Annotated in this window: 57 protein-coding genes and 1 pseudogene (2 of these 58 running past the window's edge); 26 read left to right on the top strand and 32 right to left on the bottom strand. The window is 65.9% G+C overall.

Going from position 1 to position 56008, the window contains the following annotated elements:
- A protein-coding gene (locus ACQP2D_RS10830; RefSeq protein WP_433683586.1) for a PQQ-dependent sugar dehydrogenase crosses the window boundary here: on the top strand, positions 1 to 219 show its final stretch. 888 nt of this gene lie to the left of the window's left edge; only the last 219 of its 1107 coding nucleotides appear in the window; its start codon lies beyond the left edge, outside the window; it ends in the stop codon at positions 217 to 219.
- A 65-nt stretch (positions 220 to 284) separates the two neighbouring features.
- On the opposite strand, the gene gatB is transcribed toward ACQP2D_RS10830, so the two are convergent.
- From gatB to ACQP2D_RS10800, 6 genes are all read right to left on the bottom strand, one after another.
- Entirely contained in the window at positions 285 to 1790 is a 1506-nt protein-coding gene (gene gatB / locus ACQP2D_RS10825; RefSeq protein WP_433683585.1) for an Asp-tRNA(Asn)/Glu-tRNA(Gln) amidotransferase subunit GatB, read from the bottom strand.
- A gap of 46 nt (positions 1791 to 1836) precedes the next feature.
- Entirely contained in the window at positions 1837 to 3219 is a 1383-nt protein-coding gene (locus tag ACQP2D_RS10820) for an alpha/beta hydrolase family protein (protein WP_433683584.1), read from the bottom strand.
- Positions 3220 to 3285: 66 nt separating this feature from the next.
- Positions 3286 to 3729, bottom strand: a complete 444-nt coding sequence (locus ACQP2D_RS10815; protein ID WP_433683583.1) for a hypothetical protein — start codon at positions 3727 to 3729, stop codon at positions 3286 to 3288.
- Between the two features lie 55 nt (positions 3730 to 3784).
- Positions 3785 to 4819: an ATP-dependent 6-phosphofructokinase gene (locus ACQP2D_RS10810; RefSeq protein ID WP_433683582.1), complete on the bottom strand. Its 1035-nt coding sequence runs from the start codon at positions 4817 to 4819 to the stop codon at positions 3785 to 3787.
- Positions 4820 to 4890: 71 nt separating this feature from the next.
- Positions 4891 to 6720 carry a protein kinase domain-containing protein gene (locus ACQP2D_RS10805; RefSeq protein ID WP_433683581.1) on the bottom strand — a complete coding sequence of 610 codons (1830 nt, stop codon included), beginning with the start codon at positions 6718 to 6720 and terminating at the stop codon, positions 4891 to 4893.
- Between the two features lie 174 nt (positions 6721 to 6894).
- Positions 6895 to 7779: a serine hydrolase gene (locus ACQP2D_RS10800; RefSeq protein ID WP_433683580.1), complete on the bottom strand. Its 885-nt coding sequence runs from the start codon at positions 7777 to 7779 to the stop codon at positions 6895 to 6897.
- A 498-nt stretch (positions 7780 to 8277) separates the two neighbouring features.
- Here ACQP2D_RS10800 and ACQP2D_RS10795 point away from each other — a divergent pair, with 498 nt between their 5' ends.
- Positions 8278 to 8760 (top strand): adenosine-specific kinase, encoded by a 483-nt coding sequence (locus ACQP2D_RS10795; RefSeq protein ID WP_433683579.1) that lies wholly within the window; start codon positions 8278 to 8280, stop codon positions 8758 to 8760.
- A gap of 5 nt (positions 8761 to 8765) precedes the next feature.
- On the opposite strand, the gene ACQP2D_RS10790 is transcribed toward ACQP2D_RS10795, so the two are convergent.
- The 3 genes from ACQP2D_RS10790 to ACQP2D_RS10780 form a co-directional block, all read right to left on the bottom strand.
- Positions 8766 to 10619 carry an ABC transporter ATP-binding protein/permease gene (locus tag ACQP2D_RS10790; protein WP_433683578.1) on the bottom strand — a complete coding sequence of 618 codons (1854 nt, stop codon included), beginning with the start codon at positions 10617 to 10619 and terminating at the stop codon, positions 8766 to 8768.
- Between the two features lie 80 nt (positions 10620 to 10699).
- Positions 10700 to 11887: an NADH:flavin oxidoreductase gene (locus ACQP2D_RS10785; protein ID WP_433683577.1), complete on the bottom strand. Its 1188-nt coding sequence runs from the start codon at positions 11885 to 11887 to the stop codon at positions 10700 to 10702.
- Positions 11884 to 12465, bottom strand: a complete 582-nt coding sequence (locus ACQP2D_RS10780) for a TetR family transcriptional regulator (RefSeq protein WP_433683576.1) — start codon at positions 12463 to 12465, stop codon at positions 11884 to 11886. The genes ACQP2D_RS10785 and ACQP2D_RS10780 overlap by 4 nt, the downstream gene beginning before the upstream one ends.
- Positions 12466 to 12614: 149 nt before the next feature.
- Between ACQP2D_RS10780 and ACQP2D_RS10775 the strand changes: the two genes are divergently transcribed.
- The 5 genes from ACQP2D_RS10775 (at position 12615) to ACQP2D_RS10755 (ending at position 16300) form a co-directional block, all read left to right on the top strand.
- On the top strand, positions 12615 to 12992 hold the full coding sequence (locus ACQP2D_RS10775; protein WP_433683575.1) for a DUF488 domain-containing protein: 378 nt from the start codon (positions 12615 to 12617) through the stop codon (positions 12990 to 12992).
- 415 nt (positions 12993 to 13407) lie between these two features.
- Complete coding sequence (locus ACQP2D_RS10770) at positions 13408 to 13878, top strand: fluoride efflux transporter FluC (RefSeq protein WP_433683574.1); 471 nt, start codon at positions 13408 to 13410, stop codon at positions 13876 to 13878.
- A complete protein-coding gene (locus ACQP2D_RS10765; RefSeq protein WP_433683573.1) occupies positions 13875 to 14222 on the top strand; it encodes a DUF190 domain-containing protein in 348 nt (115 codons plus the stop codon). The genes ACQP2D_RS10770 and ACQP2D_RS10765 overlap by 4 nt, the downstream gene beginning before the upstream one ends.
- Positions 14219 to 14593, top strand: a complete 375-nt coding sequence (gene crcB, locus ACQP2D_RS10760; RefSeq protein WP_433683572.1) for a fluoride efflux transporter CrcB — start codon at positions 14219 to 14221, stop codon at positions 14591 to 14593. The genes ACQP2D_RS10765 and crcB overlap by 4 nt, the downstream gene beginning before the upstream one ends.
- Before the next feature lie 429 nt (positions 14594 to 15022).
- A complete protein-coding gene (locus ACQP2D_RS10755) occupies positions 15023 to 16300 on the top strand; it encodes a HupE/UreJ family protein (RefSeq protein WP_433683571.1) in 1278 nt (425 codons plus the stop codon).
- On the opposite strand, the gene ACQP2D_RS10750 is transcribed toward ACQP2D_RS10755, so the two are convergent.
- Positions 16285 to 16836 carry a dihydrofolate reductase family protein gene (locus ACQP2D_RS10750; RefSeq protein WP_433683570.1) on the bottom strand — a complete coding sequence of 184 codons (552 nt, stop codon included), beginning with the start codon at positions 16834 to 16836 and terminating at the stop codon, positions 16285 to 16287. The genes ACQP2D_RS10755 and ACQP2D_RS10750 overlap by 16 nt on opposite strands.
- Positions 16837 to 17105: 269 nt before the next feature.
- Between ACQP2D_RS10750 and ACQP2D_RS10745 the strand changes: the two genes are divergently transcribed.
- Positions 17106 to 17456 (top strand): hypothetical protein, encoded by a 351-nt coding sequence (locus ACQP2D_RS10745; RefSeq protein WP_433683569.1) that lies wholly within the window; start codon positions 17106 to 17108, stop codon positions 17454 to 17456.
- A gap of 350 nt (positions 17457 to 17806) precedes the next feature.
- On the opposite strand, the gene ACQP2D_RS10740 is transcribed toward ACQP2D_RS10745, so the two are convergent.
- The 3 genes from ACQP2D_RS10740 to ACQP2D_RS10730 form a co-directional block, all read right to left on the bottom strand.
- A complete protein-coding gene (locus ACQP2D_RS10740) occupies positions 17807 to 18241 on the bottom strand; it encodes a hypothetical protein (RefSeq protein ID WP_433683568.1) in 435 nt (144 codons plus the stop codon).
- 199 nt (positions 18242 to 18440) lie between these two features.
- Positions 18441 to 19049: an AAA family ATPase gene (locus tag ACQP2D_RS10735; protein WP_433683567.1), complete on the bottom strand. Its 609-nt coding sequence runs from the start codon at positions 19047 to 19049 to the stop codon at positions 18441 to 18443.
- 363 nt (positions 19050 to 19412) lie between these two features.
- Positions 19413 to 20339, bottom strand: coding sequence for an LppP/LprE family lipoprotein (locus ACQP2D_RS10730; RefSeq protein ID WP_433683566.1), 927 nt, complete (start codon positions 20337 to 20339; stop codon positions 19413 to 19415).
- Positions 20340 to 20713: 374 nt separating this feature from the next.
- Here ACQP2D_RS10730 and ACQP2D_RS10725 point away from each other — a divergent pair, with 374 nt between their 5' ends.
- The 3 genes from ACQP2D_RS10725 to ACQP2D_RS10715 all read left to right on the top strand — a co-directional run bounded on the left by ACQP2D_RS10725 (position 20714) and on the right by ACQP2D_RS10715 (position 23071).
- The gene (locus ACQP2D_RS10725) at positions 20714 to 21730 is read left to right on the top strand and encodes an NADP-dependent oxidoreductase (protein WP_433683565.1); all 1017 of its coding nucleotides are present in this window, start codon (positions 20714 to 20716) and stop codon (positions 21728 to 21730) included.
- A 24-nt stretch (positions 21731 to 21754) separates the two neighbouring features.
- Complete coding sequence (locus ACQP2D_RS10720; RefSeq protein ID WP_433683564.1) at positions 21755 to 22159, top strand: MerR family transcriptional regulator; 405 nt, start codon at positions 21755 to 21757, stop codon at positions 22157 to 22159.
- A 153-nt stretch (positions 22160 to 22312) separates the two neighbouring features.
- On the top strand, positions 22313 to 23071 hold the full coding sequence (locus tag ACQP2D_RS10715) for a class I SAM-dependent methyltransferase (protein WP_433683563.1): 759 nt from the start codon (positions 22313 to 22315) through the stop codon (positions 23069 to 23071).
- 88 nt (positions 23072 to 23159) lie between these two features.
- Here the strand turns inward: ACQP2D_RS10715 and ACQP2D_RS10710 are convergent, their stop codons facing one another.
- Positions 23160 to 24038 (bottom strand): hypothetical protein, encoded by an 879-nt coding sequence (locus tag ACQP2D_RS10710; RefSeq protein WP_433683562.1) that lies wholly within the window; start codon positions 24036 to 24038, stop codon positions 23160 to 23162.
- A gap of 120 nt (positions 24039 to 24158) precedes the next feature.
- Between ACQP2D_RS10710 and ACQP2D_RS10705 the strand changes: the two genes are divergently transcribed.
- The 3 genes from ACQP2D_RS10705 (at position 24159) to ACQP2D_RS10695 (ending at position 27947) form a co-directional block, all read left to right on the top strand.
- On the top strand, positions 24159 to 25076 hold the full coding sequence (locus tag ACQP2D_RS10705; protein WP_433683561.1) for a sigma-70 family RNA polymerase sigma factor: 918 nt from the start codon (positions 24159 to 24161) through the stop codon (positions 25074 to 25076).
- A gap of 427 nt (positions 25077 to 25503) precedes the next feature.
- Positions 25504 to 27027, top strand: a complete 1524-nt coding sequence (locus ACQP2D_RS10700) for a PucR family transcriptional regulator (protein ID WP_433683560.1) — start codon at positions 25504 to 25506, stop codon at positions 27025 to 27027.
- A 341-nt stretch (positions 27028 to 27368) separates the two neighbouring features.
- On the top strand, positions 27369 to 27947 hold the full coding sequence (locus tag ACQP2D_RS10695) for a CBS domain-containing protein (protein WP_433683559.1): 579 nt from the start codon (positions 27369 to 27371) through the stop codon (positions 27945 to 27947).
- 459 nt (positions 27948 to 28406) lie between these two features.
- Here ACQP2D_RS10695 and ACQP2D_RS10690 read toward each other — a convergent pair whose 3' ends face one another.
- Positions 28407 to 28643: a hypothetical protein gene (locus ACQP2D_RS10690; RefSeq protein ID WP_433685990.1), complete on the bottom strand. Its 237-nt coding sequence runs from the start codon at positions 28641 to 28643 to the stop codon at positions 28407 to 28409.
- Between ACQP2D_RS10690 and ACQP2D_RS10685 the strand changes: the two genes are divergently transcribed.
- Positions 28536 to 28895 carry a TraR/DksA C4-type zinc finger protein gene (locus ACQP2D_RS10685; protein WP_433685604.1) on the top strand — a complete coding sequence of 120 codons (360 nt, stop codon included), beginning with the start codon at positions 28536 to 28538 and terminating at the stop codon, positions 28893 to 28895. The two genes, ACQP2D_RS10690 and ACQP2D_RS10685, sit on opposite strands and share 108 nt — an antisense overlap.
- Here the strand turns inward: ACQP2D_RS10685 and ACQP2D_RS10680 are convergent.
- The 3 genes and pseudogenes from ACQP2D_RS10680 to ACQP2D_RS10670 all read right to left on the bottom strand — a co-directional run.
- A complete protein-coding gene (locus tag ACQP2D_RS10680; RefSeq protein WP_433683558.1) occupies positions 28794 to 29135 on the bottom strand; it encodes a MerR family transcriptional regulator in 342 nt (113 codons plus the stop codon). The two genes, ACQP2D_RS10685 and ACQP2D_RS10680, sit on opposite strands and share 102 nt — an antisense overlap.
- A 133-nt stretch (positions 29136 to 29268) precedes the next feature.
- Positions 29269 to 30492, bottom strand: coding sequence for an IS110 family transposase (locus tag ACQP2D_RS10675; protein ID WP_433678657.1), 1224 nt, complete (start codon positions 30490 to 30492; stop codon positions 29269 to 29271).
- A 251-nt stretch (positions 30493 to 30743) separates the two neighbouring features.
- Positions 30744 to 30986: pseudogene (locus ACQP2D_RS10670) on the bottom strand (MerR family transcriptional regulator); the annotation flags it as partial.
- A 70-nt stretch (positions 30987 to 31056) separates the two neighbouring features.
- Here ACQP2D_RS10670 and ACQP2D_RS10665 point away from each other — a divergent pair.
- The 3 genes from ACQP2D_RS10665 to ACQP2D_RS10655 all read left to right on the top strand — a co-directional run bounded on the left by ACQP2D_RS10665 (position 31057) and on the right by ACQP2D_RS10655 (position 33466).
- On the top strand, positions 31057 to 31539 hold the full coding sequence (locus ACQP2D_RS10665) for a DUF6194 family protein (protein WP_433683557.1): 483 nt from the start codon (positions 31057 to 31059) through the stop codon (positions 31537 to 31539).
- A 252-nt stretch (positions 31540 to 31791) separates the two neighbouring features.
- Complete coding sequence (locus ACQP2D_RS10660; RefSeq protein ID WP_433683556.1) at positions 31792 to 32625, top strand: class I SAM-dependent methyltransferase; 834 nt, start codon at positions 31792 to 31794, stop codon at positions 32623 to 32625.
- Positions 32626 to 32851: 226 nt separating this feature from the next.
- Positions 32852 to 33466 (top strand): hypothetical protein, encoded by a 615-nt coding sequence (locus ACQP2D_RS10655; protein ID WP_433683555.1) that lies wholly within the window; start codon positions 32852 to 32854, stop codon positions 33464 to 33466.
- A 131-nt stretch (positions 33467 to 33597) separates the two neighbouring features.
- Here the strand turns inward: ACQP2D_RS10655 and ACQP2D_RS10650 are convergent, their stop codons facing one another.
- Positions 33598 to 34344: a TetR/AcrR family transcriptional regulator gene (locus tag ACQP2D_RS10650; protein WP_433683554.1), complete on the bottom strand. Its 747-nt coding sequence runs from the start codon at positions 34342 to 34344 to the stop codon at positions 33598 to 33600.
- Positions 34345 to 34432: 88 nt separating this feature from the next.
- Between ACQP2D_RS10650 and ACQP2D_RS10645 the strand changes: the two genes are divergently transcribed.
- Positions 34433 to 35296, top strand: a complete 864-nt coding sequence (locus ACQP2D_RS10645; protein ID WP_433683553.1) for an SDR family oxidoreductase — start codon at positions 34433 to 34435, stop codon at positions 35294 to 35296.
- Between the two features lie 109 nt (positions 35297 to 35405).
- Here the strand turns inward: ACQP2D_RS10645 and ACQP2D_RS10640 are convergent, their stop codons facing one another.
- From ACQP2D_RS10640 to ACQP2D_RS10630, 3 genes are all read right to left on the bottom strand, one after another.
- Positions 35406 to 37187, bottom strand: coding sequence for an ABC transporter ATP-binding protein (locus tag ACQP2D_RS10640; protein ID WP_433683552.1), 1782 nt, complete (start codon positions 37185 to 37187; stop codon positions 35406 to 35408).
- A 117-nt stretch (positions 37188 to 37304) separates the two neighbouring features.
- Positions 37305 to 37445 (bottom strand): hypothetical protein, encoded by a 141-nt coding sequence (locus tag ACQP2D_RS10635; RefSeq protein WP_433683551.1) that lies wholly within the window; start codon positions 37443 to 37445, stop codon positions 37305 to 37307.
- Positions 37446 to 37547: 102 nt separating this feature from the next.
- Positions 37548 to 38090, bottom strand: a complete 543-nt coding sequence (locus tag ACQP2D_RS10630) for a helix-turn-helix domain-containing protein (protein WP_433683550.1) — start codon at positions 38088 to 38090, stop codon at positions 37548 to 37550.
- A 373-nt stretch (positions 38091 to 38463) separates the two neighbouring features.
- On the opposite strand from ACQP2D_RS10630, the gene ACQP2D_RS10625 reads away from it, so the two are divergent.
- Positions 38464 to 38595 (top strand): hypothetical protein, encoded by a 132-nt coding sequence (locus ACQP2D_RS10625; protein WP_433683549.1) that lies wholly within the window; start codon positions 38464 to 38466, stop codon positions 38593 to 38595.
- Between the two features lie 111 nt (positions 38596 to 38706).
- Here ACQP2D_RS10625 and ACQP2D_RS10620 read toward each other — a convergent pair whose 3' ends face one another.
- Together ACQP2D_RS10620 and ACQP2D_RS10615 are read right to left on the bottom strand one after the other, a co-directional pair.
- Complete coding sequence (locus ACQP2D_RS10620) at positions 38707 to 39609, bottom strand: SDR family NAD(P)-dependent oxidoreductase (protein ID WP_433683548.1); 903 nt, start codon at positions 39607 to 39609, stop codon at positions 38707 to 38709.
- 159 nt (positions 39610 to 39768) lie between these two features.
- Positions 39769 to 40743 (bottom strand): NAD-dependent epimerase/dehydratase family protein, encoded by a 975-nt coding sequence (locus tag ACQP2D_RS10615; RefSeq protein ID WP_433683547.1) that lies wholly within the window; start codon positions 40741 to 40743, stop codon positions 39769 to 39771.
- A 97-nt stretch (positions 40744 to 40840) separates the two neighbouring features.
- Between ACQP2D_RS10615 and ACQP2D_RS10610 the strand changes: the two genes are divergently transcribed.
- Positions 40841 to 41431: a TetR/AcrR family transcriptional regulator gene (locus tag ACQP2D_RS10610; RefSeq protein WP_433683546.1), complete on the top strand. Its 591-nt coding sequence runs from the start codon at positions 40841 to 40843 to the stop codon at positions 41429 to 41431.
- A gap of 356 nt (positions 41432 to 41787) precedes the next feature.
- Here the strand turns inward: ACQP2D_RS10610 and ACQP2D_RS10605 are convergent, their stop codons facing one another.
- Positions 41788 to 42675 (bottom strand): alpha/beta fold hydrolase, encoded by an 888-nt coding sequence (locus tag ACQP2D_RS10605; protein ID WP_433683545.1) that lies wholly within the window; start codon positions 42673 to 42675, stop codon positions 41788 to 41790.
- Positions 42676 to 42735: 60 nt separating this feature from the next.
- Between ACQP2D_RS10605 and ACQP2D_RS10600 the strand changes: the two genes are divergently transcribed.
- Complete coding sequence (locus ACQP2D_RS10600; RefSeq protein ID WP_433683544.1) at positions 42736 to 43275, top strand: CGNR zinc finger domain-containing protein; 540 nt, start codon at positions 42736 to 42738, stop codon at positions 43273 to 43275.
- Positions 43276 to 43470: 195 nt separating this feature from the next.
- Here the strand turns inward: ACQP2D_RS10600 and ACQP2D_RS10595 are convergent, their stop codons facing one another.
- Positions 43471 to 44655: an alanine--tRNA ligase-related protein gene (locus ACQP2D_RS10595; protein WP_433683543.1), complete on the bottom strand. Its 1185-nt coding sequence runs from the start codon at positions 44653 to 44655 to the stop codon at positions 43471 to 43473.
- Positions 44656 to 45134: 479 nt separating this feature from the next.
- Between ACQP2D_RS10595 and rox the strand changes: the two genes are divergently transcribed.
- The 3 genes from rox (at position 45135) to ACQP2D_RS10580 (ending at position 48494) form a co-directional block, all read left to right on the top strand.
- Entirely contained in the window at positions 45135 to 46565 is a 1431-nt protein-coding gene (rox, locus tag ACQP2D_RS10590; protein WP_433683542.1) for a rifampin monooxygenase, read from the top strand.
- Positions 46566 to 46997: 432 nt separating this feature from the next.
- Entirely contained in the window at positions 46998 to 47585 is a 588-nt protein-coding gene (locus tag ACQP2D_RS10585; RefSeq protein ID WP_433683541.1) for a hemerythrin domain-containing protein, read from the top strand.
- Between the two features lie 423 nt (positions 47586 to 48008).
- Positions 48009 to 48494 carry a DUF1877 family protein gene (locus ACQP2D_RS10580; protein ID WP_433683540.1) on the top strand — a complete coding sequence of 162 codons (486 nt, stop codon included), beginning with the start codon at positions 48009 to 48011 and terminating at the stop codon, positions 48492 to 48494.
- A 163-nt stretch (positions 48495 to 48657) separates the two neighbouring features.
- On the opposite strand, the gene ACQP2D_RS10575 is transcribed toward ACQP2D_RS10580, so the two are convergent.
- The 3 genes from ACQP2D_RS10575 to ACQP2D_RS10565 form a co-directional block, all read right to left on the bottom strand.
- On the bottom strand, positions 48658 to 49728 hold the full coding sequence (locus tag ACQP2D_RS10575) for a fatty acid desaturase family protein (RefSeq protein ID WP_433683539.1): 1071 nt from the start codon (positions 49726 to 49728) through the stop codon (positions 48658 to 48660).
- A gap of 489 nt (positions 49729 to 50217) precedes the next feature.
- Positions 50218 to 50622, bottom strand: a complete 405-nt coding sequence (locus tag ACQP2D_RS10570; RefSeq protein ID WP_433683538.1) for a hypothetical protein — start codon at positions 50620 to 50622, stop codon at positions 50218 to 50220.
- 230 nt (positions 50623 to 50852) lie between these two features.
- Complete coding sequence (locus tag ACQP2D_RS10565) at positions 50853 to 52088, bottom strand: erythromycin esterase family protein (protein ID WP_433683537.1); 1236 nt, start codon at positions 52086 to 52088, stop codon at positions 50853 to 50855.
- Between the two features lie 175 nt (positions 52089 to 52263).
- Here ACQP2D_RS10565 and ACQP2D_RS10560 point away from each other — a divergent pair, with 175 nt between their 5' ends.
- Entirely contained in the window at positions 52264 to 52713 is a 450-nt protein-coding gene (locus ACQP2D_RS10560; RefSeq protein WP_433683536.1) for a DUF664 domain-containing protein, read from the top strand.
- Between the two features lie 278 nt (positions 52714 to 52991).
- On the opposite strand, the gene ACQP2D_RS10555 is transcribed toward ACQP2D_RS10560, so the two are convergent.
- The 3 genes in view from ACQP2D_RS10555 to ACQP2D_RS10545 are tightly spaced (at most 54 nt apart) and all read right to left on the bottom strand, a layout consistent with a single transcriptional unit that may run on beyond the window.
- Positions 52992 to 55019 (bottom strand): protein kinase domain-containing protein, encoded by a 2028-nt coding sequence (locus tag ACQP2D_RS10555; protein ID WP_433683535.1) that lies wholly within the window; start codon positions 55017 to 55019, stop codon positions 52992 to 52994.
- A 54-nt stretch (positions 55020 to 55073) separates the two neighbouring features.
- Positions 55074 to 55760 (bottom strand): response regulator, encoded by a 687-nt coding sequence (locus ACQP2D_RS10550; protein WP_433685603.1) that lies wholly within the window; start codon positions 55758 to 55760, stop codon positions 55074 to 55076.
- Positions 55761 to 55765: 5 nt separating this feature from the next.
- On the bottom strand, positions 55766 to 56008 hold the 3' portion of the coding sequence (locus ACQP2D_RS10545) for a sensor histidine kinase (protein ID WP_433683534.1). The gene runs 1146 nt beyond the window's last position; 243 of the gene's 1389 nt are visible here — the last part of the coding sequence; the start codon falls outside the window, past its right edge — the gene reads right to left on this strand; the stop codon is at positions 55766 to 55768.

Raw genomic sequence — 56008 nt, 5'->3', positions numbered from 1 at the left:
AAGGCACTGGCCATCGCGAATCCGGATGCGAACACCCATGCGGTGACGGCCGCGCCGACCTTTATCGTGCAGGACAAATACGGCAGGCTCGGCGGGGCGGCGGCCGGCGGTGACGGCACCATCTGGGCGACCACGGTCAACAATGACGACAATCACGGCCCCTTCGACGATCGCGTGATCAAGATCCCGCCGCCGTCGTCGAGCACCGGCCCGGACTGACGAGCACATATGCGACTGGACCGGCCCCGAGGGACCGGTCCAGTCGCGTTGGTGGCAGTCGGAACTCAGGCGCACGCCGCGAGCACGAGTTCGCGTACTCGCGCCGCGTCCGCCTGGCCGCGGGTGGCCTTCATGACATCACCGACGATCTTGCCGGCGGCCTGCACCTTGCCCGAGCGGATCTTCTCGGCGATATCGGGATTGGCCTCCAGTGCCTTCTGCACCTCGGCCTGCAGCGCGGTCTCGTCGCTCACCATGCCGAGGCCCTTGGCCTCGACGATCTTCGCCGGATCGCCCTCGCCCGCCAGCACGAAGTCGACGACCTGCTTGGCGACCTTGTTGTTCACCGTCTTCGACTCGACGAGCTTGATCACCTCGGCCACCTGGGCCGGCGTGATCGGCAGATCCTCCAGCGAAACCTCACGCTCCTTGGCCTTTTCGGTGAGGTAGGCGACCCACCACGACCTGGCGTCGTTGACCGGGGCACCCGCGTCGACGGTGGCGATGATGAGATCCAGCGCACCCGCGTTCACCAGGTCGCGCATGACCTCATCGGACAGCTCCCAGTCGGACTGGATGCGCGCGCGGCGCAGCCACGGGTACTCCGGAATGGTGCCGCGCAGCTGCTCCACCCAATCCTCGGCGGGCGCAACGGGTTCCAGGTCCGGCTCGGGGAAGTAGCGGTAGTCCTCCGAGGTTTCCTTCACCCGGCCGGGCGAGGTGGTGCCGTCGGCCTCGTGGAAGTGCCGGGTCTCCTGCAGGATCGAGCCGCCGTCGGCGAGAATGGCGGCCTGGCGGCGCATTTCGAAGCGGACCGCGACCTCGACGCTCTTGAGCGAGTTGACGTTCTTGGTCTCGGTGCGGGTGCCGAATTCCGTTGCGCCGATGGGCATCAGCGAGACATTGGCATCGCAGCGCAGCGAGCCCTGCTCCATCTTGACGTCGGATACCTGCAGCGACTTCAGAACTTCACGCAGTGCGGTCACGTACGCGCGCGCCACCTCCGGCGCCCGCTCCCCCGCGCCGGTGATCGGCTTGGTGACGATCTCGATGAGCGGCACTCCGGCCCGGTTGTAGTCCAGCAGCGAATGGCTCGCGCCGTGGATGCGGCCGGTCGCGCCACCGATATGGGTGGACTTGCCGGTGTCCTCCTCCATATGCGCGCGCTCGATCTCGACGCGGAAGGTGCTGCCGTCGTCGAGCGCCACGTCGAGGTGTCCGTTGGTGGCGATCGGCTCGTCGTACTGGCTGATCTGGTAGTTCTTCGGCTGATCCGGGTAGAAGTAGTTCTTGCGCGCGAAGCGGCCCCACGGGGTGATCGAGCAATTCAGCGCCAGCCCGATCCGGATCGCCGACTCCACGGCCTGCTGGTTCACCACCGGCAGCGAGCCGGGTAGACCGAGGCACACAGGGCATACCTGAGTGTTGGGAGCCGCGCCGAACTCGGTCGGGCAACCGCAGAACATCTTGGTCGCGGTGTTCAGCTCGACGTGAACCTCCATGCCGAGCACCGGCTCGAACCGGTCGATGACATCGGCATAGTCCATCAAGTCGACGGTGGGTGCACTCATAGCGATCAGTCTATTGACCCGCTCACCGCCCCCGCCACGCGGTTGGTCAGCGGGTCGAGGCGTGCTGAGCCAGCCACGCGGTGACGTAGCCGAGGACCTCGGGCGAGATGGTGGTTTGGATGGTGGTGTACTCGCCGGGCAGGCCGGAGTTCGCGGGCTGCATGAGGTGGTTGAGGTCGGGGAAGACGTGCACAGTGGCGTCGGGATCGGCGGCGAGGCGATCGCGCATCGGCTGTTCGTTCTGGGTCGCGAGCACCTGCATGTCCTTGGTGCCGAAGAAGGCGAGGACCGGGATGCGCAGGGCCGAGAGTGCGGGTGCCGGATCGTAACTGATGAAGGCCGCCATATAGGGCGTGTCGTAGGCGTTGAGCACGTCGGCGGACGCGCGCTGCTCCGGCGGGAGGGACTCGTTGTGCCGTTGGCTCAGATCCTTGGCGGCGGCCAGATCGCCGGAGCGGATCAGGCTGGTCCATTCGGTGATGTAGGCGACCTGCTCATCGATGCGTGACTGCGGTGCGCCGGCTGCGGTGAGCAGTGCGCGGTTCTGTTCGATCAGCACCTCCCAGCCCGGTACCGACGGACCGGCCATCAGGATCGCGAAGGCGATGCCGCTGTCCGGGCGCGCGGCCACCAGCGGTGCGAGATAGCCGCCCTCGCTGTGGCCGAACAAGCCGATGTGGGCCGGATCGATATCCGGACGGGCGCGCAGGAAGCGCACACCGGCCGCCGCGTCATCGGCGAGGTCGTTGTAGTTGGCGTCGTCGAGTTTTCCGCTGGTACCGCCGACGCCTCGGTCATCGGTGCGCAGCACGGCGTAGCCCGCGCGGGTGAAGGTGTCGGCCAGCAGCAGAAAAGGCTTGTGGCCCATGAGTTCTTCGTTGCGGTCCTGTGCGCCACTGCCGGAGATCAGCAGGATCGCCGGAAACGGTCCGTTGCCCTCGGGCTTGGTCAATGTGCCCGCGATGGTGATATCACCATCGCGGTAGGTGACATCCTCGGGCCGGTAGGGATACGGCGGTTTCGGCTCCTGTGGGTGCGCGGGCTGCTCGACCTTGCCCGGTTGCAGCGTCAGCGGCAGGCTCTGGCCCGCTTGCCGGAACTCGCCGACGATACGGTCGGAACCCTTGTCGAATTTGCCATTGAACACGGGGTCGCCCGGCAGGTTCGGAATCGCGAATGCCACCCGATCCGGTTGCGTGGAAACATCTTTCAGCTCCGCGTCGTGCACGCCCTGTAGCGGAATGTCGATGGTGGCGCTGCCGTTATCGGCGAAGCGCACCCCGACCGACAGCGGCGCGCCGGGCACCTCGATGGCGCCGTGCCAGTCGCCGGTGAGCGAGCGCGGCGCACCCTTATCGGATGACGAGCACCCCGCCACCACGGTGACGATCAGGAACACAACCGAGACGAACCATCGCCCACTGCGCATGCCGCAACACTACCGACCCCTGTGATCGGTTCCGGCGAAAACGCAGTGTCGACAGCACCGCGATCCTCACGCCCCGCGCGCGTATCGAACCGCCGCGGCGATCGCTTCCATATCGAGTTCCAGCGTGGGGTCGTCCTCCTGCGCGTCCTGGAATTCCAGGATCGCGTCCGATACCCCGCCGCGCCGCGCGACCGCCAGCAGTTCCCGGCGCACGAAGGCGCCGAGCGGCAATTCGGCGGCCCGAGCCCGGCGGCCGAACATGCCGAGCACGTCGGCGGGCAGGTCGTAGACCTGGATGAGCGTCAGCGCGGCGGAGTCGAATGCCGGGGTCAGATCACGGCCCTGGGACTCCAGGAATTCCACGATCGTGTCCACCGAAGTTCGCCTGCGCGCCATCGCGATCAGTTCCTGACGAACGACATCCTCGACCGCTATGCCCGCCGCACGGGCACGGCGGCGGAACACCGCGACAGCATCGGTGGGCAGATCGGATACCCGGAGTTGAGCCACGGTGACCAGAGTAGCTGTGCCACAACCGATTCGGCAGGTCTCGATTGTGCAACAACTAGCCGAAAAAGGCCTCGGCTTCGCGATATCGATCCTCGGGCACCCGCTTGAGCTGCTTGGTGGCCTCGGACAACGGCACCAACTCGATGGAAGTGCCGTGCAGCGCGACCATTTGACCGAAGTGCCCGGCATGCACGGCCTCGGCCGCATGCAGTCCGAAGCGGGTGGCCAGCACCCGGTCATACGGGGTCGGGCTGCCGCCACGCTGGACGTGGCCGAGCACCGTCGTGCGGACCTCCTTGCCGATGCGGCGTTCGATCTCGGCGCCGAGTTGCTGGGCGACACCGGTGAACCGCTCGTGGCCGAATTCGTCGATACCCCCTTCGCGCAGCGCGAATCCGGAATCGGGGGCGGGATGCGCGCCCTCGGCGACCACGCAGATGAAATGCTTATCGCCGCGCTGGAAGCGTCGCTTGATCATCGAGCACACATAGTCCACATCGAAGGGCACCTCGGGGACCAGCGTGAGGTGTGCACCCGCCGCCATACCCGAGTTGATCGCGATCCAGCCCGCGTGCCGACCCATCACCTCGACCAGCATGACGCGCTGATGCGATTCCGCGGTGGTGTGCAGCCGGTCGATCGCCTCGGAGGCGATGGACAGCGCGGTGTCGTGGCCGAAAGTGACGTCGGTGCAGTCGATGTCGTTATCGATGGTCTTCGGGACGCCGACCACCGGGACGCCCTCGTCGGACAGCCAACTGGCGGCGGTGAGTGTGCCTTCGCCGCCGATGGGGATCAGCGCCTCGATGCCGTTGTCGTCGAGGGTGCGTTTGATCTGCTCCAAGCCGGCCCGCAGCTTATCGGGATTGGTGCGGGCGGTGCCGAGCATGGTGCCGCCCTTGGTGAGCAGGCGGTCGGTGCGATCGTCGTTCTGGATGGTGATCTTTCGGTCTTCCAATAGGCCGCGCCAGCCGTCCTGGAAGCCGACGATCGCGTCGCCGTAGCGTCCGTTCGCGGTGCGAACGACGGCACGGATGACCGCGTTCAGTCCTGGACAGTCGCCGCCTCCGGTCAAGACTCCGATGCGCATGGCGCATATCTTGCACCGCTTTGCGCGATCATGTGGGCGCACCCCCATGAACCTTGGGTAACGGCTATGCCTCAATACACATAGACGATCGCGTTCTCGCCGCCGCTACAGGTCGCGAATTGATCACCAGCGGTGCAATTCATTGTGTAGTCGCGATTGCTGATCGGGCTGTGCGCAACGATCGAGCGGTCGGTGATGGCGTCGCCACCGTTGGCGTACGCCTTGCGGACCTCCTCGGCGAAGGCACAGCTGGTGACCGTGGTGCCGATCGCGGATGAGGTGAAGCGGCCGAGGGCCGGGTACAGCTGGGCGCACGGCTTGGCCCCGGCGGGCAAGCGGGCGGGCATGGTCGTCGTGGTCGGCTGCGCGGAATGGTCACCGAAACCGTTGCGCACGTACCAGCCGACGACGCCCGCGATCACGAGGACCAGCAGTGCCGCGACGATCCACCCGACGCGCGAGGATCGGCGCGTGGACGTCGGTGACCGATCGGGTGGATACGGTGCGTCGGACTGGGGCATCGGCATGTCGGAGGTTTTCGCGATGGCCTCGGTGGTGGCGTCGAGTGGTCGTCGCATCGGATCCGATGGATGCCGGGGCACGATCGTCGGCTCCAGCCCGGTGATCGGCTGGGGGCCACTGATCGAATGCGGGCCACCGGTTGGATGCGGCCTGCCAGATGCCTGGGGTCCCTTGGTCGGCGGCGGCGCACTGGGTGACTGCGACCCACTGGTCAGCTGCGGCCCGGAGGTCGGATGCAGCCCGAAGGTCGGTCGCGGCCCACTGGTCGACTGTTGTCCCCTGGTCGGCTGCGGCCCGGCGATCGGTTGCGGCCCACCGGTCGACTGTTGTCCCCTGGTCGGCTGCGGCCCGGCGATCGGTCGCGGCCCACTGGTGGATGGCGGTCCCGGCACGGACTGCGGCCCGCCCGCCGATGGTGGCCCGCCCGCCGACTGGCGCCCCACCGCTGATTCGGGCCCGAATGCCGGAAATACGACGGTGGCCGCGGCGCGCGACGGGCGCGGGGATAGCTGCGCAGTCGGCAATTCCGAATTCGGCACCGACGATGTGCCCGAGACCGCCGCCCTGGCCGCCGCCGCCAGCGCACCGGCCGTCGGGTAGCGATCGGCGGGCTCCTTGGCCATGCCGCGCGAGATCACCTCGTCCAGTGCGGCGGGCAGTTCGGCGCGCATGGTGGTCGGCCGTGGCGGCGGAGCCGAAAGATGCGCCCGGATCAGCGAACTCATGCCGTCCGATGGAAAAGGTTGTGCGCCGGTGAGGCATTCGAACAGCACGCAGGCCAGCGAGTAGACATCGGCGGTGCCGCCGATCGGGGTGATATCGAATCGTTCCGGCGCGATATAGCTATAGGAGCCGATGGCCTGGCCGGTCGCGGTCACGCTCGGATCGCTTTCGGAGCGAGCGATGCCGAAATCGGCGAGGTATGCGAAATCCGAGGGGGTGACCAGAATATTGGCCGGTTTGACGTCGCGATGCACCAAACCCTCGGCATGCGCGGCATCGAGCGCGGCCGCGACCTGTTCGATAATGCCGACCGCGCGGGCGGGGCTCAGCGGTCCCTTCGCCCGCAGCACCGAGCGCAGATCACTGCCGCGGACCAGCCGCATATCTATATAAAGGACACCCTCGATCTCGCCCCAATCGTGGATCGGGATGACGTGCGGTTCGGCCAGCCGGGCGGCAACCCGGGATTCCTGCCGGAACCGCCGCTGGAACCGTGGATCGTCCGCCAGCCCCACGGGCAGCAGTTTGACCGCGACCACCCGGTCCTTGACCGTGTCGTACGCCTCGTAGACCTCCCCCATTCCACCGCGGCCCAGCAGGGCGCGCAGTTCGTAGGGGCCGAATCGCGTACCGGCTCGCGACTCCGTGTCGTCCACCCCGTTTACCTCCACCTCGCGGCCACGACCCCAGTCGTGGTCCGGCGACCTCACCCGATAGGTCGGGATTCTCGGGTTCCGCCGTTACCCGGTCAAGTGTGCGCGCTCAGGTCGCCGCCTGCGCGGCCATCAGGACCGCGTGGGCGTTGCCCCTGCGCATGGCACCGCGCCCGATCAGGAACAGGCGCCGCCGGAGAGTTCATCGAGATGTTGCGAGATCACCGTGGCCAGCCGATCCAGGATGTTCATACCCTCTGAGAACGAGCCCGAATCGGGTTGTACGGCAATGGCGATCGCAATCTGCCCGCCCGGTCCCTCGATCAGACCGAATTGGCGGACCAAATAGGAGCCGGAGGTATCGGGCCCCCAGCCGCCCTTGAATTCCGCGCCGGTGAGCCCGCCGAGGCCCCAGCGCTGACTCGACGTGATCTGCTCCATCAGGTCGATCACATTCGCGGCCTGCGGCAGACACGGTAGTCGGGAGGCGAATCGAACCTGCTCGGTCAGCGACCAGTCCGCCTGACCGAAGGCCGAGGCATCCGATCGAGTCTTGGTGGCGGGCACCGCGGTCTTGGTATCGCCGCCCTCGCGCAGTACGGCCTCGACCGCCTTGGCCGCCTCCTGGCCGGTGCCGAGCGACTGCCAGAGGGTATCCGCCGCCGCATTGTCGGACTGAGTGATGGCCGCGGTCGCCGCGTAGCTCGAACTCGTCGAACTCTTGCGGAATGCGGCGATCGTCAACGGAACCTTCATCGTCGACCAGGCGGGTCCGGTGGTCCAGTCGCCGAAGGTCACCATCTTCTCGCCGCCGACCGGCATAACCGCCATGCCCAGCTTGCCGCGCACGCTCACCTGCAGTTCCTGGAAACCGGCGGCCAGCGTGCCCGGCACGGTGACCGACAGATGCTGCTGGTCGGTATGCGCCGCGGCCGCGGTGATGCTGGTCTCCGCTGCCGAATTCCTACCGTGGTCCGCACCGCATCCGACCAGGACGAGCAGTCCGGTCAACGCGGCACCACCGATCGCCATCCGCAGGCGCCGGGTTCGATCAAAATACATACTTCGACACATTCTCGTTTCGAACTCCCCCGGGTTTCGATATCAATACGGCATCCCGACACCGTACTTGGCATTCCTGCTGGCCGCCCACCGCAACCGCGCCGAGGTCACCGAACCGCGCACAGCGACAACGGCTTACGACGTGCTCGACCAGCATGAACACCGGGACTCGCGCACCCGGGTGGCGTCGGTCGGCCGCAATCGGCAGCGATGCCCGCATGCCGCAGGCGGCGGACCGCACCCGTGAACTCATCCTTCAGAACGTACTCGACGGATCGATCGCATCCCACTTTCGCCAGGCATGACGCAAATGTGACACCGCATCACGGCTGTGCCGAACCCACTCGCAGACAAGGGCTCTCATTGCCGCGTCGGCATCCCGGGATCGACGTCCGCAGCCCGGATGACCACCTTTTCGCTGGTAGCCGTCCCGATAGTCCCGACGGGCAGGGCGTGTCGCCCTGGCGCACAAGCACGCGGGCAGCGCAGGATAGGGCAATGGAGCTGACTTCGGTACACATCGATAAGCCGGACGATCTCAATGTCATCATCGGGCAGGCTCACTTCATCAAGACCGTTGAGGATCTGCACGAGGCACTGGTGGGGATCAGTCCGCATCTGCGGTTCGGGTTGGCATTTTGTGAGGCGTCGGGGGCGCGATTGGTCCGAACCTCCGGTAATGACGATGAGCTGACCGAACTCGCCACCAAGAACGCGGTCGCGCTGGGCGCGGGACATTCGTTCATCGTCTTTCTGCGCGAGGGGTATCCGGTCAATGTGCTCAATGCGGTTCGGCAAGTTCCCGAGGTCTGCGGAATCTATTGTGCGACAGCCAATCCGGTCGAGGTCTTGATGGCCGAGACCGAGCTGGGACGAGGGATTCTCGGCGTTGTCGACGGTGCTGCGCCGCTGGGCGTCGAAGGTCCGGACGATCAGCGCGACCGCAAACAGTTGCTGCGTCAGATCGGGTACAAGTTGTAGACGGCTCACCGTTTGTCGAAGTGAGGCACGAACAACCAACCGCCACCGCCGGTGAGTTCGAGCCGGGCGGTGTGGTGCTGGTCGACGGTGGTGCGGTGCGCGGTGCTGAACAAAATGATGTCGGGGAGTTCGGTGCGGATGAGGGTGTAGAGGGAGAATTCCAAACCTTCGTCCACGGCCGATGTCGCCTCGTCCAGGAATGCCGCCTCAGGGCGGATCAGAATAATCCGAGCGAATGCCAATCGCTGCTGTTCACCGGGCGAAAGGATATTCGCCCAATCGGCCTGATCATCCAATCTGGTCGCCAGATGGCCGAGTTGCACCTTCGTGAGGACCGCACGCAACTCCGCATCGGAGGCGCTGTCCGGTGTCGCGGGATAGGTGACGGCCGCGCGCAGATCGCCCAGCGGGAGGTACGGCAGTTGTGAGATGAACATGGTGCCGCTGGCCTCCGGTCGGCCGACGACACCACGGGTATAGGGCCACATCTCCGCGATGGCGCGCAACAGCGTTGTCTTGCCGGTCCCGGAAAGCCCTTTGACGACCACCGCGTCCCCGCTGCGCAGCCGCAGATTCAGCTCCTCGATCAACAGCGCACCGTCGGGCTTCGACACGTCGACCTGTGTCAACTCCACCGAACCGTCCAACGCGCGCACGCCGATAGTAGGCAGTCGGCGCGATTCCTCACTTGCCTCGACGAGACCGTACAGGCGCAGCATGGTCGCCCGGAAGGACGCGAATTGGCTGTAGCTGTTGCGGAAGAACGACAGCGATTCCTGGATCTGTCCGAATGCGGAACCGGTCTGATTGACATCACCGAGTGTGAGCGTCCCGACGAAGAAGTGCGGCGCCTGGATGAGCCAAGGAAAGACCTTGGCCACCTCGGTAGCCGCCGAATTCCAGCCGATGAAGCGGGTTGTGAACAGGACCAGGCGATAGTAGACGCGCAGCACTTCCGCGAATAGCGTACGCAATCCCGTACTTTCCGCGCCCCCGCCGCGATAGAAGGCGATGCGCTCGGCATTCTCGCGCAATCGGACCAGCGCATAGCGGAAGTCGGCCGTGACGGCCTGATATCGGAAGCCGAGCTGGATCAATGGACGGCCGAGCCAGAACGCAACGACCGTGGCCACCAGCACGTAGACGAACACCAGGAAAACCATTGCCCGTGGGATTTCGACACCGGCAATCTTCAGCGGCTCCGAAAGGTGCCACAGGATCTCGCTGAAGGACACCACCGACACAACGGCGGTGACCGCCCCGAGCGACAGCGACCGTGCACCCGAGATCATATCTCCGACATCCTGTTGGATGCGCTGATCCGGGTTATCGATAGGTTCCTTGATGAATCGGGCCCGATAATAGGCTCGATCCCCGATCCACGTTTCGGTGAGATTGTCGGTAAGCCAACGGCGCCAGCCGATTTCGAAGATCTGACCGAGATAGAAATCCAGCTGGGTGCGCACCACTTCGGTGATGGCGAGCAAGGCGAAGATGGCCAGCGAATGCCAGAACGCGTTCTCGGCGGCATCGAGCCCGTGGCCGTCACGGCGCCCCATCGCCTGGGCGGCACGCTGCAGTGCCGAGAACATGTCATTGCCCTGATAGGACAGCAGCACCTGCACCCGGACCGATAAAACGGCACTCAACATCAGCACCCCGACCATCGGGATACTGCGCAACGCCGCACTACCGGTGAAAAACCCGCCGGTGACGATCCGGAAATGCCGACCCCATACGGTGATCCGCAGCAACAACACCGTGACAAGGAGAAAGACGACGGCGGCGATCGGGAAGGCAATGAGCAGCCACCGCGCCGACCCGGCGAGTTCGTCGCTCCAGTCTCGTGACGCAGGCACCGCAGTCTCCGATCGTTTCCGGGCAGCATCGAAACAGCAGTCGACGCCCGGCGTCGGGCGTGTGAATGCAACGTTACTTGCTACCTGCGCAAACTCGGTGGATCCTGATCGACTCGCAGCACACAGCGGGTGCGGGTGTAGATCGTCGGCATGCACTCGTTGCAGTGGATACACGCCGACCGCGTGCGCTGATCGGCTTGAATGCGGTGCAGCAGATCCGGTTCGCGCAGCAGTGCCCGCCCCATCGCGACGAAATCGAAACCCTCGCCCATCGCCTGCCGCATCGTGTCGAAGTCGGTGATACCGCCCAGAAGAATGAGTGGCATCGATAGCTCCTCACGGAACTGACGAGCGCGCTCGAGCAGATATGCGTCCCGATACGGGTACTCACGCAGAAAGGCCCGGCCCATCAGGCGAAAGCCCCACCGTGCCGGTGCGGGAAGAACTTTCGCGAATTCCTTGCGCGGCGCGGTGCCGTGGAACAGCAGCATCGGGTTGAGCAGTGAACTTCCGGCGGTCAGCTCCAAGGCGTCCAATGCACCGTCCGCCTCCAGCCACGACGCCACCCGCAACGACTCCGGAACCGAAAGCCCACCGCGCACACCGTCTTCCATATTCAATTTGGCGGTAACGGCCAAGCGGTCGCCCACCGCATCGCGCACCGCGCGCGCGACCTCGCGAGCGAGTCGGGCCCGATTCTCCGGAGATCCGCCGTATCGGTCCTTGCGCCGGTTCAGCAGCGGACTCAGGAAAGAACTCACCAAATAGTTGTGACCGAAATGGATTTCGACCGCATCGAAACCCGCCTGCTCGGCCAGGCGGGCCGCATTCGCGAAATCGGCGATGACCGTGGCGATTTCGGACAGATCCGGAACCTGCATGGGGCGCATGCCGAGTGGACTGAACATTCGACTCGGCGCCAACGCTGGTGCGCGATTGGATGCGGCATTCGCCACCGGGCCCGCATGACCCAGTTGGGCACTGGCCGCCGCACCTTCGGCATGTACCGCATCGGTGAGCCGGCGCAATCCCGGCACGGCCTCCGGACGCATCCAGATCTGATGCCGGTCGGTGCGTCCGCCCGGTGATGTGGCGCAGTAGGCGAGTGTGGTCATCCCGACGCCACCGGCCGCGACTTCCCGATGGAAATCGATCAATTCGTCCGTGACCAGCGCATCCGGTGTCCGTCCCTCGAAGGTCGCCGCCTTGATCACCCTATTGCGCAACGTGACCGGGCCCAGCGTGGCCGGCGCGAATACCTCGTTCATTTCCGCTCTCCCGTCGCCGCGGTGAGTCCGGCGACCACGAAATCGCGCAGCGTGCGCACCGCCTCGTCCGACATCTCACGCTCCCCCGTTCCGACACCACCGAACTGCACGATGATCAATTCGAATGCCAACGCCCATCGCCGCCGACTCTCGGACTCACTCACCTCCGGCAGCAAACCGACCCAGTCGTCCATTCGGAACCAGGGGCGATGCCACACCGTCGGATGCCGTCCGAGGACGACCTGGGCCAGCAGCCACAGGTGCAGCCGCCCGACCGGATCGGCCGCCAGCCCGATGAACGGCTCGATCACCGCGTCCACGACCGCCGCCACCGATCCGTGCGCATCGGTCACCTCGGTCAGCCGTTCGGCCCACAGCGATCCGAGCCGATCCTCCAGCAGCGCCGCGACCAGCGCCTCCTTCGACCCGAAGTGATAATGCACCGCGGCCGAATTCGCCCCCGCCGCCGCACACACCGCCCGCACCGAGACGTCGTCATACCGCTGGGTCAGCAATAGCCGCTCAGCCGCGAGCAGTAGCCGCTCCCGAGTCCCCGTCGCCGTTGTCCGCTCCGTCATGCACAGAGTCAACCACGGTTTCCATCATCGATTCAAGCATTGATTGAATCGATGATTGACAGGCCCGGAGCTATCATTGGGCCACCTCGATGCGGGCAGGGATTCCGATGGCGCACTGCGCCGCGAAAACGACCTGATCAGGAGGGAGCATGATGAGTCAGCACATCGGCTACCGGAGAATCTATGAAGCGCCCATTCCCTCCGATGGGACCCGGGTACTCGTCGATCGGGTGTGGCCGCGCGGGATGCGGAAGGCGGATGCGCATCTGGACGAGTGGATGCGCGATATCGCTCCGTCGACCGAACTGCGCCAGTGGTACGGCCATCGGCCGGAGCGGTTCGCCGAATTCCGTCGCCGATACCTGGCCGAATTGCGGGACACGCGACATCGGGACGCGGTCGCGCAGCTGCGGGAGCTGGCCAGCCGACATCCGGTGACGCTATTGACCGCCACCCGCGACATCGACCACAGCCAGGCCGCAGTCCTCGCGAACTGGATTGCGGCGCAGAAGAATTCGCCGGACTAGGCACGACGTATTTCGACATATTCTCGCGGCCATGCCCGTGCCTCATCCCGGCGTTGCGGGACGCTGCCCGCATCTGGTCTATCGCTCGTCGACGATCTCGCCGGTCTCCGCAGCGGCGTCCTCAGTCAGCGCCATGGGGCCCACCAGCGGGAAGCCTTGCGAGGCACCGATCGCCGCCAGCATCTGCTGTGTCGATCGATCCGCTGATCCGGCCGCCGAGGAACAGGAGACCAGCGCACGGCGATCGGTGCAGCAGCGGCATGGGCTAGGCTCAGCAGTCTGCGGAATCCATCATCTGATCGGAACCGCGCGGCGGTGGGGCTCGCCGTACCCGAACCGCGGTCACGCACCGCCAACGGTCCCTACTTGTGATGACCGGCGCCCACACCTGGGCGCGCCACGAGTAGGAGAAACCGTGCCCACACCACCGCCCGCCACCCCAATCGGATCAGATCCGTTCGCTGCCCGACCGCGTCGTGCACGGCTGCGCGAGCACGTCCCCATCCTTGCTGTGATCGCCCTCGGCGGCGCGATCGGCGCCACCGCCCGCTACGCCGCTTCGCTGCTGTGGCCGACCGCGCCCCGCGCGTTCCCCTGGACCGTGCTGCTGGTCAACATCACCGGCTGCGCCGCGATGGGCGCTCTCATGGTTCTGATCGTCGAAGTCTGGACCGCACAACGGCTGCTGCGCCCATTCCTGGGCACCGGTGTCCTCGGCGGCTACACCACCTTCTCCACCTACGCCGCCGGCTTCCACCACCTCGTCGACACTCGTCACGCCGCCGCCGGGCTGATCTACCTCGCCGCCACACCGATCCTCGCGCTGACCGCCACCTGGACCACCGCCACCCTCACCCACACCCTGATCGACCGGAGGACACGATGACCCGCCTCACCGGAGACGCGCTACGCCTGACGGTGTTCATCGGCGAAAGCGACACCTGGCACCACAAACCATTGTTCAGCGAGATCGTCCACCGCGCCCACCACGCCGGACTGGCCGGGGCCAGCGTGTTCCGCGGCGTGGAAGGCTTCGGCGCATCCTCACGTGTCCACACCACCCGACTGCTGTCGCTGAGCGAGGATCTGCCGGTCGCCATCGTCATCATCGATTCCGCCGACCGCATCCGCGCATTCCTACCCCACCTCGACGAACTCGTCAGCGAAGGGCTCGTCATCCTCGACCCCGTCGAAGTCATCCGCTACGTCGGCCGCACCGAACAATCATGACCTGGCTGCTCGTCATCGCCGGGGCCGCGATCGGCGCCCCCGTGCGCTACCTCACCGACCGACTCGTCCAAGCCCGCCACGACACCGTCTTCCCCTGGGGCACCCTCACCGTCAACCTCGTAGGCAGTCTCACTCTCGGGCTCCTCACCGGCGCGGCCACCGCGGCAGCCGTAGGCCCCAACCTGCAATTGCTGATAGGCACCGGCTTCTGCGGTGCCCTGACCACCTACTCGACCCTGTCCTACGAAACCCTGCGCCTGACCCAAACCGGCGCACGCTTCCACGCGATCGCCAACCTCGCCGCCACGATCCTCGCGGGGATCGGTGCCTTCTACACCGGCACCGCACTCACCCATGCCTTCTGGCACTGAACCAACCACCACACGAGCCGCACCACGCCCAGCCCGAGGCACGGCGCCCGCCGCGGCCATGAGGTAGGCGGTGCACAGAGCACGGCATCGCGCACCACTACTCGCCACTCGGTCATGGTGTCGTTGCGACGAACGTTTTCCGGCGTGAGGTGCAGTTTCCCTTGCGGGAAGGCCATTTCGAACCTCCGACTGCGGAAGCAGTGAATAGCGCCGCCACCAAACTTCGACACCGGGCTTCGACCAGAACGATCACCGGGCCAGCCGCCACTCTGTCGCCCGGCCCCTTGGGCCCAGAGGCTATCCGCACGCGGACCTTGCAGGCCATCGCGAAGATAGGTAGATCGACCGATTCAGGCGCGCCCGTGAAACGCACACCATTGGCCCGTGACACGAACGCTACGAAGGGCACTGGTCGCGCTGGGTTGTGCAGTGATTGTATTGCTGTACAACCCGATTGCCGCATCAGCACATCCGATGCCGGGCACCAAGGTTCTGATCGATGTGTGCGAGACGGCGATCAATGCCGAATTGTTGATACCCACAGCCGATCTCGCGGAGGCCAGCGGTATCGATGTCGACGTGCGCACGCGCCTGTCGGGCGAGGACACCGCCGGACTGGTGAGCTATTTGCGCGGCCATTTGCGGCCCGCCACGCCGGACGGCGTGCCGTGGATCGTCCAGATCAGCGACATGCGTCTGGACTATGCAGACCAGATGGCCACCGGTTCTTACAAGGACCTCGTCGTCCATGCAGTGTTGACCCCGCCGACGGGCGTCGACATGCGCCGATTCGTGTTGGGCTACGACGCCGTCATCCACAAGGTTGTCACCCACACCGCCATCGTCTCGGTCCGGCAGGACTGGCGAGCCGGGCGAGTCGATGCCGGTAATGACGCCAGGCAGGTCGGCGTCGTACACATGGACGCCGAGTCCATGACCGTGCCACCCCTATCCGTGGATCTGACCAATGCCAGCGCGTGGCGGGGATTCGTCGGGATGGTGATACTCGGTGGCCATCACATTCTCGAGGGCACTGACCACCTCCTGTTTCTGTTCACCCTCCTACTACCGGCTGTGCTGATAGCCAAGGCTGGTCATTGGCACCCGGACAACCGCTTTCGTCGCGCCGTGCGCCACATCCTCACCGTCACAATCGCATTCACCGTGGGGCACTCCGCTGCGCTCGTGGTCAGCGCCCTGAGTCGGCTCGAGATCCCAGCGCGCCCGATCGAAACACTCATCGCCGCGACGATCCTGGTGGGCGGCGCACATGCTGTCCGGCCGCTGTTCCCGGGCCGAGAAGCCGTTGTCGCCGCGACATTCGGGCTTATCCACGGTATGGCGTTCTCGTTCAGCCTTGCCGAACTGAAGTTGTCCACCAGCCAACTGGCGCTCAGTGTGCTCGGGTTCAATCTCGGCATCGAGGCCATTCAGTTGCTGCTGGTCACCCTCGCCCTGCCACCACTGCTGGCACTGGGCACCACCCGAGCTCAGCCAGTCCTTCGCGTCGGCGGCTCACTCCTGGTGATCATCGCCGCCCTCGGCTGGGCATTCGATCGACTCGGTTTCGCCAACCCGATCGCCCGCGCCGCGGACCGGGGCGGCACAATGATTCTTCCGATCATCATTACCGCTGCCGCTGTCGCCGTTGTGGTGCTGGCCGCCCGGATGCTGCTGCGGTTGAACGGACCTCAGTCGGCGAGATAGCGCAGCATCACCACAGTGTTGAAGTGCCTCGTCTCGACCAATCGGAGCTGGACGCGCTTGTCCAGTGATGGGAACAGCGGTGTGCCACCGCCGAGCACCACAGGCGAGAGGAACAACTGGTACTCGTCGATGAGTCCGTGGGGCATCAGCGAGGCCGCGAGGCTCGCGCCACCGACCTCCATGACGCCATCGCCTCCGGCCTTGAGCCTGCGGACCTCCTCGACCGCGTTCTCACGCACCAGGGTGCTGTTCCAATGGACCTCGGTGAGCGTCCGGGAGAAGACAAGCTTGGGCTTCTCCGTCCAGAGCCCGCCGAACTCGCGCTCGATGCGCGACGCGTCCTCGGGCACGTGCGGCCAGTACTCGGCCATCAGCTCGTACAACCGACGGCCGTGCAGCGAGACCTCGATCTCGCGGTACCTGTCGTTGTGGAACTGGTGCAACTCCTCGTCCGGGTCAGTCCAGTCGATGCTGCCGTCGCGGTCGTTGACGTAGCCGTCCAAGGACACGCCGAACCCATAGATCAGTTTCCTCATGACCGGGTAGACGTCCTACGCGCTCGAAACTCATCGGTGCTCATCGGACCTCACCTCTGTGCTCGGCGGTGCGGGTGCCATCGGGTCGTTCCTCGATTGATGACGACCTGTCTGGATGCGGGGTCCTGCTCGACCGGCGAACCAGCGTGTCGGCGCGTCAGCGGGTGCGGACGCGGGGGATCTTCTAGCGTCGGGTCAGGAAGGAGATGCGGCAACGTGGGCAGCGGCCGCCTGGCTGAGCTCGGTGTTCGACGGCGAGGAGTGCAGGCTTGAACACGTTTTGGGAATACGCAGGCGGACCGCTTTTGGGGATAGCCATCACGGTGGTCTTCTGGCTGATGGTCTGGGTCGCGGTCTCGGTCGCTCGTGTCCGGTCGGGAGGACGGTCCCGGTTGGGCCGCGTCAACGTCTTCGATGCGACGCTGCGGCCATCTGTCCCGACTCCGATGGGCCCGATGGTCCTCGTCTGGGTCCCCATCGTGGCTTGTGGCGTGGTGTTAAAGGCTCTCGGAGTGATCCCCGACTGGGGGCTGGCGGCGATCGTCGTTGGTGGCGCCGGCGTGGCAGCGACCGTGTCCCGTGTGCGGTTCCTGATGGGTGCGTCGACGTCCAATGAGTAGCGTCGCGTGGCGTCGATCGCGTAGGTCGTCGGCGACGCGGGCTATGAACGAAGTAGGGGCGTTCGCTGGGCGACCGGAGTCGTGGGTTGAATCGGATGTCTGCTCGGGGGCGTGAGATCAATCCGGGGCAGGAGGTTGGTCCAACCCGCACCGGAATCCTCTGCGGCACTTGGCATGTGCCGCAGAGGATTCGGTGCAAACCGACATATCTCGATGCTGCCGATCCCGCCACCGGTGAAAAGCTCTGCGCGGGATGCACAGTCGGCATGGATGGCGAGCAGATCGTGGACACCCACAGATCCCGGCCGGCCCTTCCGGCAGCCGCCGCGAGGCCAACCGAATGGCGGAGGCTAGCGAAGGGTGAAGCTGCGGACGCCCTGGGCGCCGATGACCGTTGCGCGGGCAAAGTAGTCGCCGGGGGCGTCGGCGAACGGGTGGGGGTCATCCAGCACAAGCATCGCCGGGCTGTCGATGAACCTCCCCGCGGCGCAGTCCGGACTGCAGTCATTCCGATGCTGGGTGCCGTGACCGACGGCCTGGGTGCCACTCCACATATCCCAGGTGATGTCGTTGATCATGTTGTTCCCGTCGGCGCAGGTCAGGGTCAGTGATGGCGGTTCGACGACATAGGGTCCCCCACAGTCGCTGACCATCGCGGCCGGCATCCCCGGGGTGTCGGACCACGAGGCCGAAGCGGATGGGGCGGTGAGAACCCCCGCGCCCGCGGCCGCGGTAGTGGCGGCGATGATCGCCGCCCGGAAGATCGTGCGCTCGTGAGTGCTCATCGACATCGGTCCTCTCGGCCGGAGTGTCGGCCTTGTGGCGGTCATGGCTCTGCTCATCGTGCCCGCCTATCATCCCACCGGGCATGTCGTCGAGGAGTGATTTGGGACAGTCGCTCAACGAATCAGAAATAACACCCGAATCGCGGCACGGGATTCGAATCTCCTGGCAGTCGGAGTCGGCATCCGATTACCGCCAGACTCAGTTGGGGATGACAACATCCACCACGGTGTGCGCGATCTCGCGCAGATCGCTGTCGAGGACCGTCGACCGATAGCCCTCCCAGGCGGCGAGTTTCGGTGCGTCGCGCTCGGCACCGCGGGCGATCATGCGTTCCCTGATCTGCGCGGCCGAGCTGTCCATCCATACCGTATGCACCGCAAGCGATTCCGGCGCGGCTGCTTTCATCCGCAGATGCTGTGCTAGTGAAACGCCAGTATCAGCCGAATGTCGGATCACGGAAAGAAACGGTGCATCGAGTACCACCGGATGCCGGACGCCGATCCCGAGCCCGGTACGGACCAGCCCGTCATAGATACCGGGAGACACCACCGACCGGTAGACATCGCTGTCGCGGTCGAACGGATCACCACCCAGAGCCCGCATCACATCCTGTTCGAGACGCGGCGCGAAACTGTCCTTGTCCAACACACTCGCATGCGACCGTGCAGCGAGATACGCTGCGGCCGTGGACTTCCCGGAGCCAGGAAACCCACATACCACCACGACGCCGCGTCCAGGCGAGGTCGCCACAGCGCGATTCAACGCGACTATTACGGACTCAGGAAGTATCCCCACCCGAGCGACCATACTGGGCGAGGACGGCGTGCCCGAGGGTCGTTCCCGGATCGGCTACGGCTGCGCTGTCGGTGACCGAACGAGAGTGGTTCAGGGCGCATACGTGTGCGACCGAGTTCAGGTCGGCGAGGATGTGTGCGTGGCGGGGTTCGTTCGACACAGGGCTATTCGCGTTCGCGGCGGACATCGAGCAGGAGTGGGCGCAGACAATGAGAGATCGGTGGCGCGCGCACGCTAACAACCGGCTAGACTTCGCGTTCTGACCATATGAAGTTGATCGGCTCTGCATCCGGCGACGGAATATCCACACATGCCACATATCTCGCTGACCGAACTGGCCAGCGAGAATGATCGGCGGATGCGGCTCACCGGCGCTCAGCGGCAGATCTTGTCCGCGACATCGGCAGGCACGCCGATCTCGGTGCAGTGCAGCGCACTGCCGAGGCCCACAGGCTTCCAGCCTCCGTCGGCCGCTACGTAGTGGAACAACACTTGGGCTCGGTTGACAGTATTGCTGTGGGTTCCCGTGTGGGCCATCGCCCACTCACCCGCACAATCGATTCGATCCTCGAGTTCGATCGGCGTCGCCAACCGCGACTCGATGTCAGTGCCTCGCAACGCTTCGAGCAAAACGGCCTTGGTAACCGGGCACACCGGCGGTGAGCTCGCCGAACTCGGATCGATGACCTCCGTGGGGAAGTCACGGTCCGGGGTCACCGTGCGATCGTCGGCGCCCAAGGTGAGCGTGACAATGACCGGCCCACCCGAGGGACAGCAGCTGGCGTCTCTACCCGTCAGCCAACGGTACTGGACCCGGACACTGCGATCGGACGAGCCGACCACCTGTGTATAAGCAGTCGACTTCTTGGTCGCGGTGCCCAGATAACCCGCGTGGTTGAACAGCATCACGTGCCAGGGTGAGCTAGCGGTGCCGTGCGGAGTCCCAGCGAGCACCCAAAGGATGGCGGGACAGGCGCCGACGGAGGCGTCAGTGCCGCTGTCGGCGTAGAACCCATCGCCGCCGACACCGGTACCGAGTGCGCCGAGCGCGGCCGTGACCACCGCCGACTTCAGATCGACGCATCTGCCGTTTCCGGCAGTGGCAGGAGCATTGTCACCCGCAGCCTGCGTGGCACCTGGTGACTGCTCAGTGACGGGAGGCTGAGCCGACCCCGGCACGGCAGCGGTAGCGGAGCTCGAAACCGACGACCCCCCGGACGTCTGCGTCGTCACACCGTCCTGACATGCCGTCGCCAGGGTCACCGCCGCGACCGCCACGATGATGCCGATGATCCTTTTCATCAAGTGCCCTTCCCCTCTGTACTACAGAGCACTTCGCGTCCTGAACGAAAATCGTTGCGCCCCTGCTTTCATGGGCACGCTGGCATGCGTCCCGCATTCGCCAACTGCCGCGAGGACGCCGAACCCGCTACGTACCGGATCGGATTCGAGCAAACCGCGTCGGCCGAATCGCCCACAGTGGGCAATCGCGACGCGAGACCTGTTGTAGCTCAACGCGTCCTGCAATGCCGAGACCACCAAACGACCCAGCCGATAGCGTCGGTCCGGTCGTTTGCGCTTCGCAGAACAGAGGGCGGTGTGAACACCGATAGCAAACACGGCTGCACACGGCCAGCTTGACCTTCACGTATACGTCAATCCTTAGCGTCGGTGGCATGACCATGACGACACGAACCTCCCGAGCGGTCCAGCTCGCCGCGCGACCGGACGGATTTCCGGCGCTGTCCGACTTTCGGCTGGTTGAGCAGCCGGTATCCGAACCCGGGCCGGGGCAGGTGCTGGTACGGAATCTGTACATGTCGCTCGATCCAGGGATGCTGATGCAGATCGGGGCCTATCCGGGAATTCCCATGCCGCCCTTCGTCATCGGGGACGCGATGTCCGGGGACGCGGTCGGCGAGGTCGTCGCATCCGCCGATCCGGGTGTCCCGGAGGGGGCGCTGGTGCTGCATCGGCTCGGTTGGCGTGAGTATGCCGTGGCCGCGGCGGATGCGGTGCGGATCGTGGATCCGGACGCGTATCCGTCGCCGTCGGCGTATCTGGGGTTCGGGCTGGTCGCCTACGCGGGCCTGACGGTGGCCGCCGGGCTGCGCGAGGGCGAGACCGTGTTCGTTTCCAGCGCGGCCGGCGCTACAGGCAGTCTGGCCGGGCAGATCGCACGACTGCTCGGTGCAGGTCGTGTCGTAGGCAGTGCGGGATCGGCGCAAAAGGTGCGCCACGTCGTCGACAAGCTCGGCTTCGATGCGGCCTTCGACTACCACGACGAGCCGCTGACCGACCGATTGCGGACCGTCGCACCGGCTGGGATCGATGTGTACTTCGACAACGTCGGTGGCGCCCAATTGCGGGCGGCGGTCGAGGTCATGAATGTCGGCGGGCGGATCGCCCTCTGTGGCGCGCTGGCTCGGCAGCGGTCCGGCGGTGTGCCCGACGGCGGTCCCGGAGATCTGCTGCCGGTGATCGGCAAGCGGCTCACCCTGCGCGGGTTCACCATGCTCGACCATCTGAACCTGGCCCCGGAATTCGGCCGACGACTGCGGCAGTGGCTCGCCGACGGTTCACTCGTACACACCGAGACCGTCGTCGACGGACTGGAAAACGCACCGCAGGCACTGCTCGATCTAGTGCGGGGACGCTACACCGGGAAGGTAGTCGTGCAGCTCACGCGTTGAACCATCCCGAGGAAAGGAACGACGATGCTGATCGGTGAACTCGCGACACGCACCGGGACCACCACCCGCGCCCTGCGTTTCTACGAAGAACAGGGACTGCTCACCTGCGAGCGCACCACCTCCGGATACCGCACCTACGACGAGACAGCGGTCAAACAAGTCCGCAATATCCGCGAACTGCTCGACATCGGATTCACCATCGACGACGTTCGTGCGTTCCTGCCCTACCTCGATCGCGATTTGCCCGGCGTCTTTCCGTTCGAACCGCGATGCACCACCGGATACGCAGCCGTCGGCGCACCCCGGGTGGCCGAGCTGAATCAGCGCATCACCCGCCTGACCGAACTGCGAGACCGGCTCGTCAGCCGGATGCCGTGGCTGACGCTTGACGATCCCACTGGCAACGCGAGCGGCGAACGATCGGATTAGCGTCCCGTCCCGGCAAGGACCATCACGCCGAAAACGAGCAGAACGAGTTCTACTTCCAGAAGGATCTGCGTGATCCGCCGAATTACGGAACCATTGGTCTGATCTCCTGCACGACCCTTCAGGTGTGGCCCGTCCGCAATCAAAGGAGGAGTCATGGACGAGGAACCGAACCACAATGCTCAGCCAGACTTCGAAGCGCTCTACCGCGACACGTCGCCGGAGCAGGATACTGCTGCGTTGATCCCCTGGGACATCGGCGGCCCACAACCGGTAGTGCAGCAGTTGGTGGCCTACGGCGCTCTGCGGGGCGAGGTGCTCGACCCAGGAACCGGCCTGGGACATCACGCGATCCACTACGCGTCCAAGGGCTACTCGGCCACCGGGATCGACGCCTCGCCGACGGCGATCGAGCGGGCCGAGCGCAACGCGGAGCGCGCCGGGGTGCGGGTGGACTTCCAAGTGGCCGATGCCACCAGACTCGACGGCCTGGAGAATCGGTTCGACACCGTCGTCGACAGCGCGTTCTACCACGTGTTCCTCGACGACGAACAAACACAGACCCAGTACGCACAGGCCCTGCACCGGGCCACGAGACCAGGGGCGCGACTGTTCATGTTCGAAATCGGACGCCACAACGTCAACGGCCTTCAGCCGGAAGGTTTGCCGGCCGAGAACTTCGAGCGGGTCCTTCCCGCGGCCGGGTGGCACATCGACTACCTGGGAACCACCACCTACCAAGCCACCTTCAGCCCGGAAACGTTCACCCATCTCACCAAACAGATGGGCGACGACTCGGGATGGGCCGACCGGATGAAACCGATGCAAGAACAACTCCAGACCATTGCGCCGTTGCTGAAAAACAACCGAGTGCACCTGCCGGCGTGGGCCGTGACCGCCACCCGCCTCGACTAGGTGCTCAACAAGACCTGTCGGACCGTTCTCGTCCAGCCCAACGCATGGCTGACCGCCACCGCCGTGGCCATCACTGCGGCCCCTGCGGTCAGTTCGTCCTGGTCAGGGAGCCCGAGGTCATTACGAACGGGATGCTGTGATCCTGTCCCGACAGGATGGCGGTTTGATGTCGCCCGTCGTCGGCGATCGACCAGAACGCCAGCGTGGTTGCGCCGCAGGTCTGCGTGGCCGGAGACAGCTCGGCGGTATTCCCACGGGCCTCGAAGGTCCAGTCGCAGCCGTCGGCGGTATGCGCGGTGACGGTGCTGCCCGCCGACGGGGCGAAGGTGACCGGCCCGGACATGGGAGCGGGCGTGAACGGCAGCGGAATGAAGTAGGAGTTGGTGGCGGCGTTGGTGGGGAAGGGCGCGCGGTCGAAGGTCCAGGTACCGCTGAAACGCTGCGCGGTGTCGGCCTGGGTGCCCGCGGCGGCGTTGGTGCGGCGGCCGTCGACCAGATCGAATCCGAAGGTCCCCGGGCCGAGATAACTGTTGGCGTGCAGGGTTTCTCGCTCGATGCCGTCATCGACGGTGACGCGCCAGCGGTCTATGTTGTAGCCGGATCCGATCACCTGGTTGAAGCAGTACTGGGTGGTGGAGGTCATTTCCAGCGCGTCCCCCACGGGCCGGAAATGCCAGGTGCAGCCCTGATCGGTGTGGCCAAGGACCTCGCTTTCGGCACCGCGAGTGAAGGTAATGGTGCCGATCTGCGGAATGTCGGGCCGGTATCCGAACAGGTCCATGGTGGCGATGTTGGTGCTGGTGACGTGGTCCGGCTGGTCGTAATTCCATGTGCCCAGGTACTTTTCGACGGATCCGGTCGTTTCGGCGGACGCGGTCGAATCGGCTCCGGCCGGTGCCGGGACGGTCGCGAGGCCGGCCAGCGCCAGGGCTGCGATCGCGGTCAGTCGGCTCGAACTGCGCAACATGAGATCTCCTCGAATGGTGCTTCGTGTTTTTTGCGGGTCGGCACTATGACGAGGCGGACGGCGGAAAAGTTACCGCGCCGGATCGGTAACTTTTCGCGCCGCCAGCTCGTCGTAATCGGTATGGAGACTCATGGCGACCAGTTCACCGCGCTGTGGGATGCGCATCGCGCCTACATGGTGGACCTGGCGTTCCGAATGCTCGGTGACATCGCGGACGCGGAAGACGTTGCGCAGGAGGCGTTCCTGCGCCTCTCACGCACCCGCGCGGACGAACTGAACAACGTCCGCGGCTGGCTGACCGTGGTGACCGGCCGCCTGTGCCTGGACCTGATGGTCAGCGCCCGGGTCCGGCGCGAGCAACCCGGCGACCCGGAGCTGCTGAACTCGATGGTCTCCCCGAGCGTCGACCCGGCGGACCGGGTCACGCTCGACGATCACGTCCAGTCGGCACTGGCGATGGTGCTGCAGCGGCTGAATCCGCCCGAACGGGTGGCGTTCATCCTGCACGATGTGTTCGCGCTGCCCTTCGAGGAGATCGCGGCGATTTTGGGCCGTCCAGCGGGGACGTGCCGACAGCTGGCGCGGCGGGCGCGTACGAAGATCACCGGGACGACGGCAGGTCGCACGATCGCAGCGGCTGAGCGCGCGGTCGTCGGGGCCGACCCGGTTATCGACGCGGTCGACCATGCCACGGCATCGACACACCGAGCCGTCCTGGACCGGTTCATCGCGGCCTGCTCCGGCGGCGACCTCAACGCCCTGCTGACCGTGCTGGCCCCGGACGCCTGGGGATCGGCGACCTTCGTCGCGGGCTCGCTGCCGACGCCGCAGCACACCCACGGCGCGACGGCCGTGGCGTCGAACCTGCTCAGCTACTTCGGATCCGGCACCACGCTGGTGTCGCACCCAGCGCCCGCAACCGTGGGCGTCCTGGCGTACCACAACCGCGCGCTGTACGGCATGCTCATGCTCACGATGCGCGGCGACCGCGTGGCGGGCATCGAGGCGATCGTCGACCCGACGATCCCCATGGCGTGAGGACGGCCTACCGTCGCACGCCTTGTTCGTGCGCCGGGACGGGCGCCCGCTCCATGGCCTTTCGGTGTACCCGCGGCACCAGAAGCCGCAAGAACGATCCAACGTCGTGGGCCACACTTCCGGCTGGAAACGAGCCCTGCAGCAGTTCGCCCTGATCTACGGCGACCACAGTGCCCAGTAGGATCAGAACCGATCGCCTTCACTTCTGTCACTCCCCTGCAGCACGATTCCATGTCGCAGGAGAACGCGACGGCGCTGGAATCGCATCTGGTCGAAGCGGCCCGGATCGTCGGCGTTGGCTCGCGGCGGTGTTCATCCGGATGCACCGGCTGAAGGGCGGAGGTCCGGCTTCCTCGTTCATGACCGTCCACGGGTTGGGTTGGGCGCATGATCGCGCTGCATTGTCGGTTCGACATCGGAGCGGCTGATGGTGACATTGGATCGGTTGGCGAACGTGCTGGGTGGCTATGGGGTCCGTGTGCGGTTGGGGTCGGTTCCCCGGTCCGCGGAATTGCGCAGTGTGGTGATCCACGGGGGCGATCAGGATCCCACCGAAGCCGGTGATGTGCTGCTCGGGATCGGGGCGCGCTCGGTGTCGGAGGTAGTGGACTGGGCGGTGTCGGCGCGGGCTGTTGTCGCGCTCGTCCGCACGGGTGAGCAGGCCGACGACGAGCCGCAGATCGAGGGTGTGGCCGTGCTGGTGGTCGACCCCGCAGTGGCCTGGAGCGAGTTGGCCGCCGTGGTCTACGGATTGGTGCTGGAAGGCCGCGAAACGGAGGCCGGTCGCGGACCGACCGACCTGTTCGCCTTGGCCGATCGTCTGGCCGACGCGGTCGGAGGTGCGGTGACGATCGAGGACCGGCGGTCTCGGGTGCTGGCGTACTCGAGGCCACAGCAGCATCTAGACCCCGCACGGGTCGAGACGATCCTGGACCGGGAGATGCCAGCGTGGCTGCGGACCCTGTTCGATGTGCACGGTGTCTTCGCACATTTGGCGTCCTCGGATGAACCGTTGTTCGTTCCAGCGCAGGAGGAACGCGGTCTGACGGGGCGGATGGTCGTGGCCGTGCGCGTGGGCCGGCAACTGCTGGGCTCGGTATGGGTGTCGTGCCCGGAACCGTTGCAGGCGGCTCGACACAGGGCCTTGACCGACGGCGCGCGCACGGTGGCCCTGCACCTGTTGCGGTCGCGGGCCAGTGCGGATCTGGAACGTCAGGTGGAATCCGACTTGGTGATCCGTTTGCTGGAGGGCACAGCGGACGCGGCAACCGTGGCCAGCAGGCTGGGGTTGGCGCCGGAGAGTTTGCGGGTGATCGCGCTGCGGGGTCGGATGGCCGACGAGCAGCACGCCGCACTGCTGGTGGTCTTCGAGCGAGCAACAACCGGATTCGGCTGGTCGCGTCCGAGCCGCAGCGCCCTTGTCGGCGACACCATCTACACCGTGCTGCCCGCTGATCAGGCGGCGACGGCACGCCGCTGGATCAGCGAGCTACACGCGGCGCTGCCCGCGCAGATGACGGTATCGGCCGGCATCAGCGGTGTCGCACGGGCGACGGAACTGATGTTGGCGCACCGAGAAGCCGATGAATGCCTGGCACTGCACGAGGCCCGCTCAGCAGGTGCTGAGCCCCCCGCCTATGACGAGTCATGGGACGAGATTTTGCTGCAACGGTTACGCACCGCAGGGCAATCCGGGCGCACCCCCGCACGGGGGCCGGTCTCGGAGTTGCAGCGCCACGACCGCGCGAACTCCACCCAATATGTGGCAACGCTGCACGCCTGGTTGCAGGCCCAAGGCGATCCCGTCGAGGCAGGCGCACAGCTCGGCGTGCACGAGAACACCATCCGCAACCGGCTGCGCAAGATGGCAGAGGTAACCAATCTCGGCTTGGACGATCCCCGCAAACGACTCGCCATGATGATCGAACTCGCCGTCACCGACACCGCCTGACACACCTGCGCTGTGGCGTCACCACAAATCTCGGCGCCTCGATTGTCGGATCGGTGCAACCCCTCGCTCGGAGCGCCACCCCATCATGGGAGTTGAGCAGTTGCAGGTAGAACCACCACGACCGTGGGTCTGAGCGACTGGCACCCGGCCCGATACCAGGGCCTGCGCGTCGTCAGGGGCGGCACCGCCGCCTTGGCCCGCCCCTGACGACATTTTCCCAGCGAGGACAGACACATGACCAACAACGGCTGACCGACGGCGCCCGGAGTACACGAGCAAAGCCAGCGAAGGATCCGCTCTTTCGCGGGATCGATTTACCCAGCTGAACGGAGTTGAACGGAATGAAGGACATGCGGATGTGCGAGGTCATGCAACGACCGATCGTCGCCGTGCGGCACAACAACGCAGCCCGCGAGGCGGCGCTGATGCTCGCCGAATCGGGCTACGCGGCGTTGCCCATTCTCGACCAGGACGATCGCCTCATCGGGGTAGTCACCAGCGGTGACCTGCTGCGGGCCGGCGAACTCAGCGACCCGGTCACCGCGGTGATGACCGCACCCGCGGTGGCGGTCCCCGGCAGCGCGGCACTGGCCGAGGTCATGAGCACGCTGGTCACCCACGGACTGCGCAGCCTGCCGGTCATCGATGCCGACGGCCGCGTGGTCGGCATGTTCAGCCGCGGCGACGCGTTACGAATCATGCTCACCCCCGACGACACCCTCGCCGGCGAAGCACAGAACCTGCTCGACCAGTACACCGGCACACGACGCTGGCATGTCACGCTCGATGAAGGCGACGCAACCATCCGCGGCCGCTTCGCCGACGAATCCGAACGGCGCATCGCCACCGCCCTGACTCGCACAGTGCCCGGCATCCGGACCACGACCATCGCGACCACACCGGTCGAATCCGCGCACTGACCCGACACATTGCGGTCGCAGCCCGGGTGGTCGCACAGCGGCGTGCTCATCGCGGCTGGCGCACACCTCGCCGAAGAACAGTCCACCGCGCTGCTGGTGGCCTCCGCTCGGGCCGCCACCGGGCTCGGCGCGTCCCCGCTTCCCGGCACCTGGCCGGGTAACCCCGCACACGATCATCCCGGGTGCGGCAAATGTCACAGACGCACAAGCGCAGCCGTGGGGCGTAAACGATCCTGGGGTTGTCAGCGAATATTCCAATGGCGTGGAGGTGGTCATACGAAGGCCCGCTGGCAGGGCGGCCCATCCCCTCTCCCATGACCGCAATCCCAACCTTCAGCCCTGGAGACCCAGATGCCCCTCGCCCAGCCCGTCTCGCCCGCACGCCTTTCCGACCACCTACCCGGCCTACGAGCCGGACTGAATCAACAACGCCGCTTCCGCCTGCAACAGCTGGCCGAACTAGACGCCGAAATCGACCGCGCGCCCATACCCATCGACGCGGCCGATAAGGCCAGGCAGGAAGTCACCAGCACATTGGCCGTGGCAGCACGACACGCGCTGGCCGACATCGATGAAGCCCTCACGCTCATCACCACCGGCCGTTACGGCCGCTGCCTCAGCTGTCACGGCGAAATCCCGATCCACCTTCTGCAAACCATTCCCACGACACAGCGGTGCCTGAATTGCCGACGGCATCTGCCTGCCTTCGACAGTTCCCGCCCGATGCGCGGACAACTACCTCGCGCAGCCTCCCGCACACCGCGACGTGGCCCGCTGGCGCAACGGAAAACCCAGCGCCCTCCTTCCGGGCAGTCCTGGCCGAACTCGGCTACACCGGCGAGGAGATCACCGAGGTTGGATGATCTGGGCCAGCGTCGCTCCTGCGCGGATGAGCGCAAGTCCGCGTTGGGCGATAGTGATCAGACGGGCGTCGAGCGCTTCGAGTGAGTGACCTGCGTCGCCGAGGTCGCGGATCGCTGCGATTGCTTTCTGAACGTCGGGAATCCGGTAGCCGGCGGCCCGCAGGGCTGCTGTAATGCGCGCTTCTCGAATCGCCACGAGCTGATAGCGCCGGGCCGATCCTGAACGGGTGATGATCCGTTCTGGCCTCACCAGCCCATGCTGCTCCCAGAAGCGGAGGGTGGAGGCACGCAGCTCGAGCGCTTGTGACAGTTCGGTGATGGTCATCGCGTCTGCTTCTACGGGGTTGGCGTCGGTCTCCGCCTCGCCTTGTATCGCCTCCAGCGCTTCACGGGCAGCGAGCGCTTGCTCTCGTTCCTGGTTGAGCCGTCCGTGAAAGACATCCCAGGAGGCTTGAATGTCAAGCAGTAGCCTTCTCGCCCAGTCGAGGCCAGGCGGTGCCCTCGTCGTAGAGGGTTCCGGTTTTGAGGCATCCGTGGAGGATGCCGACGAGTCGGTTGGCGAGCTGGCGCAGGGCGGGGTTGTGGCCGACGCCGCGGGCTCGCTGGTGGTCGTAGTAGGCGCGGGCGCCCGGGGACCACAACAGTGCGGAGAACGCTTGTGTGGTGAGGGCGTCGATGAGCCGGTCGTTGTGCACGAACCGGGCCAAAGCGACCTTCTTCTTGCCGGAGGCGCGGGTGATCGGGGAGGTGCCCGCGTAGTTCTTGCGGGCTTTGGCGCTGAGGTAGCGGGTGGGGTCGTCACCGAATTCTGCGAGCACCCGGGCACCGAGGATCGGTCCCAAACCTGGCTGGGACATGATGATCTCAGCGGCCGGGTGCTTGCCAAAATGGGCCTCGACCTGCCCTTGCAGCGTCTTGATCTGAGTGTTGAGGACGGTCAGGACCGCCAGCAGCGCCTGCACCGACGCGGCGTAGGCATCGGCCACGACGTCGGGCTGGCCGAGTTGGGCCGAGCGCAGCGCGGCCTGGATGACCGCGGCTTTGTCCGCGATGTTCTTGCGGCGAGCGCGTTTCAACGCGGCGCTGATCTGCGCGATGGTCAGCCGGGCCGCCTGGGCGGGTGTGGGTGCCTTGGTGAGCAGTTCCAGGGTGTCGGCGGCGTCGAGGTCCTCGAACGCGGCCAGCGCGGCGGGGAAGTAGTCGCGCAGGGCGTGCCGCAATCGCTGGGTATGGCGAGTGCGTTCCCAGATCATCGTCTTGTGGGTGCGGGCCACGACCTTGATCGCCTCGGCACGCGCGGAATCCCCAGCAACCGGCCGCAATTGGTGAGCGTGGGTGCGGACCATGTCCGCCAGCACGTGCGCGTCGCCGGCGTCGCTCTTGGCGCCGGAGACCCCCAGCCGGTCACGAAACCGGGCCGCCTGCAACGGATTCACCGCCAGCACCGTGTATCCGGCGGCGACCAGCGCGGCGACCCAAGGGCCTCGGTCGGTTTCGATCCCGACCACGACCTCGATCTCGTCGACGTCGTCGCCGACCAGGTCACCGACGATCGCATGCAACCTGCCCATTCCGGTCACGCCCTCGGGCACACGCGCTTTGGCCAAGCGGCGGCCGGAGCTGTCCATCACCTCCACATCGTGATGGTCCTCGGCCCAATCGTCTCCTACGAACAGTCTCAATGGCTCTCCCGTTCTCGATGCCGATCACCGTCGAGCAGCCAGCGAGAGAACCATCAGCGACCTAATCAAGCAGTGCTCACATCACCACGGACGGGCACGACATCCCAGCAGCGATCAACTCTCCCGACCTACTGGCAGAGGCACGGTCTTTCTTCAGGACTCGAAGTCCAGGAACACAGAGTGCTCACCTGCCAGTCGGCTACCACCAAGGAGTTTGCCGGATGGCTCACTCCCCGAACTGATTAGGAACACACCAGAGCGGTCGCCTGATCGGTCGGCAGCGAGCGGATTGCCCGCATCGCTCGGCGTGCCTCGACCGGCCCCACCGCGTAGGAGAGATCGCGGTAGGCGCGGAGGTCGCGGACGTGGTCTGCGGAGAACTGCCGGTATCCGTTACCCGCCCGGGTCGCGGATGGGATGACACCGAGCCTCTCCAAGTCACGGACCTGCTGGACCGAGTAGCCGGTCGCCGCTGCCACCGCCGAGACCGTCAGCAACTCCGCCGCCTGATGGTCGCGCCCATGAGTCAACCCTCCATAAGCACTTCAACCTCACACTCGAACCATGAGTATGGAACAACTCCTCGAGTCGATCCGAGCGTTCGACGGGGTCCTCAAGCTTGCGCCGACCGAAGGCAGCCCGTTCCCCGAGATTGCGTGGGGCGACCACTTCTTCTACTACGCCCCCGATGGCCTAGTGCCGCAACGCGAACAGCCCTACGCCACCATTGTCACGAAAAACTACCCCGACGACAGTTCGTGTGACCTCGACCGGCCAGGGCGATGGCGGCTGAACATTCACGTCGGCAGGAGCGCCTGCACCGAACTCATCGGTGCGGACCCCCGGATCAGCTCGGGCGCGGTCGACTTCACCGCTGTCGACACCGTCCTGCCACATCCTGTGTATCGCACACAGGGCTGGATCTCGATCGTCAACCCTGACGCGCAGACTCACGCTTTAGCGGTCAGTTTTCTTCGCACGGCACACGACGCAGCGCGTCGACGAGCAGCCCGCCGTAAATCCGCCCACCGACCGGCCGCAAGGTGACCCAGCAGAAGTTGGTCGACCAGCGGGACTCACCCTCGACCCGAAAGTCTGTGCCAGATCCAGTCTTCAACCGGAACCGACACAGACCCGAATGCAAGTTGGTCCGAGCGGTCACCATCGGCCACATGGGGAGGACAGCTCGTAGCTGTTGGTGCGCTATCCAATTCGCAGCGGCATTCGCGGAAGGGGTGCTGTCAGCCAATGACAGAACGTGATCAGCGTCAGCCTCGGCAGCACCGACCTGGTGAAAATGTGAGTAGTGTCGCTGGCGTGAAAGACGCCGGACTCGTCGGAGTGCAGAAGACCGTCAGTCCCGTCCTCAGGGCAAAAGCATTGGACAACCGGCTGTCGGACCCGATCCTCGGCGACAGATACGCCGAGCAGACGATGCGCCGCCTCGACCCCGACTACGACAACCGCAGATTCGGCACCAGCCAGATGGGCCTGGCCGCCGTGGTACGCGCCAAGGCCCACGACGACTGGGCCCGAAGCTTCCTCGCCGATCACCCCGACGCGGTGGTACTGCATCTGGGCTGTGGCCTCGACGCCCGCGTGTACCGGATCGACCCGCCCGCCACCGTCGACTGGTACGACCTGGACTACCCCTCCATCATCGAACTGCGCCAACAATTCCTGCCGCCGCGAGAGCACTACACCCTGATCGGCTCCAGCGTCACCGACCTGACCTGGCTGGACAATATCCCCCGCGGCCGGCCCATGCTGATGATCGCCGAGGGACTGGTGCCCTACCTGACCGAGTCCGACGTCCGGCGGCTGCTGACCAGCATCGTCGACGCCTTCCCCACCGGACAAATACAGCTCGACACCGTGCCGGTCTGGGCGTGGCGCACCTCGAAATGGGACCCCACCCTGCGCAAATACGACACCCAGTTCGACTGCGGCTTCAACGATCCTGTCGCGCTGGCCGATTGGCACCCGCGCCTCGAATACGTCGACGAGGCGCCGATGAACGACTCACCGGTGCTGATGGCCAAGGCGCCCGCGAACGTACGCCGCATGTTCCGCCTCCTGAACCTGCTACCGGGCATGAAACGGTCCACCCGCATCGTGCGGTTTCGGTTCTAGTGCGCCGACGGTCAGTACAGGCCTCGGCCACATGACAGCTCAACCGCAACACTTGCCGATGTGCAAACGAATCCGACCGAGTTCCGGTCATGCCGTGGACGGAGGCCGATGGCCGACACCCTTATCGCTCGCCGCAGTAACGAGACGGTCCGGTAGTGCGAAATCAGGACAATGAGCTGAGCAGATCGCGGTAGCGGAGCCGACCGGGGGACCCATGCACCACACCATGCCTGAACGCACTTCTCGCACCCCCGGCAAGCTCTCGCGGCGGGCGGGGGTGATCCTGCTCGGTGTGCTCGCCGGTGTGGCGGTGATCGGCGGATGCTCGAACTCGTCGACGACGCCGGCCCCGGGCTCATCGGCGATCTCCGGCACGACGCCGGTCGCCGTTGCCCCGTCGGATATCTCGGGCGCGCCCGCCACCTCCGGCCATCAAGGAGCGCCGTCGCAGCCGCAAGCCCAGAGCCCGATAACTCCCCCGGAGACCGCGGCCCCGCAGCCGATCACCTCCGTCCCGGCGGACACTGCGCAGCAGCCGGTGCCAAACCATCCGGCATCCGGCACCACCTTTGCCGGAGAGGGACTCGCCATCCAGCAGGCCACGGACTTGCAAAAGTCCGTGGACGGCGGCCACCAGCCCTGGCGCCTGGACCGCGTCCAGGTCGCAAAGTCCTTCGTGCAAGGGCGATTCGGCTGGACCAGCGTGCAAACGAGCACCGACGCACCGACGGTCGTCTTTGTCACCAACCAGGACGGCAGCAAGGTCGCCCTGCACCTCGCCCAGCCCGCGACCCAGGGCGATCACGGCATCTGGGTCGTCGAGACCGGCGTGTGGAGCTGACCCGCACGAGACCTCGAACCGTTGAAATGCGGTCGCGAGTTCAGCGACCGCAGTATTCGCGATGCACAGCGCCTCGCCGAATACCTGATGTTCCGGCAGGTTCGGGAGCCGCCGGTGGCTATGTGGCGCGCTCAGTGGTCAGCTGCGAGGCGGTCCAGCCACTCTCGAAGGAGGTGCTGCTCGGCGGTGGTGAGTGTCGTTTCATCGGGGAGGGTGGCGCGGAGGGCGCGGGCCGCACCTGCCGGGCCGGTGTCCTGGACGGCCGGGTGTTCGTTGGTGACGGCGGTGACCATGGCCTCTCGCAGGGCGGTGAGCAGGGCCGGGTCGCGGTCGGCTTCCGGGAGGGACAGCCAGGTCAGGACCGCGCCCCGGCCTGTGGCGTGAATGATCCCGGCTGCGAGTTGCTCGTCGACCCGTAGCCAGCCGCCTGCGGCGAGGCGACGGACCCGTCCGCGCAGGATCTTCAGTCCGGCCTGGAATGCGGCCGACTTGGTGCCGGCGGGTTCGCTGTACATGAGGGTGTAGAGCGCGGGGTTGGACAGGCCGAACTCGACCGCGAGGTCCCACCCGGCCCGGAGGTCGTCGATGAGGTCGGCCGGGTCTGGGTCGACGTGTTTGCCGGCAACGAATTTCGCGAAACCGTACTCCGCCACCGCTTCCAGCAGCCCGTCCTTGTCGCCGAACAGCCGGTAGATCGCCGGTGGTTGCAACCCTGCTGCGTCGGCGACTGCGCGAGTGGTCACCGCGTCCCGACCCGCATGCTCGAGCAGGTCGGCGGCGGCTTCGATGACGCGCTGTCGGTGCTGTTCGCGACCCGACGCCGTGCCGTCGGGTTCGACGGTGGTCGTGCCGCTCCCGCGTGGCGTGTGCGATGTCATGAATCAACGATAACGCTTGACTGTTTCCAATGAAAGTATCATTGTTAACGCATTGATGTTTCCAATGGAATCAGGATGGAGAAACAGCATGATCATCGTGACCGGAGCCACCGGGCTGCTGGGCCGTCGGATTGTCGAGAGCCTGCTGATGCGAGTGCCCGCCGACCAAGTGGGTGTGAGCGTCCGCGACCCGCGAAAGGCGCAGGACCTGGCCGACCGCGGAGTACGGGTGCGGCAGGGCAGCTTCACCGACCCGGACAGCCTGTCCCACGCTTTCGAAGGTGCACGCCAGGTGCTCATCGTGTCGGTCGACAAGCTCGGTGCGGAGGCCATCCGACAGCACCGGGCGGCCATTGACGGCGCCGTCGCGGCCGGCGCACGCCGCATCCTCTACACCAGCCATATGGGCGCCGGCCCGACCTCGCAGTTCGAGCCCTGCCGCGACCACGCCGCCGACGAAGAGGTGCTGCAGGCCTGCGGCGTGCCGTTCACCTCGCTCCGCAACGGGTTCTACGCCGCCAGTGCACTGCGGTTCTTCGGACAGGCCGCCGAGACCGGACAGCTCGTGTTGCCCGCGGATGGGGCGGTGAGCTGGACCGCGCACGCCGACCTCGCCGACGCGGCCGCGGCGATCCTTGCCGAGGAAGGCCGATTCGACGGTCCCACACCGCCATTGACCGCTGCGCAGGCCATCGACTTCGACGAGATTACCGCCCTCGCTGCCGAGCTCACGGGCCGAACCATCAAGCGCGTCACCGTATCCGACGAGGAATTCCGGCAACAGATGGCGGACTACGGCGTCCCCGCCGAGCAGGCGGACCTGATGGTGGATATCTTCGCCGCCAGCCGAGCCGGTGAATTCGCCACGGTCGACCCGACATTGGCGAAGTTGATCGGCCGCGAGCCGATCGGCTTCGATACGGTTCTGCGCGAGGCATTGTCGGCGAGCTGATTGCTCTGCGCTACTGAGGGTCTGCGACCTTCGAGCGGAGCCGCTGCCCGCCAAACCGTCTCGAAGGTCCCACGTACCTACATCGGGATCGAGCTCCAACGAACTCCGATCAACGGGCGGCCACGTTCTCGCCGAGGAATCCACCCGACTGGTGCCGCCACAGCTGAGCATATGTTCCTTGCGCGCATAGCAGCTGCTCGTGTGTCCCCTCCTCGACGACTCGCCCGTGGTCGAGCACCACCAGCCGGTCCATCCCGGCCACAGTGCTCAGCCGGTGCGCGACGACCAACGCCGTACGCCCTTGCATCAACTCCCAGAGCGCTTGCTGCACAAGCAATTCGCTTTCCGAGTCGAGGGCGCTGGTGGCCTCGTCCAGGAGCAGGATGGGCGCGTCCCGCAGGATGGCCCGAGCCAGCGCGACCCGCTGACGCTGGCCGCCGGACAGTTTCACGCCGCGCTCGCCGATGAGCGTTTCCATACCCTGCGGCAGCGCATCCGCGAACTCGGTGACGTGCGCGGCCTTGGCGGCCCGCAGGATCTCCTCGTCGGTGGCGTCCGGGCGCGCGAACCGGATGTTCTCGCTCAGGGTCCGGTGAAACATGGCCGGATCCTGTGGCACGTAGGCGATCAGACTGCGCAGATCCGCCTGCCGCAGCCGGGCGATGTCCTGCCCGCCGATGCGTATCGTTCCGGATTGGATATCCATCAACCGCAGCAGCAGTTGGGTGATGGTGGTCTTGCCACCACCGGATCGTCCGACCAGGCCTACCTTGGCACCGCTGGGCACGTGCAGATCCAATCCGTGGAACAGCTGGCGCGCACCCCCGTGCGTGAAGTTCACGGTCTCGAACCGCACGTCGAAGCCCTTGGGCCGCAGTGGTTCCGGATGTTCGATATCGAGCACCTTCGGCTCGTCGAGCAGCAGTTCGGTGAACTGCGCCGCCTCGGTGAGCACCGTCTCCAACCGCCGGTAGATCTGGTTGAATCGGAACATGATCCCGGTGGCGTTGAAGTAGTAGGTGAATGCCACCACGATGGCCTCCACCCCCGCATTCCCGCCGCTGAGGCCAAGCGCGATCAGCAGGCCCAGCACGTTGGTGAGCACCAACAGCGGCGTCACCAGCGTATCTATCCGCAGATTCGCGTAATCCCAGGAGCGCAACGACTTTCGCCGCGACGTGGCGACGCGGCGCCGATGCTCGGCCGCCTCCTGCGGTTCGGCAGCGAAGGCGCGCACCACCTGCATATTGGCCAGACTGTCGGCCACATGCCCGGCAACCTGCGCAATGGCGGCCTCCCGGTCGTCGACGAGCTTCTGGCGGCGCCGGATCAAGGGCATGATGACCAGCGCGGTCACCACGATCATCCCCATCAGCACGACGACCAGCACGGGGTTGTAGCGCCACAACACAACCGAGGCGAACATCAGCGGCACCAGTGCCGCCAGAATCTCGAAGGCGAGGGTGTCCACGAACTGTTCGAACCGAGCCGCAAAGCTGAGCGAGCGCTTCGTCAGCGAACCGGCGAAGTTGTTGTGGAAGAACGCCGCGTCCTTGGCGAGCAGCTCGTCCATGGCGAGCACGTAAAGGTGCTCGATACCGTACGCGTCGACTCGGTTCAGACAGTGAATCCCGATGCGCCACAACAGTTCCGCGAGCAGCAGGGTGCCACCGAAGGCGAGGATATACGAAGCCAGGGCCCCGAAACTCGTATCCCCGGTCGCCGCGACGCGGCCGACCACCATCGCGACGATCAGCGGTGCGATGTACAGGTTGCAGATATTGCCGAGTGCCGGCACCAGCAGCGCCGGAATCGTCGTGACCTTGCGAGAGGCCATTTCCCGGCCATAAAAACGCAGCACCAGCTTGACCGCCGTTGCGCGTGAACTCATGCTCCCCCCTCTCGTCTCGAATCAACGAGCGATGCAGGTGAGCAATGATCCCGCGTCCAGGCGAGTTACCGCCAGCGAATATCCGCCGACCGCGAGCCGGGTCCGCTCTCGTAACTCTCAGATCCAGTCGAGGCCTGCAAGTCCGACGTCGATGACATCGGCGAAGAACACGGCCACCGCGGTGTCCAGATCGCCGCCCGCCCCGCCGCCCCCCGCACCATGGGCTACGACCGCGCCCGCATCAACCTCGACCGCCACCCCAACTACGCCGCCTACATGGCCTCGGGCACACGATGACTCAACACACGCACATGCCGAATTCCGTGCAGTTTCGGGTGTGGGCGTCGGAAGCGGGTTCCCTCAGCTGGTCGCAGGCGGTTCGTCGCTGGGAAACAGAATCGGGCTGATCAGATAGGGCTTGCGGCCTGGTCCTGGCTTGTTCTCGGCGAGCGGGGCGACGATCTCGCGGAGGCCGGTGAGCATGACGTCGAGCTCGTCGGCGCTGAGCCAGAGGGTGCCTTGACGGTAGCCGACCGAGTCTGCGTACGGATCGGCACCCGGCCGGTCGAGATAGGCGTTGAACTCGGCGATCAGGACGGCCATGGCTGCCGCGAATCCTCGGCGGTGAGCGTCCGTAGTCATCGTTTTCCCCGCTTCCGGGCCGATCGTGCGGCGGTCCGCGCGCAGACGATAGGAGCGCTCCACTGCACCACGCACCCGCCGCTCATCCCCGATTTCCAGCATTCCACCGTCTACCAGCAGGCCGAGTTGCCGATAAATGCTCGTCCTCGGCACATCGGGCAGACGCTCGCACAACTCGCCTGCGCTGCGCAGCTGCCCACCGAACAACGCATGCACGATGCGTAGTCGTACGGGGTGAAGCAGCAAGTCGATGGGATCCATACACTTACTATCCCATTTCTGGTACCGTTCTCAAAGTTGGAATCGTTCGGAGGGGTATCACTATGCGGGATGAGCCAGGACGCCGCATGATGTTGTGCGGCAACAAGATCTATCTCGAAGAGTCCGGTTCTGCGGACACGACAGTGGTGTTCGAATCCGGCGCGGGTGCCGGGCGGACGCTGTGGGATCCGGTCGTACCGTTATTGCGAGACACCGCCCATACCGTCGCCTACGATCGCGCCGGCCGCGGGCGCAGTGATCGAGCCGAACAGCCACAGAATTCCGCGCCCGGCCACCACAACTGCCCGAATGCGACGTCATCATCATCTCGGCGGCGCGGGCCAACATGTTCCAGGCCCGCAACCTCGACACCGTGCGTGAGTACCAGCGCCGATACGCCGAGCAGGTCCACGGGCAATTCGAGGACGCCGATTCCGAGCACGTCGTGCCCGCCGAGCAACCCGAACAGGTGGCCGCAGCAGTCCGACGACTGATGACCGCATAGGAGCCTGCTCACCGCGCAAGCGGGTTTCATCGAGACGTATTCGAACAACCGCTAGCGCTGCTCGGCGCGCGGTCGGTACCCACTCCGCTGTGCCTTATGCGGACGTCGCGTTCACGCGTCCTGTGATGGTGCGCGCGACGCCGTCGCGGCTTCGGCGAACTCCCACAGCCGTCGCGCCAGCTCTGGGTCGGCTGCGGCTTTGGAACGCCCGACGGCTCTGGGATAGCCGCGGACCTCGCCGGGACCGTCCGGACCGATATAGCTGCCCGGTTCCAGGCGCTGAGTGGCGGCGTACAGGGTCGGCAGCGCGGCTCGGTCGGCGGGCTGGGCGATGAGCGGGACGATGGGGTTCAGCAGGCGCTTGAATACGGGGTTCTCCACGGGGTTGCCCATATTGGTCGCGGCCCAGCCCGGGTGTGCGAGCTGTACGTCGATGCCGCGGCCTTCCGTCTGCAGGCGGCGTGACAGTTCGGCGCCCCACAGCATGTCCGCCAGCTTGGACTGCCCGTAGGACGCGGATTTGGTCCACGTGTGGGTGCGGAAGTTGGGGTCGTCGAAGTCGATCTGCGCCCGCTTGTGGGCGATCGAGCCGAGGATCACGACCCGCTTCCGCACTCGGGGCAGCGCGAGATTGGTGAACAGGAACGGGCCGAGGAAGTTGACACCGAGGTGCATCTCGAACCCGTCAACGGTCTCGAGTCGCTTTTGCGGGGAGGCCCCGGCGTTGTTGGTGAGCACGTCGACGTCGCCGACCTGCGCTGCGGCCTTGCGGACGCTGTCGAGCGATGCCAGGTCGAGTTCGAGGACTTCGGCGTTGCCCAGCTCACGGGCGACCGTCGCGCCGCGGGAGGTGTCTCGGACCGCGAGGACCACGTGGGCACCTTTCGCGGCCGCCTCGCGGGCCGTGGCCAGTCCCAGGCCGCTCGTCGCTCCCGTGATCAGCCAGGTCTGGCCCGTGAGGTCGGGGATGTCCGCTGCCGTCCAGCGCGTTGCCCCGATTTCCTTCTGCGACATTGTGATTACTCCTCTTCAACCAGATGGGTAGAACAACAGGCGCCCGATCGTCGACGTTTCGACGGGCCAGCAGCGCGGGCGCTGGATGGCGGTCGCTGGGGGCCGTGGTGGCGCGACCCGGGGCGCGCGTGGTGGCACTGGCACGGCAGCGGTCGGCGATCAGCCTGCTGGGGAACGCAGCTCGGCGAGACCTTGCTGCCGTGTCTTGATCGGCTCGTAGCCGAGTTCCGTGCGCGCTTTGGTGATGTCGATGGTGCATTCGCGGCCAGAGACCCAGACGCTCATGTAGTCCAAGGGGGGCGCAGCGGTCAGGGGCAGGGTCCGCCACAGGGTCTCGCCGGTCGCGGCGACGATGCGGGCGATCCCGTAGGGCAGGGAACGGTTCGGGGCGGCGACCCCCTGGGTCGCCAACAGCTGGGTGACGAACTCGCGGAAGACAACGGGAGAGCCGTCGGTGACGAAGTACGCCTGACCGGGTCGGCCGCGCTCGGCCGCGAGCAGCAGGCCTTCCACCACGTTGTCGACGTGGGTGGTGTCGGTGAGGTGCCGACCGTCGCCGAGCCACGAGAAGCGACCCGCATCGACCATGCCGACCAGTCTGGGAAGCAACGTGGTGTCCCCCGCACCCCAGACGAACCGCGGCCGCAGGACGACGGTTTCCATCCCGGTTCCGTTGGCCTCGCGCACCAGCTGTTCGGCAGCTGCCTTGGAAGCGGAGTAGGAGGCGCGGGAGTCCGGCCGAAGCGGCACCGTCTCGTTCACGTTGACCAGCGGCTGGCCGTTCATGAGGGCCGCTTCGGTCCCGACATGGACGAATCGCGCCACCCCGGCTTCCCTCGCGGCACGGATCATGTTGGCGGTGCCGGTGACGTTGTCGGCCCAGAACTGCTGGCGGCTACCGCCATCGGTGCGTGCGGCTGCGTGGAAGACCAACTCGGCCCCTGCGGCGGCGGCGCGCAGGCCCTCGGGGTCTGCGAGATCGGCCCGCACGGGGATGGCGCCGAGGCCCTGGACTCTCTGGGCTGCGGCATCGCTGCGGACCAGGGCACGGACGGTGTGGCCGACGGCGATCAGGCGGGCGATCAGCCGGCCGCCGACGAACCCCGAGCCACCGGTGACCAAGACGGTCGTCATGCTGCGCTCCTTTCATAGCTATGTCGAACGGTATAGATATGCTGATCAGTATAGCTATAGTGATCGGTATAGCTATACGAGTCGATATACTTAAGTCATGGCCAGGCCCAAATCCGACTCACGCCAGAAGATCCTGAGCAGCGCGCACCGACTGTTGTGCAGACAGGGATACCGGGGGACCGGATTGGCCCAGATCGTCGAGGAAGCGGGCGCACCCCGCGGATCGGTCTACTTCCTGTTCCCCGGAGGGAAGGAAGAGATCGGGATCGAAGCTGTCCGCCTCGCGGCGGCGGACTCAGTGCGTTTGATCGAAGCCACCCGCCTGGCTCATCCCACCGCGCGGGCGTGGGTTACCGCGATGGCCGAACATTTCTCCCACCACCTGCTGGAGACCGGTTTCAGCGAGGGGCTGCCGATCACCACCGTGACCCTTGATTCGGTGCCGGGTTCCGACGCGCTCGCCGCAGCCTGCCGCGGGGCCTACCGAACACTTGTGGCGTCCTTGACCGAGAGCCTGGCGTACTACGGGATCACGCCCGCCGAGGATGCCCGCAGTCTGGCCATGCTCCTTCTCGGCGCCCTGGAGGGCGCCATGGTGCTGGCCCGCGCCGACCAATCCCTGGTTCCCTGCCAGCTGATCCTGGAGCGGATTCTGCCGCTGTTCCCGGATCACACAAACCACCCGTGAAATGAAGCGGCACGGGCCCGCTGCGCCGACGAGCCCCAGTGACGTTTGGTGGTTGCCGACCGGGATCCGGCGCTAAGTGACGTGGCCGGAAAGGGAGAACAGCGCGGTCCCGCGCGCGAGCCTCCCACAAACCGGCTCCGCGGGGTTCTGACCGCGGGCCATGGCTCTGCCGCGGTTACGGCCGAACTCGGTCACTGTATTGCGCGGGTGACGGGGCCGCGATCGTGCCTCAGCCACATGGCATCTCGATCATCGGCACATGCCGAATTCCGCGCATTTGTCAGACGCCGAATCCGGTTCCGGATCCGTTGAGCGCGATCACCGATCGCTGATACCGGAATCGCCGTGCTGTCCGGTCATCCGAAGAAGGCAGCGAGGGTCTCGGCTACTCTTTCCGGCTGCTCCTCGGCGAGGTAGTGGCCGGTGTCGGGGATCTCACTGCTCTGGAAGGTGGTTGCCGTGTCGGCCAGACTGGTCAATAGGTCGGTGTGGCCGGGGAAATGCAGTGCGGCAATCGGTGTCGTCACCTGCGGATAGGTGGCCAGGTCCGCGATGTCTCGACCGAAGGTGCGATACCAGCTGCCCGCGGCACGGATGGCCTCGGGGCGCGAGTAGGCGCGGGAGTAGATCTCACGATCGAAGTCACCGATCGCGTTGGGATTGCGCAGATTTCGTGCGCACAGGAAGTCGATCAGATGCCGGGCGCGGCCGGCCAGTAGCTGTTCGGGCAGCAGCTCCACCTGGTTGAACGCGAACCACCAGCGCTGCAACCGCTCTCGACCGGGCTCGGGCAGCAGCGTCAGATCATAGAGGTGCCGGTCGGGATGCGGTTCCTCCAGCATGGCCAGCTTGCGTACCAGTGTCGGATAGTTGGCGGCGAGGCTGAACGCGACCATTGACCCGATGTCGTGCCCGGCGAGGTTCACCCGGTCGTATCCCAGTTCGCGGATCAGGGCTGCGACATCGGCGGCCATCGTCTTCTTGTCGTAACCCGTTGCGGGAGTAGCTGATCCGCCCATGCCGCGTAGCTCGACCACGATGACGCGGTAGCGCTCGGCCAGTATCGGCATGATCTTGCGAGCGTGCCACCACGTCTGCGGCCATCCCGGCAGCAGTACCAGCGGGTATCCACGACCGCCCGCGACGTAGTGCAGCCGCGTGCCGTTGACCTGGGCGGTCGCACTGCGGAATGCACCCGGTAGCGAGCGGGCCAGAGCGTGGTCGGAGTACGGATCCTCGATCATGAACCGATTTAAGCGGTTCACAGAGAACCTGTCAAACAGGTTCCGAGGTACGATCAGGGTGTGCGATTCCGAGAAGGCGCAGGGCGGATGTGCCTCGACTACCTACGTACGCTGCGGCACGGGACCGTGGAGGAACTACCCGATGCCGCTGCGGTAGCGGCCTGGGCCGAGCAGTTCGGCCCGTTCGATACCGTGCCCGTGCCATCTGAAGGCGGGCGCGTCGAGGACGCCCAGCGGCTGCGGGAGTCGATCCGGGCGCTCATCGATTCTGCGCGTCAGGGGGGCGGGTGGCCGGCATCGGCGCGCTACGCCGTCAACGCCGCCGCGGCACTGCCTCCACCGTGCCCGGCGCTGGCCGCCGACGGACGACTGGTCTGGCACGCCGATGATCCGATCGGGGCGACGTTGTCGCTGATCGCCAGGGACGCGCTCGACCTCACGTCATCGCCACTGCTCGCGCGGGTTCGGCAGTGCGCCGGAGCCGACTGCGGCGCACTGTTTGTCGACACCTCACGTCCCGGCGTCCGACGCTGGTGCTCGATGAACACCTGCGGGAACCGCGCCAAGAAGGAAGCCATGAAGGCCCGGCACGTTGATTGAGTCGCTGCAACCGGGCCCTGCCATGCGATTCTCCTAGGATGGTGCGCGATCCTCTAACGACGATGAGGGCGGCACTGCCCTAACGCACTGCCCTAACGCACTGCCCTGCCGCTGGGGCGCGATCCGCGAGCGTCCGGACCTGCCGCGCTTACGGCGCTGATCGGATCGGCCACGGCCTGACACAACCTTGACATGTCAACTGATACCGGCTCCGGTGTTCAGGTACACCACGAGATCGCGGGGCAGGCCGTGGGTGTCGTGCAGGTAGTGATAGTCATCGTCGGTCAGGGGCCCAGTGAAACGGCTGTGGAACAAGACCTTTCGTCCGCGCTGGAGCAGCAGATCGAATTTGCGTTGCTCATCGAGCAGGATGGTGCGCACCTCGTGGGAGTGAACAGATTGCCGGAAGTGCCCGAGGGTGTGTTCCACCAGTTCATTCGGCAGGTCCGACAGGGTGCGGGTCGGATCGTCACGCCACAGCGTGGTCAGGGTGCGGCGGATCAAACGGCGGAGCACATGACCGCGACCGGACGGGGATGGGGTGACCCGGTCGCCGAGTACAACGATGCTGGATCGCAGATGGTCCGACAGCAGTCGCAGCGACCGTTCGTCCAGCGGGCCCCAGATCCGGGGCAGGGTGATCAGCCAGGGCTGGAAAATGTCGATCTCGAAGACGGACTGCGCGTTCCGCAGGATTCGCACCAGCCGTTCCAAACCCAGGCCGGTGTCGATGCCGGGCCGGCGCATTGGTTCGAGGCTGCCGTCGGGATGCCGGATGTATCGCATCATGACGTGATTCCACACCTCCACCCACCGGTCATCGGATGTCGGTGTGCCCTGCGGCATTTCGTCTCCGGTCCAGACGAAGATCTCAGAATCGGGTCCGCAGAGTCCGGTCGGGCCGTTGGACCACCAGTTCTCGTCAGAGGTCGGTTCGACCGGTAAGCCCAGCTCATCCCATGTGCGCCACGACTGGTGGTCGGGCTCGACCTGTTCGTCACCGCCGAATACCGTGACATATATCCGGCCGGGGTCGATGCCGAAGCCATCGCGCAGCAGTTCAAATCCCCAACGCAGACTCTGCGGGCCGCCGTAGTCGCCGAGCGACCAGGACCCGAGCATTTCGAACACGGTGAGGTGGGTGTCGTCACCGACCTCCTCGAGATCGGTGGTGCGCAGGCATCGCTGCAGGCTGGTGAGCCGCTGACCCAGCGGGTGGGGTCGGCCCATCAGATATGGGGTCAACGGGTGCATCCCGGAGGTGGTGAACAGCACCGGATCCCCCAGCGAGGGAATGAGCGATCCGCCCGGCGTGAGTTCATGCCCGCGTTCGCCGAAGAAGTCGAGGAAGGTCTGAACGGTCTGGTCTGTCGTGATCACGGTGGTTGCTCCATCGATGTGAAATCGACCGGAAACGACCGCACATGGCAAGTCCGGCAACAAGACCGACGTACACCAGCGGACCGTTTCCGGTCGCCGGCATAGGAAAGAGGTCAGGCGGCAGCGACCGGCGAGCTGAGAGCTCGTGCGGCCGCGGCAGCGATTCGCGAATTGACCTTCATGGCTGCACGGTAGCAACCAGGCCCTGCGAAGCACGACCGATTTATCGGCTGGTGGAAACTCTGGTCGCGACTTTTCACGACCCGCGTTCGCTGGACGCCTCGAAATCAATCGAGCAAACTCCCCTCCCTGTCAACATATATCGCTTGCGGCAAGAACCGGGGGTGCCGCACGATAGGCGGCCGATGCCAGGACCTGCGGAAATCCGGAATCAGCGAGACGCGTGCCCACGCGGCCGCGCCTGACGACGGGGACGCACGGCGACTGGGGTGGGCCAGAATTGGGCGGATGGGTGGTTCATGTTCGATGTGATCATTGCCGGGTGCGGGCCGACCGGCGCGATGCTGGCCGCCGAACTGCGGCTGCACGATGTGCGGGTACTCGTTGTGGAGAAGGAACCCGAGCCCGTGTCGTCGTTCGTCCGCATAGTCGGTCTGCATATTCGCAGTATCGAGCTGATGGCGATGCGCGGACTGCTGGATCGCTGTCTCGAACGCGGGAGACAGCGTCCGGTCGGCGGTATCTTCGCCGCCATCACCAAACCCGCGCCCGAGGGCCTGGATTCCGCGCACGCCTATCTGCTGGGCATCCCGCAGCCGGTCATCGATCATCTGCTCGAAGAACATGCGATCGAACTGGGTGCGCAGGTCCGCCGCGGTTGTGCGGTGGTCGGTTTCGAGCAGGACGAACAGGGTGTGACCATCGAGCTGGCCGACGGGCAGCGGCTGCGTTCGCGTTACCTCGTCGGCTGTGACGGCGCGCGCAGTACGGTGCGCAAACTGCTCGGCGTCGGCTTCCCCGGCGAGCCCGCACGAACCGAGACGCTGATGGGCGAGATGGAGGTGGGCGTGCCGCAGGAGGAGATCGCCGCCAAGGTGACCGAAATCCGCGAGACCAATAAGGTATTCAGTCTCGGGCCCTTCGGCGAAGGGGTCTATCGCGTCGTCGTCCCCACCGCGGGAGTCAGCGAGGATCGCGCCCGACCACCCACCCTCGAGGATTTCAAACAGGGGTTGCGCGCCATCGCCGGAACCGATTTCGGTGTGCACTCCCCGCGCTGGCTGTCCCGCTTCGGGGATGCCACCCGGCTGGCCGAGCGTTATCGGGTCGATCGGGTGCTGCTGGCCGGCGATGCGGCGCACATCCACCCGCCCACCGGCGGTCAGGGCCTCAACCTGGGCGTTCAGGACGCATTCAACCTCGGCTGGAAACTGGCCGCACAGATCCATGGCTGGGCACCCCGGACACTGCTGGACACCTACGAGGCCGAACGTCATCCGGTCGCCGAAGACGTACTGGACAACACCCGCGCTCAGATGCAACTGCTGTCCACCGAACCGGGCCCGCAGGCCGTGCGCAGGCTGCTCACCGAACTGATGGACTTCGACGAGGTGAACCGCTATCTGATCGAGAAGATCACCGCGATCGGCATCCGCTACGACTTCGGCGCTGGCCTCGACCTGCTCGGCCGCCGGCTGCGCGACATCGACCTGAAACAGGGCCGCCTCTACGACCAACTCCATCGGGGCCGCCCCCTGGTACTCGACCGCACCGAACTCCTGACCGTCGAAGGCTGGTCGGACCGAGTCGATCTCATCACCGATCCCACTGCAGCACTGGATGTTCCGGCCATCCTGCTACGCCCCGACGGCCACGTCGCCTGGATCGGCGAGCACCAGCAGGACCTGAACGACCACCTCACCCGCTGGTTCGGCAAGCCCACCAACTGATTTCACCTGAGCAACGAAGGCGAACACGCCGGTCACGGGTCGAGATCACGGCTGGTTCGTGTGGTCATCCCGCATATTCGTGGCGAGCACGGCGAGCAGGTCAGCGGCGCTGTCGGACAGGAGCTGGGAGTGGTCGGGGTTCTCGTCGGACATCCACCGCAAACGGAAACAACTCGGGCGGCCGGATCGAGGACAACCTCGCCAGGCCCACCCACAGGCAAGGTCTCGGGGCTGCTCGCGCTGATGAGCTGCATCATGCTCGCCACGCCGACGGCACGTTGCAGACGAAGTTGACGTTCCACCACGGTGAAACAGACGGCGGGGCGGCTCGGCAGTGCGTTATCGTCTGCTCCCTAAGGGATTATGCCGGCTGCCCCGAGGCCAAGTCGGCCCTTTCAGTACTGACCTGAAGTGCGGTATCAGGAAGGAATTATGGACATTACCGAGCTGATCCTGGATGACCACCATGAGCAGCGGCGGCTGTTCGCGATCCTGGAGCAGATTGATCGCGCGGAGACCGGTGTGCTTTCCGCGATCTGGGACAGGCTGGCTGCCTTCCTCGAACTGCACGCGCAGGCGGAGGAGGAGATCTTCTATCCCGCGCTGCTGCAGGCGGGTATCGCGGCCCGGCGCGCGGGCGGGGTGGAAGACGAGACACTCGACGCTATCCACGACCACAACCAGATCAGGGACGCGATCGCCGAAGTGGCGCATCATCAGGTCGGCGCCGATGGCTGGTACGCGGCCGTCGCGGCAGCGAACTCGGCCAACAGCGATCACATGGCCGAGGAAGAACGCGAGGGCCTCACCGACTTCCGCCGCCTGGCCGGGCTGGCGCGCCGCCATCAACTGGCCGTCGCGTTCGCCGCTTACGAGGCACGCAACTACGCCGGCGTCCAGCCCGTGGACAAGGACCCCGTCAGCTATGTCCGCGCGGCAGAGGAGAAGCTGCGGACCGCTGCGAGCGGATCGCTGAGTGTCGGCACCCTGAAGCCCGCAGACCGGCCGGCCAGTCAGTAACGCCACGCCCCCTGCAACATCCCCTTATGCCGCGACCCGTGCGTTGGACCGGACAGTAACGGGCCCGCAGGACGGTAGCGACTGCGCCCCTGATCGTTTGCCGGGCAAGGCTTCCTGCGTCTCGGCAATGCGCGGTATTGCCCACTATCGCATACTCGCGTCTGCGCGTCGTGCCCGCGACCGGGCAGAGGCTCCGCCTCGACCATCGACCGGACCAACCACGCGCGATGCATCAGGAGCAGTCGAGACACGGGATGTCTCAGATCCTGCCGGACATCATTGTCGGCTGATGAGCAGCGAGGCGGGCGAAGCACCGGCCATACGATGTCCGAGAAATGTCTTCGGCGCCCCGTCCGGGCGTGGTTGCGTGGCCCTGAAGACCCTTGTGCACCTGTCGAACAAGAGAAGGAACAGGAGGGCCCCGTGGCGCAGGCGACCTGGCTGCAAGCAGTGAGTGGCGAGGAGATCCACGCACTCCGGCAGGACCCGATCAGCATCAACAGACTCGACAAGCCCGTCCACTACCGCACCCACTACTTCGCCGCGCTCAATTACTTCCTCACCGGGCAGGCTTGGCCCGGCCCTGAGGACCACGAGCTGTGGCCCGTGATAAGCGGTGCCGAAAGCATCGCCTGCTCGACCCTGGAGAACGGAGCTTTCTCGGTGGTGTCGCCCGATCAGGCGACCGAACTCGCTGCACTTCTCGCCACGGTTGACGTGATGGCTGTCGAAACCGCTATCAGGCAAGCCGATTTCGAGGAGCTGGTCGACGAGCACGAAATCTACGAACTGGAGCTGATCACACCCGATGAAGGTCCGGAAATCATCGTCGCCGAACTCGACAGACTCACTGCCTTCTATGCCGAGACCGCGGATGCCGAACTCGGTGTCGCGATGTACATCACCTGATCAACGACTCACCAGACACATCAAGCGAGCCGAGACCAGATCGGCTGAGCAAGAACACGCGCCACGGCCGTTGGGCGACAAGCGCTTTCGCCGGATGCACGCATATGGCTATCCTCTCGTTTCAAGGCGCGGTTCGGACGTCGGAGCCCGGCCGGGGAAGGGTTCATCCGGCATCCTGGTGTCGGTCGGTGGTGCGCAGCGGCGCGCCGACGTGGTGCAGATGCTTCAGCGCCTCGCGGTACGAGGAGATCAGTCCGGTCTCGTGGTATGGCACGCCGATTTCGGCGCAGTAGTCGCGGACGATCACTTGGGCGTGACGCAGATTCGGCGTCGGCATGCTCGGGAACAAGTGGTGCTCGATCTGATAGTTGAGCCCGCCGAGGGCGAGGTCGGTCAACACGCCACCCCGCACGTTGCGGGAGGTCAGCACCTGCCGGCGTAAGTAGTCGGGGCGGTCGTCGCCGATCAGAGTTGGCATGCCCTTGTGGTTCGGGGCGAAGATGCAGCCCATGTACAGGCCGAACAGCGCTTGGTGGACAGCGAGGAACGCGAAGGCTTTGTCGGCGGGCAGAACCGCGAACAGTGCGGCCAGATAGGCGGCGAAGTGGCCGAAGAGCAGCGCGCCCTCCAATCCGCGGTGTTTGATCGATCGATTTCTGAGCGCACGGGCGCCGGCCGCATGCAGGTTCAGGCCCTCCAGCATCAGTAGCGGAAAGAACAGGAATGCCTGCGCCCTCCCGATGAGACGAGCCACGCCACGGCTGGCCCGCGCCTGCCGTTGCGACCAGACCAGAATGTCGGGCGCGACATCGGGGTCGAGTTCCTCATGGTTCGGGTTGGCGTGATGCCGGGTGTGCTTGTCCTGCCACCAGCCGTACGCCAGGCCGATGCCGGCGTTGCCGACGAGTCGGCCCACGACCTCCGTCGGCCGTCGCAGCCGGAAAACTTGGCGGTGCGCGACATCGTGCATGACGAGGGCGACCTGAGCGCACGTCACGGCCATGAACGCCGCGACCATGAGCGTCCACCACGAGTCCCCGACGAGGACGAACGCCGCCCAGCCGGCCGCGAACGCGATCCCGACGAGGCTGAGCCGGACCGCGTAGTAAAGGGGACGCCGGTTCATCAGTCCCGCGTCGGAGATCCGACGCAACAGACGGGCGTAATCACCGTCGGCGCCGCCGCGCCGCGATGATCGTGGAAATGACTCTGGAACCAAGGCCGGTGTCGTCATAGATCTTCCTGAGAGCTGGATCGGAAATGCCACCTTCGCCCGTCCTCGATGCCGGCCGGCCGGTCGACGTCGATCGGAGATTTGATTTCAGCGGGAACTGCTCGGTGTGTCGGGCGGTGGTGCCGATTCGAAGCTATCGGCCGGATTCTCGTTCGATGTAACCCCTTGGTATGACATGGAATCGGACTGCGGTGTGATAGCGGACGCACACCGCAGACCGAGGGTCCGGAGCGCGGATCCGGACCTCGTAGCCGACGGTCCCGTCCACGACGGCATGGCCGAAGACGAGGCCTCGGGTCGAGCCCGGTCCGTTCAACCGCACGACCCTGGCAATAGTCTGCGCGAGTGAGTGGTAAAGCCGCTGGGCGCGCGTTTCCCAACAGCCACGCGCACGCACCCTGAGGTTCGACGGTCGGTGGCCGAGTCGCGGGGTTCGCAGAGGACCCCGCCGACTCGGCCACCAGCTGTGCTGCGCCGACCCGGCACCGGTCAGGCGGCGTCGAGGGCCGCGGTGACCTTGCGGGCCATCACCGCCACGGCGGGGTTCGACTCGCCCTTGCCGGGGCCGGCGGCGGCTTCGACGGCGACCACGACGGTGCCGCGGAAGTTGTCGACCTCCTCCGGATACTGCTTGCCGAGCAGGCTCATGGCCGCGGTCAGGGCAGGCAGCACCTCGTCGGCGAGTTCGGCGACCGACTTGCCCGGCAAGCGGATGTCTTTGGACTTGGCGGCCAGCACATGCCCGACCAGTCCGGTCGCCGAGGTCAACACGACCGAGCCGTGCGTAATGCCCTTGTGCGGCGCACCGGCGGCGGCCATCAACGACACCGCACCGTAGGCGGCGGTGCGCAGGGTGCTCTTGTCCTGATCGGTCAGCGTGATGGTGATCGACATGTCGTGTACTCCTCGAAATCGGTTGTGGCACCGACTGGAACCGTGTCGGTGCCGGTCGTTTTGTTCGATGGACACACTGTCGCCGGGCCGACTGACACCGACCTGACACACACCTGACACCACGATCGGCCATCAACACGCCAGCTGACCCGCCGACGATCACACCGCCCGAGACCGCTGTCGCACAGGACATCCCGCACAATGCCGATGTGCGGATGCCGTGCAGACAGTCATTGCGAACCGAGCAGTGAGTGCGTCGGCGTGACGGAGCGGATCCGGAGCAGGATGTCGAACCATTCACCCAGGCCGGCACCACCGATGTAGTGGTCGGCATCGCGGTCCGGGTCGTAGGTTCCGATGACGAGACGGAGTTTCGCGGGCTCGTGCAGCCATCGTTGTACCGCGTCGGCGGGCGGATTCCGCAAATCGAGCAAATAGTTCTCGCGTTCGGGCAGGTCGAGCACGGTGTCGGCGAAATCTTTCGCCGGCGCGGGGATGACCATGTCGGCGCGGAGCTGGCCGTGATGGAAGGCGACCGCCACCGACAGGTAGCCGGTGCCGAACCGTTTCCGGAGCAGAGATCCTGTGGTCGGGAACTCCTGCGACATCGCAGCCAGGGTGAGCCGGTCTGCGACCGCGGTATTCGATACCCCTTCCCAGTACACGATGCGATGCCCGGTGCGGTCGTGCCAGTCGGCGATGCGGTCGGCCGCGTCCGCGGTTTCGGCGGCGAAGTCACGGCGCCCAGAGGCGGTGCTGAACTCGTGGTATCGCACGATGAGACGGGCCGCGTCCAGCACGGCGGGCACATCGGCGGCACCGGGCAACGACTCGACCAGTGTCAGCGCATCTCGGGCGTAGTCGACGAACGGGCGCCCGGGGTGGGTGCCATTGGCGCGCTGTATGTGTTCACCCAACCGGTGGGCGGTGACAATCGGGTCGTAATGCGAGCTCAGCTCGCCCAGCCGTGCCGGCGCAACAGTTTTGACGAACGCCCTCACTTGCTCATAGTGTGCAGGCTTCGCGGCCTCCGGCGTCAGGCCGAACAGCCGCAGTGGATCGTCCGGGTGCGCACGATTGAAGGCGCGCGCCCATTCCAGCACCGCGAGTGTCTCGGAGTTGCGCCACGGGACCCAGACGTCGTCGAGCAATGTGCGCGGGTCGCCGACACCCGTGCGCGCGTACTCGTCGATGGCCGCGATGACGGCAACGTCGTCGAGCAGCGCCAGCGCCCGAAACCCCTTTTGCTCCACCAGCATCCGCAGTATTCGATGCGCGGTTGCGGACAGTTCGTGCCCGGCGCGGGTGGTCATGCCGATACCGGCGACGGTGACGTCACCGGCGGTGCGATCAGCCAGCACCTCGAGATCGGCAAGTGGCCCGTCGGCCTCGACCACGTCGAGCGGATGGGCCGTGTCGCGAATCCATTGCATGACCTCGGCGGCGTCGGGTGCCGGGTACGACATGATGTCCTCCTGCAGTGAGTGAACGGCCCCTGCCGTGCCGGACAGGGCAGCTGAGTAGCGCCGAAAAATGCCTTTAATGACAAAGTCACTTGACTTTGATGGCAAAGGTAATTGGAGGTGAAGCAGATGTCAACGACGGAGTCGGGACCCGGACACCGATGACGCGGTTCGAGCGATGCTGCTGCACTACATCCAGTCCGCCTACATGCCTCAGCCACATGACATCTCAACCATCCACACATGCCGACATGCGTGTGATCAATCGTCTCCGTTGAACAGAGCTGACCGAGCAGACCGCGTCTGTCGAGTGAATGCTGTTGAGTTCTACCGTCGGGCCTGGGCGCATGCCGCCGCCACGATCGACAGTCTCGACCTCACCGCCGAAGGCTGCGTCCCGTGGTGGTCCGAGGACCGCCGGGCCGTCACTCTGCACCAAATCCTGGTGCACGTAGCCGCCGAAACCCACCGGCACGCCGGACACGCCGACATCATCCGCGAGCTCATCGACGGCGCCGCAGGCCTGGTCGACGGCAATGACAACATGCCTACCAGCGACCCGACCTGGTGGCAGCAATATCGAGCCGAGCTGGAGCAGACCGCAAGACAGGCCGCCGGGCCGTGCTGACCGATGAATCCCAACCTTCTTGAAAGCCGCTCATCGTCGACAGCATTCGGCAGCTGACTTCAGCCTGTCTGTCGGATTCTTCGGTCCATCCGACCGGCCAACCGACATGCGGGCGATCCCGTTCACGTTCCCCATATCGATCGCGGAGACTCCGATCGGTCTACTTCATTGCGCCACAACAACAATCGACGTACGGGGCGGCTGGACGACAGGCCTTCGGCGAAGGTTCTGAGATGGGCTCCCGGACAACACGTTGCGTGTTCGCTGCGGTTGCTGCGTCAATAGACGTAGACCACCGCATTCTCACCGCCCGTGCAGGTGACCAGTGGGCCGTCGGCGACGCAGTTCATTGTGTAGGTGCGGCCGGTGACGGGGCTGGTTGCTACCACCGAGCGCGATGAGCGTGAGACGTTCGTGGCGGCGGAGTCGGCGTAGGCTTGGCGGACTGCTTCGGCGAAACCGCAACTGGTGACCGAGGATCCGGTGGCCGATCGGGTGAAGGTGCCGGACGTCGGTTGTCCGGTCGTGCACTGCGTCGCGCCGGCGGGCAGGGTGACCGAGGTGGGGGCGGCCTTGGTGGTCGAGGTTGTCGGTGGTGTCGTCGAACCGGCGGTGGCGCGGGCGGCCGTGGTCGTCACCTGGCCGCCCGATTGGGCGTCCTTGGAATTCCCGGAGTCGTTGGAACCCATCAGCTGCCAGCCGATGGCACCGCCGACGGCGAGTACGACGATGACGAAGATGGCGACCATGATGGGCAGCACGATCGAGCGGTCGCGCCGCTGATAGGGGTCCTGGCCGTAGTCGTCCTCGTACTCGGGTTCGGCATAGCCGCTCTGCGGCGGGTATTCCGATGCGGCTTGGTATTGCGACGCGCGGTTGGGTGCCGCCGCGTGGGCGGGCCGGGGCGGCGGCTCGAACGGCGGTGCGCTCGAGAAGGGTTGCGGGATGCGGCGAGTCTCCGGAGCGGGCGAATACTGTTGCGCGCCGAACTGTTCCGGGTAGTGCTGTTCCGGATATCTGGCCTCGGGGTAATGCGACTCCGGATACCGCATCGTCTGCTCGGCCCGCGATGCCCCCGCATATCGCGATTGATCCGGATACTGCTCGGTCGGCGGTGTCCGAGAACCGCCCGGGGACTGCGGATACAGCGGTTCCGGGAACTCCGGAGGCTGCGGCGACTCCGCGTACAGATGCGCGTCGGGAAACGGCCGCACCGGCCGCGCGGTCCCGGGCGAGCCGTGGGGCGGCCGCGGTGGCTGCTGCGGCGGCAATGGTGTGAACTGCAGATCGGCGGGCGAGACCACCGTCGGCCCGGTCGGATGGATCACCGAGGTGATCGACAACTCCCCGGTCGCGTCGGCCGGTACCGAATTGCGGTGCACCACAGCCTGATCCGACGGACCGCGGGCCGGATCGGGCGGACGCACGATCAGCGTCGGGGTGTTCGCGGCGGGCGCGGCGGCCAGCGCCGCCCTGGCCGCGCGGGCCAGATCGGTCGCGGTCGGGAAGCGATCGGCGGGCGCCTTGGCCATACCGCGGGCGATCACCTCGTCCATCGCCGCGGGAATGCCCGGTCGCTGCACGCTCGGCCGCGGCGGCGGATCGGACAGATGCGACCGGATCAGCACACTCATGCTCCCGGCCCGGAACGGTGTTGTCCCGGTGAGGCATTCGTGCAGCACACAGGCGAGGGAGTAGATATCGGCGCGACCGGTCACCGGGGCAGAATCGAAGCGCTCCGGCGCCATATAGGCATAGGAGCCGATCGCGGTGCCCGCCTGGGTCACGGCACTGTCGCCCTCGAGATGGGCGATACCGAAATCGACCAGGTACGCGAAATCCGCGTCGGTCACCAGAATATTGGCCGGTTTGACATCGCGGTGTACCAGACCGTCGGCATGCGCGGCGTCCAGGGCAGCAGCGATCTGCTCGATAATGCCGATCGCGCGCTCGGCGCTCATCGCCCCCTGGTCACGCAGGATGCCGCGCAGGTCCACGCCGGGCACCAGACGCATATCGATGAACAGCACACCGTCGATCACGCCCCAGTCATGGATCGGGATGATGTGCGGCTCGGCCAGCCGGGCGGCGGCCTGTGATTCGCGACGGAAGCGCACCTGGTAGATGGGATCCCTGGCGAGTTCCTCGGACAGCAGTTTGACCGCGACCACGCGGTCCTTCACCGTGTCGTACGCCTCGTAGACCTCGCCCATACCCCCCTTGCCGAGCAGCGATCTGAGCTCATACGGCCCGAACCGACTACCGACTCTCCATCCAGGTCCGTCCACCCCGTCAATCCTCCACATCCCGGGCGAGATCACCCACCACCATCGGCAGTCGTGCGCGATCGGGGCTGCCCGTCAACCTGTGGATTGTCCTGGTGCGACCACCCCGTGGTCAAACGCAAACACAATAGCGGCGGCCCGGTCCCGCAGCTCCAGTTTGCCGAATATATGTCCGACGTGGCTCTTCACGGTGACTTCGGAGATGCCGAGTTCGCGGGCGATCTCCGCGTTGACCCGGCCGCGTCCGATCAGTTCGAGTACCTCGTACTCGCGCGCGGTGAGTTCGGCGAGCCTGCTGTCGTCGCGGATGGCGACGGGACGCACCGTCCGGTACGCCGAGAGCACCCGACCGGTGACCGAGGGATCCAGCCAGGCCCCGCCGACAGCGACCGTGCGCACCGCGCGGATCAGGTCCTCGGCGGGTGAATCCTTGAGGATGAACCCGGCCGCCCCGGCGCGCAGCGCACCGGAAAGCAGCTGGTCATCGTCGAAGGTGGTGAGCACGAGCACCGGTGGCGCGCCGTCTCGGGCACGCAGCGCGCGGGTCGCGTCGATACCGCCGACGCGCTTCATGCGCAGGTCCATCAGCACCACGTCGGGGCGGCCGGCCGCGATGGCGGCGGGCACCTCGTCGCCATCGGCACATTCGTTGACGACGAAGCCGTCGCGCCGCCGCAGGATCCGGCGCAGTCCACCGCGCACCAACTCCTGATCATCGACCACCAGAACGGTGACGGCATCCTCGCCACCGGCCGCAGACACCGAGGTCACGCACCCTCCCCCAGCACACCGTCACGTCGAATGGCCTCGGCCTTGTCACGCATCGCGTTCGCCGCTCCGTGGATCATGTCGGGCACCGGACACGATGACGTCGCCCAGCCCCGCGCACCGCTCAGCGGGAATTCCGCCCGCACCATCCACCCGTCGTCATACGGTCCGGCCTTGATCCGGCCGCCGAGCAATTCGGCACGCTGCCGCATACCGGACAACCCCATCCCGCCGCCGAGATC

It is taken from the genome of Nocardia sp. CA-119907 (genome assembly GCF_050955995.1).
Taxonomy (GTDB): Bacteria; Actinomycetota; Actinomycetes; order Mycobacteriales; family Mycobacteriaceae; genus Nocardia.
The sequence above is the reverse complement of the archived record's forward strand: the minus strand, read 5'-3'. Positions and strand labels throughout refer to the sequence as shown.

Bases quoted from the DNA above. Each gene is read 5' to 3' on its own strand.
- gatB (WP_433683585.1), bottom strand. From the start codon at position 1,790: ATGAGTGCACCCACCGTCGACTTGATGGACTATGCCGATGTCATCGAC.
- ACQP2D_RS10820 (WP_433683584.1), bottom strand. From the start codon at position 3,219: ATGCGCAGTGGGCGATGGTTCGTCTCGGTTGTGTTCCTGATCGTCACC.
- ACQP2D_RS10810 (WP_433683582.1), bottom strand. From the start codon at position 4,819: ATGCGCATCGGAGTCTTGACCGGAGGCGGCGACTGTCCAGGACTGAAC.
- ACQP2D_RS10800 (WP_433683580.1), bottom strand. From the start codon at position 7,779: ATGTATTTTGATCGAACCCGGCGCCTGCGGATGGCGATCGGTGGTGCC.
- ACQP2D_RS10795 (WP_433683579.1), top strand. From the start codon at position 8,278: ATGGAGCTGACTTCGGTACACATCGATAAGCCGGACGATCTCAATGTC.
- ACQP2D_RS10785 (WP_433683577.1), bottom strand. From the start codon at position 11,887: ATGAACGAGGTATTCGCGCCGGCCACGCTGGGCCCGGTCACGTTGCGC.
- ACQP2D_RS10780 (WP_433683576.1), bottom strand. From the start codon at position 12,465: ATGACGGAGCGGACAACGGCGACGGGGACTCGGGAGCGGCTACTGCTC.
- ACQP2D_RS10775 (WP_433683575.1), top strand. From the start codon at position 12,615: ATGATGAGTCAGCACATCGGCTACCGGAGAATCTATGAAGCGCCCATT.
- ACQP2D_RS10765 (WP_433683573.1), top strand. From the start codon at position 13,875: ATGACCCGCCTCACCGGAGACGCGCTACGCCTGACGGTGTTCATCGGC.
- crcB (WP_433683572.1), top strand. From the start codon at position 14,219: ATGACCTGGCTGCTCGTCATCGCCGGGGCCGCGATCGGCGCCCCCGTG.
- ACQP2D_RS10750 (WP_433683570.1), bottom strand. From the start codon at position 16,836: ATGAGGAAACTGATCTATGGGTTCGGCGTGTCCTTGGACGGCTACGTC.
- ACQP2D_RS10740 (WP_433683568.1), bottom strand. From the start codon at position 18,241: ATGAGCACTCACGAGCGCACGATCTTCCGGGCGGCGATCATCGCCGCC.
- ACQP2D_RS10735 (WP_433683567.1), bottom strand. From the start codon at position 19,049: ATGGTCGCTCGGGTGGGGATACTTCCTGAGTCCGTAATAGTCGCGTTG.
- ACQP2D_RS10730 (WP_433683566.1), bottom strand. From the start codon at position 20,339: ATGAAAAGGATCATCGGCATCATCGTGGCGGTCGCGGCGGTGACCCTG.
- ACQP2D_RS10725 (WP_433683565.1), top strand. From the start codon at position 20,714: ATGACCATGACGACACGAACCTCCCGAGCGGTCCAGCTCGCCGCGCGA.
- ACQP2D_RS10720 (WP_433683564.1), top strand. From the start codon at position 21,755: ATGCTGATCGGTGAACTCGCGACACGCACCGGGACCACCACCCGCGCC.
- ACQP2D_RS10715 (WP_433683563.1), top strand. From the start codon at position 22,313: ATGGACGAGGAACCGAACCACAATGCTCAGCCAGACTTCGAAGCGCTC.
- ACQP2D_RS10710 (WP_433683562.1), bottom strand. From the start codon at position 24,038: ATGTTGCGCAGTTCGAGCCGACTGACCGCGATCGCAGCCCTGGCGCTG.
- ACQP2D_RS10705 (WP_433683561.1), top strand. From the start codon at position 24,159: ATGGAGACTCATGGCGACCAGTTCACCGCGCTGTGGGATGCGCATCGC.
- ACQP2D_RS10700 (WP_433683560.1), top strand. From the start codon at position 25,504: ATGGTGACATTGGATCGGTTGGCGAACGTGCTGGGTGGCTATGGGGTC.
- ACQP2D_RS10695 (WP_433683559.1), top strand. From the start codon at position 27,369: ATGAAGGACATGCGGATGTGCGAGGTCATGCAACGACCGATCGTCGCC.
- ACQP2D_RS10690 (WP_433685990.1), bottom strand. From the start codon at position 28,643: ATGCCGTCGGCAATTCAGGCACCGCTGTGTCGTGGGAATGGTTTGCAG.
- ACQP2D_RS10680 (WP_433683558.1), bottom strand. From the start codon at position 29,135: ATGACCATCACCGAACTGTCACAAGCGCTCGAGCTGCGTGCCTCCACC.
- ACQP2D_RS10665 (WP_433683557.1), top strand. From the start codon at position 31,057: ATGAGTATGGAACAACTCCTCGAGTCGATCCGAGCGTTCGACGGGGTC.
- ACQP2D_RS10655 (WP_433683555.1), top strand. From the start codon at position 32,852: ATGCCTGAACGCACTTCTCGCACCCCCGGCAAGCTCTCGCGGCGGGCG.
- ACQP2D_RS10650 (WP_433683554.1), bottom strand. From the start codon at position 34,344: ATGACATCGCACACGCCACGCGGGAGCGGCACGACCACCGTCGAACCC.
- ACQP2D_RS10645 (WP_433683553.1), top strand. From the start codon at position 34,433: ATGATCATCGTGACCGGAGCCACCGGGCTGCTGGGCCGTCGGATTGTC.
- ACQP2D_RS10640 (WP_433683552.1), bottom strand. From the start codon at position 37,187: ATGAGTTCACGCGCAACGGCGGTCAAGCTGGTGCTGCGTTTTTATGGC.
- ACQP2D_RS10630 (WP_433683550.1), bottom strand. From the start codon at position 38,090: ATGGATCCCATCGACTTGCTGCTTCACCCCGTACGACTACGCATCGTG.
- ACQP2D_RS10620 (WP_433683548.1), bottom strand. From the start codon at position 39,609: ATGTCGCAGAAGGAAATCGGGGCAACGCGCTGGACGGCAGCGGACATC.
- ACQP2D_RS10615 (WP_433683547.1), bottom strand. From the start codon at position 40,743: ATGACGACCGTCTTGGTCACCGGTGGCTCGGGGTTCGTCGGCGGCCGG.
- ACQP2D_RS10610 (WP_433683546.1), top strand. From the start codon at position 40,841: ATGGCCAGGCCCAAATCCGACTCACGCCAGAAGATCCTGAGCAGCGCG.
- ACQP2D_RS10605 (WP_433683545.1), bottom strand. From the start codon at position 42,675: ATGATCGAGGATCCGTACTCCGACCACGCTCTGGCCCGCTCGCTACCG.
- rox (WP_433683542.1), top strand. From the start codon at position 45,135: ATGTTCGATGTGATCATTGCCGGGTGCGGGCCGACCGGCGCGATGCTG.
- ACQP2D_RS10585 (WP_433683541.1), top strand. From the start codon at position 46,998: ATGGACATTACCGAGCTGATCCTGGATGACCACCATGAGCAGCGGCGG.
- ACQP2D_RS10575 (WP_433683539.1), bottom strand. From the start codon at position 49,728: ATGACGACACCGGCCTTGGTTCCAGAGTCATTTCCACGATCATCGCGG.
- ACQP2D_RS10570 (WP_433683538.1), bottom strand. From the start codon at position 50,622: ATGTCGATCACCATCACGCTGACCGATCAGGACAAGAGCACCCTGCGC.
- ACQP2D_RS10565 (WP_433683537.1), bottom strand. From the start codon at position 52,088: ATGTCGTACCCGGCACCCGACGCCGCCGAGGTCATGCAATGGATTCGC.
- ACQP2D_RS10560 (WP_433683536.1), top strand. From the start codon at position 52,264: ATGCTGCTGCACTACATCCAGTCCGCCTACATGCCTCAGCCACATGAC.
- ACQP2D_RS10555 (WP_433683535.1), bottom strand. From the start codon at position 55,019: ATGTGGAGGATTGACGGGGTGGACGGACCTGGATGGAGAGTCGGTAGT.